The organism is Colwellia sp. 75C3 (assembly GCF_002836255.1).
In the GTDB taxonomy this organism is placed as follows: Bacteria; Pseudomonadota; Gammaproteobacteria; order Enterobacterales; family Alteromonadaceae; genus Colwellia.
On record NZ_PJAU01000050.1, the window covers coordinates 1 to 57671 of the forward strand.

The following is a 57671-nucleotide window of genomic DNA, read 5'->3' on the forward strand; positions in this document are numbered from 1 at the left end:
TCACTATGTGCTAAAAACTCATTAGGTTGATGGGCTTGCTCAATAGAGCCAGGACCAAGCACTATAGTTTGACAACCTAGTTGTTGAATATATGGCGCTTCAGTAGCGTAATTAACCGCACAACAACTATGGCCACTAATCTCTTCGGCAATATCGATAAGGGTACTTGGTTTCTTTTGCTCAAAACTAGGTGAACTTGGATGCAACTCTGCGAAGGTGATTCGACTGGGGTAAAGTTCGGCTAAAGGTTTTAAGGCTTCGCTCAGCCAATTAATCAATTCGTCATCACTCATGCCAGGCAGTGAACGTAAATCAATATCTAAATTACAATGACCACAAATTCTATTGGCATTATCTCCACCAGAAATGGCGCCAAAATTTAGCGTTGGAGCAGGCACATCAAATGCATTATTTTCGTAACTGAGCTGAAATTTTTCTTTTAACTCAATCAACTGACCAATGACTTTATGCATAATCTCTATAGCATTAATGCCAAGATTTGGTTTGCTTGAATGGCCAGATTTACCTTCAACACTAATACGGTGTGACATATGCCCTTTATGCATAATCACAGGCACTAAATTGGTTGGCTCTCCAATAATGGCAACATCAGGTTTTATCGCTTGGCTTTTAGCAAAAAAACGTGCGCCAGCCATAGTCGTTTCTTCATCAGCGGTCGCAAGAATATATAATGGCTTTTTAAGCTGAGTAATGGGTAAGTTTTTACATACTTGCAAAATAAAAGCGAAAAATCCTTTCATATCACAAGTACCTAAACCAAAAAATTTATCTTCCTGGTTAAGGACTTTATGTGGGTCCGATTGCCAACTGTTTTCATCAAAGGGAACCGTGTCACTATGGCCTGCTAATAACAAACCGCCTTCACCATTGCCTAACTTGGCAAGTAAGTTAAATTTATTGCTTGTATCAGGTACTGCTTGAATTTCAATGGTAAAACCAAGTTGCTCAAACCAAGTGGCTAATAGTTGTATCACTTCTTTATTTCCTTGGTCCCAACTTGGTTGTGTTGAGCTGATGGAAGAGCAAGCGATTAACTGGCTTAAGCTTTGACTGAAATTAGGCAGTTGTGTCATATAGAACCTATAAATTATTGAATAAATACTTAAATAGTTATGCTGATTAGTTGCATAACTACCCATGCGATGTTACCTTAGCTTTATAGTGTAAATAACCTGCTTTAATAAGGCTACTTCAAAAATGACAAAGGCTATACCCGATTCGAATAACAGTATGCAAAAAGTGGCAGTTATTGGCGCTAGTGGCTATGCAGGAGCAGAGCTTGTAGGCTTATTATGCCAACATAGTCATGTACAAATTTGTCATTTAGTTGTTTCTGAAAATAGTAGTTCAGAAGGTAAGTTGTTTAGTGATTTACATGGTCGATTTCAAAGTCTATGTGATTTACCGCTAGAAGCGTTTTCATCTGCATGGTTTGATCAATGCGCAGCAGAATTAGATGTGGTCTTCTTTGCTACACCTCATGAATTCAGCGCTGATTGGGCACAAGCATTTGTCGATGCTGGCGTTAAAGTTTTTGACCTTTCCGGTGGCTTTAGATTAAAAGATGCTAATGATTACCCGAAATACTATGGTTTCGAACATGCAAATGTCGATGCGTTAGCCGTAGCCAAATATGGCTTAGCTGAATGGCAGCAAGATGATATTGCTAGTACAAATTTGGTTGCTGTTCCGGGTTGTTATCCAACGGCAAGTTTGCTTTGTTTGAAACCACTTACTAGTAACAATTTAGCTGTAGAAAATTCATTGGTTGTGGTTAATGGCATAAGTGGTGTGAGTGGTGCTGGTAGAAATGCCTCATTAGCAACTAATTTTAATGAAGTGAGTTTAAAAGCTTATAACGTATTGCAACATAGACATCAGCCTGAAATATCTCAAGAAGCGGCTATAGGCGTTATATTTAATCCGCATTTAGCACCTTATAAACGAGGTCTTTTAGTAACCGTAACCTTGCAATTAAATGCAGGGGTTACAAATACTCAGGTTAAGCAAGCTTTTGAACAGGCATATAGTGATAAACCTTTAGTAAGATTAGTAGCTAGTTGGCCTGAAATAGGTAATGTGGCTTATACGCCGTTCGCTGATGTGCATTGGCAGTTTGACGAAGACAAGCAGGTTGTGGTGGTAAGTTGTGCCATTGATAACTTACTTAAAGGCGCGGCTTCACAAGCTGTGCAATGTTTTAATATTTCACTTGGTTTGGCCAGTGAATTTTCGTTAATCAGCAATAAAACGAGTTAAGGAGTAATAATGAACAGCCCATTGCTTAAGCCAAAAGCTAAATCAAGCGTTACATCAGTGCTAAAACCATTAGTCATTAAAATTGGCGGGGCCATTCTTGAAAAAGAATCAGCACTGAATGCTTTATTTAGCGTGATTTCACAGCTGAAAAATAAGCAAGTGGTTTTGGTTCATGGTGGTGGCTGCGTAGTAGATGAAATGTTAGCGCAAGCTGGTTTTACCACTGAAAAAAAGCACGGTTTACGTGTAACGCCTAAAGCGCAAGTCGCGCTAATAAGTGGTGCTCTTGCTGGTACGGTAAATAAAGCTATTGTTGCTACGGCTAACAGTATGGATTTAGCCGCGGTAGGTTTATCGTTAAATGATGGCGATATGATCAGCTGTACTTTATCCACTCAAGATTTAGGTCAGGTAGGCGTACCACAAACGAATAACAGTAAGTTATTAGACTGTTTGCTAAAGGCAAAGTTTTTACCTGTTATTTCTTCAATTGGTGCTCTGGATAATGGTGATTTAGTGAATGTAAATGCCGATGATGCCGCCGTTGCTATTTGCCAGTTACTCAATGCGGAACTTTTGTTACTCACCGATGTTAATGGTGTTAAAGGCGCAGATGGTGAGTATTTACCGACACTTAATGCGGAGCAAGCTCAAAACCTAATTAAGCAGGGCGTTATTGCCGGCGGTATGACAGCGAAAGTCAATGCTGCTTTGCATGCCGCCCAACAGTTACGACGAAGTATCGCGGTTGCCAGTTGGCAATCGCCAGAGCAAATTAGCCAATTACTTGATGGTTACGGTGTTGGTACACAAATTCAGCCAAACTAGTTTTAAGCAACGTTATCATCAAAAGCTTTAAAGAAATATTAAGAGAAAATACTATGTCGACAAATACTGCATTCCAACAATTAAACAATTTTTTGGCTGATGATCAGTTAAATAAAACCGAATTATTAGCATTAATCGAATTAGCGATTAACATTAAGAAAAATCCTACGGACTATAGCCAAGTATTAGCTGGCAAGTCAGTGGCAATGATCTTTGAAAAACCGTCCCTAAGAACACACGTCAGTTTTGATATGGGCATTAATAAGTTAGGTGGCCATGCATTATATTTGGGTCAACAAAATGGTAAGTTAGGCGAGCGTGAACGAGTGAGTGATTACGCAAAAAACTTGTCTTGTTTTGCTGATGTTATTGTTGCAAGAGTATTTAGCCATGAATCTATTCAAGGTTTAGCTGAGCACGCAAGTATTCCTGTTATTAATGCGTTATGTGATGTTTATCACCCTTGTCAGGCATTGGCTGATTTTGTCACGCTATCAGAGAGCTACCCAGATTTAAGCCAAGTAAAATTAGCCTATGTGGGAGATGGCAATAATGTATCTAACTCATTAATGATCATGGCAGCAACGTTAGGGGTAGATTTTACTTTAGTATCCCCACCAGGACATGAAGCACAAGCAGACATAGTTGAAAAAACTAAAAAACTTGCCCAAGCGTCAGGCAGTAAGCTAATACTTACCAATGATATCGACGCCATTGGTAAACAAGATGTCATTTATACCGATACTTGGATTTCTATGGGTGATGAAGATTCAACTAAGAAAGCTGAAATTTTAGCTAAGTTTGCACCTTATCAAGTAAATCATGCTCTGATGGTAAAAGCGCAAGCGAGCATGGTATTACACTGCCAACCTGCGCATTTGGAAGAAGAAATAACGACTGAGTTATTTGATAGTGAATTATCAAAAGTATTCCAACAGGCAGAAAATAGAATGTGGGCACAGAACGCCGTGTTAGTCGCACTATTCACTAATTAATCACTGTTCTAACTATTTGAGGCGATAGCGGCGTCAAAAGTACTCATTGACTAACGTCAACTCCGTGCTTTTTTCTTGCTCTAGCATCAAATAGCATAGCGAACAGTGATAAATTAGAGGTAGTGTGAACAAATAACCTAAGACATTTATTAGCAGTAATAATGAAATAATTTAGACTAAGTTGGTAATAATACTAACTAGTCATACCCAAAAATTTAAGAGAGAAGAAAATGGCTTTAACTAAGAAAAAAATCAAAAAAGTAGTATTGGCATACTCAGGTGGATTAGATACTTCAGCGATCATTCCATGGTTAAAAGAAAACTATGACGGCTGTGAAGTCATCGCATTTTGTGCTGATGTTGGTCAAGGTGATGAAGAGCTTGAAGGGGTTAAAGAAAAAGCCATTGCTTCAGGTGCATCGGAATGTTACGTAGTTGATCTAAAAGAAGAATATGTAAAAGAATATATCTACCCAATTTTAAAAACTGGCTCTGTTTACGAAGGTCAATATTTATTAGGTACGTCAATGGCACGACCTATTATTGCTAAAGCACACATAGAAATAGCCCTTAAAGTTGGCGCTGATGCCGTTTGTCATGGTTGTACCGGTAAAGGTAACGACCAAGTACGTTTTGAAGCTTGTTTTGCTGCACTAGCGCCAGAGCTGACAGTAATTGCGCCATGGCGTGAGTGGGATATGGTTTCTCGTGAAGACTTACTTGATTACTTAGCAGAACGTGATATTCCTTGTGCTGCTTCATTAACCAAAATTTACAGCCGTGATGCGAATGCTTGGCATATCTCGCATGAAGGCGGAGAGTTAGAAGACCCATGGTGTGAGCCATCAAAAGAAGTATGGACGATGACGGTTGATCCAATGGATGCGCCAGATGTGCCAGAAAAAGTACAATTAAGTTTTCTTGAAGGCGAATTAGTTGCTATTGACGGAAAAGACTTTTCTCAAAGTGGTGCCGGTGCTTATGAAGCGCTAATGTACTTAAACGAGAAAGGTGCTGCACACGGTGTCGGCAGAATCGATATTGTTGAAAACCGTTTGGTTGGTATGAAGTCTCGAGGTTGTTATGAAACACCCGGTGGAACAATTTTAATGGCTGCTTACAAAGGTTTAGAAACACTTATTCTAGATAAAGAGTCACTTAAATACCGTGAATCTGTCGGTCTTGAATTCTCTCATGTTATTTATGATGGTCGTTGGTTTACACCACTTGCTAAAGCACAGCTAGCTTCAGCTGCATCGTTTGCTGAAAAGCTAACAGGTGACGTGGTTGTTAAGTTATACAAAGGCATGGCGCAAGTGATTCAACGTCGTTCACCAAATAGCTTGTATTCTGAAGCATTTGCAACGTTTGGTGCTGATGATGTTTATGACCAAAAACACGCTGAAGGATTTATTCGTTTGTTCAGCTTATCAAGCCGTATTACAGCGCTTTCTCAAAATGGCTCACTAAAAGATAAGGCAGAATAACCATGGCTTTATGGGGCGGAAGGTTTAAAGAGAAGGCGAGTTTACAATTTAAGAAATTTAATGACTCGCTACCGGTAGATTACCGCATGGCCGTACAAGATATTGTTGGCTCAATCGCTTGGGCGCAGTCAATTCACGAAGTTGGTGTAATAAACGATGATGAATTGCTTCGTTTAACGGCAGCCCTACAAGAGTTAAAAGCGTCGGTAGAAGAAAATCCAAAGCAAATTTTGTTATCTGATGCGGAAGATATTCATAGCTGGGTCGAAATTCAGTTAATTGAAAAAACCGGTGATTTAGGCAAGAAACTCCATACGGGTCGTAGTCGTAACGACCAAGTAGCAACTGATTTAAAGCTTTGGTGTAAAGAAACTGGCGGTGAACTATTGTTTGCTTTAGTGAACTTACAGCAAGCTATGATGAATTTAGCTGAACGTGAAAAAGATACTGTGTTACCGGGTTATACCCATTTACAGCGCGCACAACCGATAACGTTCGGTCATTGGTGTTTAGCATATGTGGAAATGTTTAACCGTGATATTGGTCGTCTCAAAGATGCGCTATATCGTTTAGATGTTTCGCCGCTTGGCTCTGGCGCATTAGCAGGTACCGCATATCCAATTGACAGAAATGCCTTAGCTAACCGTTTAGGTTTTAGAACCGCGACCATGAACAGTCTTGATGCTGTATCTGATAGAGATCACGTTATTGAGTTGTTGGCTTCAGCCAGTATTTCTATGATGCATTTATCACGTTTTGCAGAAGATTTAATTTTCTACAACTCAGGTGAAGCTGGCTTTGTTGAAATGAGTGACTTAGTGAGCTCTGGTTCATCATTGATGCCACAGAAGAAAAACCCTGATGCATGTGAATTAATTCGTGGTAAATCAGGACGTGTTTTTGGTGCATTAACGGGTATGTTAACCACAATGAAAGCGTTGGCGCTTGCTTACAATAAAGATATGCAAGAAGACAAAGAAGGTTTGTTCGACGCGCTTGATACTTGGCAAGAATGTATGGAAATGGCGGTGTTGGTCGCGGATGGTTTAAAAGTAAACCGTTCACGTACACTAGCTGCAGCACAACAAGGTTATGCTAACGCAACGGAACTTGCCGACTATTTAGTGGGTAAAGATATTCCGTTCCGTGAAGCACATCATATTGTTGGCGAAGTGGTATTAGCGGCTATTGATAAAGGTGTACCGTTAGAAGATTTAACCATAAGCCAACTGCAAGAATTCAGTGATAAAATTGAGCAGGATGTGTATCAACATCTTTCAATTGAATCGACGCTTAATAAACGTGAAGCCCTTGGCGGTACTTCACGTTCACAAGTTAAAAAAGCGCTGGCGACTACACAGTCAGGTAATGAAGCTATTTTAAATGAGCAAGTTGTTGGTGCGCCAGGTAAACAACGAATTCAAGTAGCACTTAAACAGGTTAAACAACGTTTAAATGCTCAACGTGCCGCGGCTATGTCGGTTCGTCGAGCAAGAATGTCTGATGTTGACAGTATTTTTCAACTGACTACATTTTGGGCTGATAAAGGTGAGATTCTCCCACGTACTCGTGACAATATAATTCACGATATTCAGAACTTTGTCGTAGCTGAGCTTGATGGTCAGGTTGTTGGTACCGCTTCGCTTTATATCTATCAAACAGGTTTAGCAGAAATACGTTCTGTTGTTGTTGAAGATAATGCGCAAAAGCAGGGACAAGGTGAGGCCTTAGTTCAGTATTTGTTAGAATTTGCTCATCAAATGGAATTAGAACAAATAATTGTTCTTACTTATATCCCTCAGTACTTTGAACAACTTGGTTTTAACTTAATTGATAAAGGATCGCTAGCCGAGAATATTATCGAAGACAGCGAACCAAGTCCTCATAAAGATCCTGCTGATGAAGTCGCGATGGAATATATACTCAGTCAGCCTCAACAGGCATAATTTCAGTGGGAATTAAAAATGATTTAGGCAAGGCATTCGCTTTAACTAATGGTTATTCCATTATTAAAGTTAATAACGATGAATAAATCATTTTTAAACCCATCAAAGAAGCTTGTGAGCCAGTTCATTTTGTTGTTGCAGCAATTAAAATAGGGAATAACCATTATTTTATTACTGCGCCTAAAACTGAAATGGCCCACAAGCTCTGAAAATGCATTTTGAGATTGATTGAGTATATTGTGGGTCAAAGTAAATAGCAGTCAATAAAGAGTAATAACTCAAAGAATGGAAAGCATGAATAATAGCGAGCAGAATTACGTAAAATGGTTTAGAAATGCAGCACCCTATATTAATGCGCACCGTGGAAAAACGGTGGTACTTATGTTTGGTGGTGAAGCCGTTACTCACCCAAATTTTGCTAATATTATTCATGATATTTCATTATTACGTAGTTTAGGTGTGAAACTAGTGGTAGTGCATGGAGCACGGCCGCAAATTGAAGATCGTATGCAGCAACGAGGTCTTGAAGCAAGTATTGTAAATAATATTCGTGTCACAGATGCACAAACCTTAGTTGCGGTGAAAGATGCTACCGGTTCCTTACGTCTTCATATTGAAGCATTGCTCTCAACTGGCTTAGTTAATTCGCCTATGCACGGATCACAAATCCGTGTAAGTACCGGTAATTTTGTTATTGCGAAACCCATGGGAGTTCGCAGTGGTGTTGATTATAAGTACACGGGTAGCGTTAGAAGAATAGATTCAGATGGTATTAACATGCAGTTGGATTATGGATCTATTGTTTTACTCTCTCCAATCGGTTACTCACCAACAGGCGAAGTATTTAACCTTGCCTTAGAAGATGTTGCCACACAAACAGCTATTTCGTTGAAGGCAGATAAGCTTATTGCCTTTACCGAAGACGAAGGGCTTATTGATAAGTCTGGCGAGTTAATTCGTAGTTGTAGTGTTCGTACAGTAAAAACCTTACTTGATGAAAATGACTGCCATGTGCGTCAATTATTACTTCGCTCTATCATTCAAAGTGGTGAAAATGGCGTTGAACGTTGTCATTGTGTCAGTTATCAAAGTGATACCGCATTATTACAAGAGCTTTTTACCCGCGATGGTGCTGGTACTTTGATTGCCAAAGATCATAAAGAATTAATTGCTACAGCCACAATAGATGATGTTGCTGGAATATTAGAATTGATACAGCCACTTGAGGAGGAAGGGGTTTTAGTTAAGCGCTCTCGTGAATTACTTGAGATGGAAATAGAATGTTTCACTGTTCTCAAAAAAGAAGACGTGATCATCGCTTGCGCTGCTTTATATCCCTACCCTGAAGCGAACTCAGGTGAAGTTGCTTGTGTAGTTATTGACCCAGACTATCGTAAAGGTAATCGAGGTGAAAGAATTATAAGTGCTTTAGAACTTAGTGCTAAAAAGAAGGGACTAACGTCTTTATTCTTATTAACAACGGTGAGTGGACATTGGTTCAGAGAACAAGGTTTTATAGAGACATCACTGGAAAGATTGCCTGAAGGGAAAAAGAAGATGTATAACTTTCAGCGTAATTCGAAAGTGTTTATCAAAGATATATAAAAATTAGTTCTAGATTAACTAAAATACAAAAGCCGTCAGCGTAAAGTTAACGGCTTTTTTATTATTAATTCCCATTAAAACAGTTCTTCTTCCTCTTGTTTTTCTTTGTCACCTGATAATATCTCACTGCTGTTATCTTCAACAACATACTCAGTTGGTACATTACCAAGACGGAAGTATTCAAACTGACTGGTTTTATCGGTTTTTGTTGTTAACTTTCCGGTTGCTTTATCAATACGCACGGAAACAATATCAACGGGAGGCTGAAAACCTTCGTCTTCTAGTTCTTCGAGGGCAACACGCATAAAATCAATCCATGCAGGTTGCGCTGATTTACCACCAAATTCGTTACCTGTAGTTTGGTCTTTACCCAAGTTACTGTTAGAAACGGTTTGACCTAAAATATGACTAGGGTCATCAAAACCTATCCATGAGGTGGTGATTAAACGTTTACTAAAGCCTGAAAACCAAGCATCTTTGGCTTCGTTGGTTGTACCTGTTTTACCCGCAATATCTCGACGTTTCAGTGCTCTTGCTCGTGAACCTGTCCCTTGCCAGGCAAACTTGGTATTCCAATCGGCTCCCCAAATAGCTGTATTAAGCGCTTGAGTGATTAAAAAAGCATTTTGTGGACTAATGATGCGAGTTGCTTGTTTTACTTCTATAACTGAATCCGAGTCAGAAATGAATAATTCTGGATTATTATTTTGAATGTCACCATTTAAAGTGTCAGCAGTTAAAAATTCATCAGTATTAAGTGATGCTAGTGCTTGCTCTGCTTCATCAAATTCACTTATTTCAACACAAGGGTCGCAAGCGAGGGCAGGGTTGGCTTGATAAATAATTTCACCATCACTGTTTTCTATCCGCTCAATCAAATAGGGTTCAATTAAAAACCCACCGTTAGCAAAAGCGGCAAAGCCAGTTGCTACTTCTAAAGGGGTTAAAGAGGCAGATCCAAGTGCTAATGTTTGACTACGTGGTAAATCACTAGGATTAAAACCAAAAGCAGTTAAATGGTTGATGGTATTGGTAATTCCGATACTTTGTAATAACCGTACAGCGACAACATTTTTAGATTGTGCTAGCGCTAATCTTACCCTCAACAGACCAGAATAAACTTCTGGAGAGTTCCTAGGACGCCAAACAACACCTGAACTTTTATCCGATTGGTTTATCGGAGCATCGTTGACTAAGGAAGCAAGGGTGAAACCATGCTCTAGGGCTGCAGAATAAATAAAAGGTTTAATATTCGAACCGACTTGACGTTTAGCTTGCGTAACACGGTTAAACTGACTTTGTTTGAAACTAAAACCACCAACTGCCGCTTTAATAGCGCCATCATCTGGAGATAAGGATACTATAGCAGCACTTGCTGTTGGAAGTTGCCCTAGTCGGTAATTATCATCAGGCATTTTACTGACTAAAATAATATCTCCGTATTTAAGGATATCGGTTGCAAGTTTTGGTGGCGTACCTTGTTTTTGATCATTGATGTAAGGACGTGCCCAAGCGAGTCCCTGCCACTTTATCGTAGCTGTTTCTGTATTCTGTAGCTGGATACTGACCGATTTTTCTTCAATCGCAATAACGACAGCGGGTACAAGCATTTGATAATAGTTTGCTTGTGAAAGTGCTTTAGTGATTTCCGCTTGTGTTAATGGGTGGACTTGGTTGTCTACCGCTATATTTTTTGATGATACTGGAACAGGTCTAAGTGAAGTAAGAGGGCCTCGGTAGCCGTGACGTTGATCGTAATTCAATAAATTATTTACCAGTGCTTGCTCTGCTGCGGTCTGCAGTTTTCCCGTTACTGTGGTAAATACTTTGTAGCCTTCGGTATAGGCTTTTTCTTTTCCATAACGTTTAAGTATTTCATTATGTGCCATTTCAGCGACATAGGGGGCATTCAATTCAATTTCTGCACCATGCTTTTTACCTGTTATAGGTGCATTTTTGGCTGTCTGATATTGTAGATCAGAAATATAACCGCTAACTAACATACGTTGTAATACTACAGAACGGCGAGCTTTAGCGCGTTCAGGAGAACGAATAGGGTTTAACGTTGAAGGCGCTTTTGGTAACCCGGCTAAAACAGCAATCTGAGCAAGGTTAAGTTCATGAATCTCTTTACCATAATAAACTTGTGCTGCGGCGCCAAAACCAAATGATCGATGACCGAGCTCAATTTTATTAATGTATAACATTAATATTTCATCTTTACTCAGTAAGCTTTCAATATGAAAAGACAGGAATATCTCACGAATCTTTCGGGTATAGGTTACTTCACGAGTAAGGAAGAAGTTACGTGCAACTTGCATGGTAATCGTACTTGCGCCACCTTTGTCCTGTCCCATTAACTTACCAAGGACAGCACGTCCCATACCTATTGGATCAACCCCGAAATGCATATAAAAACGGTCGTCTTCTGTCGCTAATAGTGCATCGATGAGCTGTTGAGGTACCTGATCAAATGTCAGAGGTGTTCGCTTTTTTTCACCAAATTGGGAAATTAGCAAGCCGTCTCGGCTATAAATTTGCAATGGCGTTTGCCAGTGCAAGTCTTTTAATGATTCAACGTTAGGTAATTCCGAACGCATTGATAGATATAAACTATAAATGCCAAGTGATGTCAAAATAAACAGTATCAGACTGACTTTTATTAAATATTTGATTGAAAACACAGCAAAAGACCAATAAGTGGATTAAAATGTAAGATATTACTAGTATATCGTGTAAAAGCATGTAATAAATGTATTTATGCGTATTTTGCGTCTAAAATAATTACAAAAATAAAATTGTAGGTCTTTATGCTAGACAAACTATGGAAAAAGAAAAGTTCAATGATGGTGGGAATCGATATTGGTTCTCATTCTGCGAAAGCTGTATTGTTGAGTCAGGGAAGTGAAGGTTTTGTAATAGAAGACTTTGCTATTGAACCTATGCCACGAGGATCCGTTGTAGATCGAGAAATTCAAGATATTGAAGCGGTCGGGGCAGTTGTTGCCAAAATACGCAAGAAAATCTCATCTAAGGCTACCGAAGCTGCAGCAGCTGTATCAGGGCAAACTGTTATCACTAAAGTAATCTATATGGATGTTGCTTTGACAGAGGATGAGCTTGCTAGCCAAATAGAAATTGAAGCAGATAGCCTCATTCCATTCCCTCTTGATGAAGTCAGTTTAGATTTTGAAACCCTGGATGTTAACGAGTCTGATCCGAGTAAAGTGAATGTATTACTTAGCGCAGCGCGTACTGAGTCTATTGAAGCGCGTGTCGCAGCATTAGAGGCTGGAGACTTTCAAGCAAAAGTAATTGATGTTGAATCTTATGCTGTTGGTCGAGCTTACGACCTATGCTTAACACAACTGCCTGAAGATGCGAAAGATAAGGTAGTGGCAATTGTTGATATTGGTTCAACGGTTACACTTTTCTCCGCTACTGATGCGGGTAAGCATATTTATAGTCGAGATCAAATGTTTGGAGGTGAGCAATACACTCGTTCTATTGTCTCTTATTACAATAAATCCTTTGAACAAGCAGAAGAGGCAAAAACCACTAACGATTTACCACCTAATTATACCTTTGAAGTATTGGCACCTTTTCATACAGTGTTAATGCAGCAAATACGTCGCGCAATTCAAATGTTTTTGACTACAAGTGGCCAGGGAAAAGTTGATTATTTATTGATTTCCGGCGGAACAGCGGCATTAGAAGGTATCGAAACATTACTTACCGACGAATTAGGTATCCATACAGTTATTGCTAATCCTTTCAATGATATGTCTTATGGTGACTCAATTGAACAAGACGAGCTTGCTAATGTTGCGCCTCAATTAATGGTGGCAACAGGTTTGGCCTTAAGGAGCTTTACGCCATGGCACATATAAACCTACTCCCTTGGCGCGAAGCGGCACTAAAGGCGCAGCAAAAAGAATACTTTACCATTTTAGCTGCGGTTGGTTTATTTACCTTAGCATTGGTTCTATGTACTAACTTTTATTTTCAAGCGCGTATTGATGGTCAGAATAGTAAAAATCAATACCTAAAAAATGAAATTGCACAACTTGATATTCAAATTGCTGAGATAAAAACCTTAAACGATAAAAAATTGGCACTACAAAAACGCATTAATGTTGTTGAGCAGTTAGGACGTAGCCGAAATGTAGGTACGCAAGTACTTGACGAAATAGCTAAGATTATTCCGAATGGTATTTATATTATTGAACTTGAAAAACAAGGTAATATCTTACAGGTTACAGGGAAAAGTGAATCGAACAATCATTTAGCTAACATGATTCGCGCGGTTGAATTATCAGACCTATTTGTTGATGCGACCCCTGAGTCTATAACGGCTGATGATGGATCTCCTAAACTGCTTAGTAGTTTCAAAATGAAAGTTAAAATTAAAGGTTTAGAAAATTATACTAAGAAAGGGAGCAAATAATGAAGTTTGACGCATCCCAGTTTGATAACCTTGAACTTGATAATATCGGGCAGTGGCCAGCAGCTGCAAAGTTGCTTTTAGCGATTTTTTTAGCGGTAACCATCGCGTTTTTAGGTTATATGGGCTTAATTAGCGACCAAATTAAACAACTTGATCGTGTTGTTGCTGAGGAAAGTACTTTAAAGGAGTCTTATCGTGCTAAATATCATGTTGCGGCTAATTTAGAGTTATTTCGAGCTCAAATGGTGGAAGCAGAAGATACTTTTGCCAACCAACTCCGACAATTACCTAATAGTCATCAAATCCCAGGACTATTAGATGATATTACTTTTGTTGGTACAACGAGTGGTCTAGACTTTGTAAAGTTAGAATGGCAACCAGAAGTTGTTAAACAAATTTATATCGAATTACCGATTGATATTGAAGTAATAGGTCCTTATCACTCATTTGGACAGTTTGTGAGTAAAATTGCGGACTTGCCAAGAATTGTGACTCTGCATGACTTTAAAATAAGTATTTCACAAGGTGATAGTGAAACTTTAAATCTAAAGTTGCAGGCTAAAACCTACCGTTATCAAGGGGATGCAGTTAAATGACAACCCATAGTTTAACATATAATACGTCAAAAATTTTCAGTGTCATTGCGCTTACTTTGCTCTCAGGTTGTTTTGACGATACTACTGAAATAAAAACGCATATGGCACAGGTGAAAGCGACCACTACTAATTATATTGATCCCATGCCTGAGGTACACCCATTTAATCATATCGCTTATTCAGCAGATGATTTACGTAGTCCATTTGTATTACCTAGACCTGAAGCTATTCAGCAAAAGATGCAACAAATGGCGGGATGTTTAAGTCCTGATAATAATCGTCGTAAACAACCATTAGAAAAATATGCTTTAAGTGACTTAACTATGCGCGGCACCCTTGGTGATGCAAGTATGCTCTGGGCTCTACTGGAAGCTTCTGATTTAAGTCTACATAGAGTTGCGTTAGGAAATTATCTTGGCTTGTATAATGGCCGAATTACACAGGTGAGTGCAAAAACAGTGAAAATAATTGAATTAGCTCCAGATGGTGCAGGATGTTGGGTAGAGCGTGAAGCTACATTGAATATTGTGCAATCTGAAGAGTCAAATAAGTAAAGGAATTAATAATGCTATTTAATCAAACGAACAATTATAAAAGCTTTACTGCTGTTAAAGAACTCTGGCTTACCACTGTATTTTTATTGTCTGCAGTATTGCTGTCATTTTCAGTCACTGCTGCTGAAGGTGATTCGGTAAATAACAATGAATTGGTTGGTATTTCATATAATACAATTCAAAGTGATCAAATTGTGCTTGTTTTCAGTTTTGCACAAAATATCACTAGTCTACCTGAAGTCAAAACTTCGATGACGCCTGCTTTTGTTGAAGTGACTTTTGACGCAAATGCCTTTGATAAAGACCAAAAAGAAACGCTAGTGAATCATGCCGGTGTAAAGTCAATTAATCTAAATGCTACAACAGGAAAAGTTGTTGCATTGATTAGTTTAGAGAAACTTGCTGTTTTTGATGTCTCATTAAATAATGATAAAGAATTTTCTATTACCTTTAATTATGGGGAATCAGCTGAAGTTGTTGAAACACTGAGTCCTGCAGGTGACGAGTTTATTAACCATATAGAGTCGATTGATTTTAGGTTAAATGCTGAAAATGAAGGACAAATTTTAATTTATTTGAAAGATAACATGCTCGCTGCTGATGTTAATGACAAGCTAGGTAAATTAAATGTTGAATTTCATAACACCGAAATTGTTGACGATTTACTTTACAAATTAGATGTAACTGATTTTGGGACACTAGTTACCAGTATTGAGACTTTCAAAGAAGGGCGTAACGCACGCTTAGTTATCGAAGTGGATAGTAACTTTATATTTACCCAGAAACAGGAAGACAATTTATTTATTCTAACGGTAAAAGAAAAAGCGGTAAAAGAGCCTAGCTATATAGGTGAGTCTGATGATTTTAATGGCCGTAGTATTTCATTAAGTTTTCAAGATATCCCCGTACGTACTGTTTTACAGATTATTGCTGATTATAATGAATTTAACTTAATTATCAGCGATACCGTGACAGGTAATATCACCTTACGTCTTGATGGCGTTCCTTGGGATCAAGCGTTAAGTATTATCTTAAAAGTGAAAGGTTTAGATAAACGTATGCAAGGTAATATCTTAATGGTAGCTCCTGCTGATGAATTAGCTGCTCGTGAAGCGCAAACTTTGCAGGCTAAGCAACAAGTTGAAGAGTTAGCTCCTTTGTATTCTGAGTATGTTCAAATTAATTATGCTAAAGCAGCTGAGTTTGCAGAGTTAATTAAAAATGAAGATACTAGCATCTTATCTCCTCGTGGTAGCGTGTCAGTTGATGAGCGTACCAATACTTTACTAATACGCGATACAGCCAGAAGCATTGAAGACATTAAACGTATGGTCACTATTCTTGATGTTGCTGTTCGACAGGTTGTTATTGAAGCTAGAATGGTTACAGTCAAAGATAATATGAATGAAGAGCTTGGTATTCGTTGGGGTGTAACTAATACCGATGGCGAGTATTCAACTTCGGGTAGTATTGAAGGAAATGGTACTGCTAGCGGAGCAAGATCAAATACTCCAGGAGTACCTACAGTTCCTTCGCTTGGTGATGGGTTAAATGTAAACCTTCCAGTCGCCAATGCCGCAGGAACAATTGCTTTTCAAATTGCTAGGTTAGCTAATGGAACAATTTTAGATCTTGAACTTTCAGCGCTAGAAAAAGAAAATAAAGGTGAAGTGATTGCTAGCCCGCGAATTACTACTGCAAATCAAAAGGAAGCTTACATCGAGCAGGGTGTTGAAATTCCATACCAAGAAGCCGCTTCGAGTGGTGCAACAGCAACACAGTTTAAAAAGGCAGTCTTGAGTTTGAAAGTAACACCACATATAACCCCAGATGATAAAATTATTCTGGATTTAGTTATAACCCAAGATACAGTATCTGATATCACCAGTGGTTCAGCACCCGCTATAGATACTCAGCGTATTGGCACTCAGGTTTTAGTTAATAACGGTGAGACTATCGTTTTAGGTGGTATATATCAGCAAGCTATTATTAGCACAGTATCTAAAATTCCATTGTTAGGTGATATCCCATACCTAGGTTGGTTATTTAGAAATACAAGCCAGTTAAATGAGAAAAAAGAACTGTTAATATTCGTTACACCGAGAATTGTAACGGAACACTTTTAGAATCTTGCGCTAAGGAAATCCATTAAATGCCGTGTTATTTCGACATTTAATGGATTTTTTGTTTTAATAAGTGAGTTTTTAACAAAGATAACGTTATTGTTGCTTGCTATTTATGCATAACAATTGCGATAATTACGCCCTTGAAATTTCCGAGGGAGACCTCTTTTGCGTCAAAAGCTCTATTTCATTGTATTTCGACTTTTGACTGTTCTGTAAACACAACGAGTATTAAGTAAATCTAATGGCAGAAAAACGTAATATATTCCTTATAGGCCCTATGGGTGCTGGTAAAAGCACTATCGGTAGAGAAATAGCAGACCGATTACATCTTGAGTTTTTTGACTCTGACCAAGAAATAGAGCGCCGTACAGGAGCAGACATTGCTTGGGTTTTTGATCTTGAAGGTGAAGAAGGTTTCCGCAAAAGAGAAGAAACGGTAATTGAAGACTTGAGTGAGAAACAAGGTATTGTTTTAGCTACAGGTGGTGGTTCGGTAATCAGCACTAACGTTCGAAATCACTTGTCTGCTCGCGGTATCGTTGTTTATCTTGAAACAACGATTGATAAACAAGTTGCTCGTACGCAACGTGATCGTCGTCGTCCACTTTTACAAACATCTGAAGAACCACGTACAGTTTTGGAAAACTTGGCTGTTGAGCGTAATCCGTTTTATGAAGATATCGCAGATATTATCGTACAAACTGATGATCAAAGTGCCAAAGTTGTTGCTCATAAAATTATAGAGCGTCTCGACTTCTAATTTAAACTCGCGTTGGAACCTAGTAGTAACCTGATATGGCAATTCTTAATCTTGACTTAGGCACGCGTAGTTATCCTATCTATATTGATTCAGGTCTGATAAATAAAACAGACCTGCTTTCATCACATATTCGCGCTAAACGTGTATGTATAGTAACAAATGATATTGTAGCGCCTTTATACCTAGATTCATTAAAAGCGAAGTTAACAGACTTTGCCGTAGATGAAATCATACTTCCCGATGGTGAAGCTGAGAAAAGTTTAGCTAACTTTGAAGTTATTATGTCCCACCTGCTTACAAATGAGCACGGTAGAGATACAACTTTAATTGCTTTAGGTGGCGGTGTTATAGGTGATATAACTGGCTTTGCAGCAGCATGCTATCAGCGTGGTATTGATTTTATACAAATTCCAACAACATTACTTTCACAAGTGGATTCATCAGTTGGTGGAAAAACGGCAGTAAATCATCCATTAGGTAAAAACATGGTGGGTGCTTTTTACCAACCTAAAGCTGTTTTTATTGATATTGATAGTCTTACAACTTTACCCATTCGCGAATTTAATGCAGGAATGGCCGAAGTCATTAAATATGGAATTTTAGGTGATAAGTCATTCTTTGTATGGCTTGAAGATAATATGTCAGCGATTAAGGCTGGTGACAAAGTTGTATTAGCGCAGATGATTGAACGATGTTGCCAGTGTAAAGCTGACATTGTTGCCAGTGATGAAACTGAAGCGGGTATCAGAGCACTATTAAACCTAGGTCATACCTTTGGCCACGCAATCGAAGCAGAGCAAGGTTACGGTAAGTGGTTACATGGTGAAGCTGTTGCTACTGGCATGGTACTTGCTGCTAAGTTAGCAGTAGCAATGAATTTGCTTGAAGTGTCAGAACTTCGACGTATGGAAAAACTGATAGCAGCGTTTGATTTACCTGTAACTGCTCCTCAAGGCATGGGTTTCGCTGAATTTATCCGCCATATGCGTCGAGACAAAAAAAATATAGCCGGTAAGCTTAGGTTTATAATACCAACAGCTATTGGCCAATCTGAAATTCGTGACGATGTCACTCAGGATACGCTTCAAGAAATTCTATAATTAACTTTTCTCGTCGGCGAGCAGCCTGCGAGACGAATTTAAAGCATAGAAAGGATTAAGCATGTCTGCAGCCGCAAACACCTCATCGGCATACCATACACCACAAGGACTAACAGAGAGTGACTCAACGTTAGTCGATGGTAATATAGGTATTAGCGTAACTTCACGTATCGATTACAACTTACGTTTTACTCAACAAGCGGTGCTAGTTGTAGGTAATAATGCGGAACAGTATTCACAATTAGCTAGTCAATTTCTTGTCAATCTTTCTACTGTAAAACCTTCTGCCGGCGAACTTGCTCATCAAGATAATCACATTAATGTAGCGTTTGTTTCAGCCTCTTCAAAGTTAAATGATATTCAAATACGATGTCGATTAATCGAACAGTTATTTGTGAATACCTTATTTGATCCAGAGCAATCGCTCGCGGTAAGTGTTTTACGATTTGCTAAACAGCACGGTGAAGCAATTTCTATCGTAATAGACCATGCACATGCTCTTTCATTGCAGGTTAAATATGAATTATGTCAATTAGTGAACTTAGCCAAAAAAAGTAAGCTCACGATTAACGTGGTACTTTTCGGTTTAACGGAAGCAGCCCAACAACTCGCGATTAATAAAAGTTTGTTCAAGAATAAAATGGCTATTATTGATGCCGCAACAGGTCAAGTTATTAGCTTAGATGATAATAAAATTATGCTTAAAAAGGATGTGAGTCCTTTATCGTTAGGGCAAAAGGTAAGTTTGGTTAGTGCTATGCTGCTTGTTGCTGTTGCACTATTCTGGATCTATTTATTAATAGCTGAGGATGTGAATCAGCAGACTTTCAGCAGTACGGATCAGACTGTTCTGGAAAAGCATAGCGAGCAAACTTTATTACCGACTAAATTAACCGACAGCTCAGGTAATAAGCCGGCAAGACAAATGCAAAAGAAACATAAAACTGAAGTAATGGAATCGTCACTTGCATTAACTGCATCAGAAGTTATAAACCTAGCAACGAGTGAAGAGATTAATCAGGCCTTAATGGCTAATATCTTAGTTGCACCTATTGAGATATTACCCGCTGAAGCTGGTGATGTTCTGCAAGCATTAGTTATCGCGGACAATAAGAGCGATGCTAATGTTGCTCGTGCAACAACTAAAGAAGCAGCTAATCAAACTCAAACAGTTGAAATCACTAATAGCTATTATCAAACGAAAGCAGAAGAATATGAAAATGGCTATGTCGTGCAAATTGCTGGCTTTTCTGATGAAAATTTATTGAAACGATTTTTAGCACTTTACCCAGAAAAGAATTTTCATAGCTACCAGAGGCAGCTTAATGGTAAAAGTTTTACAGTTATAACCTCAAAGGTTTTTAAAAATAAAACGGAAGCTAAAGCAACAATCCAGTCGTTACCAATACAACTGATCGAACGCAAACCTTGGGTCAAGTCTATTTCGTCCGTTATCAATGAAATTAATACCTTTACGCGATAATTCAAGCTACAATCCGCTCTTAATTTATTAAATGAAGCTACGGCTTAAGTCTGCAGCCAGAATAATAAAGATCAAGCATAGTTGATGAAGGAGACTACTCATACTTAGTTGTAATGAGAGGATACTTCGACAATATATTTCTGCCCAGATCTATGCAAAATATATAACTGCTATTATTCTCCTGAAAATAACGCCAGCATAAATGCAGTATTGGCAATAAGGTTTAGAGTGAGTAAAGATACATTGCAAACCAATATGCGATCGGCCTTAAAATGGGCAGGTGGAAAGAAACGAGTTATTGGTGATATCCTAAAAGTTTTGCCAGTTAAAGGCAAAAAAAGATTAGTTGAACCTTTCGTTGGTGGTGGCTCTGTTTTCTTGAATATAGACTTTGATGAATATCTGTTAATTGATATGAATAAAGATCTTATCGCTCTATTTAATATTATCAAAAATCAATCGGCTGAATTTATAAATGATGCTGAAAAGTACTTTAATGGTGATTATAACCATGCTGAAAAGTATTATGAATTACGTAAGCAGTTTAATGAAACCAGTGATTCATACCAACGCTCAATACTCTTTTTATATCTAAATAGGCATGGTTATAACGGTTTATGTCGTTACAATAAAAGTGGCGGTTATAATGTCCCTTTTGGAAGATATAAGCACCCTTACTTTCCAAAAGCTGAAATAGAGTTTTTCTCAAAAAAAGCGCAAAGAGCAACGTTTATTCAAGGGGATTTCGAAACTGCATTTTCTCAACTTAGAAGTGATGATGTTGTTTATTGCGATCCACCGTACTCGCCAATTAATAGAACGGCTAATTTCACCGCTTATGCAGGAAACTCGTTTACGGATGCAGATCAAATTAGATTAGTCGCTTGTGCCGAAAAAGCAAAACTGCAAGGTGTACCGACTATTATTTCTAATCATCACGTAGATTTTACCCGTGAACTATACAAAAATGCGGATAAGAGAGAGTTTTTTCAAGTACAACGTTCAATCAGTCCAAAGGGAAAAGGACGAGTCAAAGTCAAAGAAGTATTAGCACTCTATAAGTAAGCGTTATATTGGTATTAATAAAGCATCAAGCGAATCTAACAATTCAACAGGGCTTTACTTACGTTCCTTAGTAACTTGATTCGGACCTAGTTCTTTGAGTGATAAAACCCCTATCTTACCTTCAGCCCCTGCAGCAAGAAATACATTGTCATCACTCGCTAAACTATAGAATCCTCGGGAATCTTTAGCGTTTTCATTTGGCTGTGCGCTAACAAGTGCTTGCCAGGTATTTCCTGCATCATACGATATATCAGTCGCCGTTTTACCTGAGGCCAGACAAATCGAATCTTGGCACGACATCGTTGTCCTTAATCCTGTACTACCAGTCTTGATCGATTGCCACTGCCCATTAGCTAGCTTAGCCATATTCGGGTACTTCTGTCGACGTTGTAGGTAATCTCCGCCTATGACAAATGGCTGTTCTAGATGGTTCAAGGCGACACCATAACCACCAGAGGTCTGTGTATTTTTATATAGTGGTACAGAGTTACGCTGCCAAGTTTCACCGTAGTCATCACTTACATAGACAGAGGCAGAGAAACCGCCGGTGGCAATCCATGCTTTACCATTATTACCAACAATGATGCTATTACCACTGGCAGCAAAGGCAGACTCTTTTGTTAAAATCTTGGGTATTTTATTTTTAGCAATTCTACGAAAGGTTTTACCACCATCGTTCGTTTTTTTAATAACATAATAACCATCAACTGGGTCGCCCATTAGCAAACCCCGCTTATCATTCCAAAAGGCAATAGAATTAAAGAAACCCAATTTATCTGTGTTTTGATAAAGTAATTGCCAGCTGTTACCCGCATCAGTTGTTTTGTAAAGTGTCGAAAGCTCACCAGTACCAGCAGCCATCACTATCGCGGTTTTATTATCGAAAAGTTCAATATCTCGAAAATCCATTTTTAGTTCTGCTGAAATAGATTTATCTTGCCAAGTGGTTCCTCCATCTTGGCTGACAAAAACACTATTAGCACTGCCTGTTACCCAGTAAGAGTTTTGCTTTATTGCGGTACCGCGTAATGAGGCTTTATTGGGGATATGAGAGTATGCCCATTTGGGTGACTCATTATTCATACTTAATTTATAAATGCTTGCTGAGAATAAAGTAGAAGAGAAAGTAGCAGTAATTAACAGCGCAGATAGAGTGGTTCTATTAAGCATATTAGTCATTTATTATATTATGGGTCCTAAGAGAATAAATTATTAACTTTTAATAGCAAGCTTTTTGTATACGATATATCGTTTGCTTGAGTAGAGGAGAGTCTTTAGTATGAAAGCTTTACTTTGGCAGGAAGGTATTGAATTTATGGGCTATCTATCGGGCTATAATTATTTACCATTTAGGTAATTACACGGTTTTTAGCTTGGCATAACTAAGCTAACAACTGCTATCAAGCAAGCTATAAAAATTAGTACCGCGAGCAGACCGGCAATAATAAAGTGCGAGAGCTTACCTTGAGACAAATCTCGCTTACGGTTATTGTTATTTTGCACGCCAAAGAAAGCAGCAGCAACACTTTTAAAAGTATCCACTATGCTGGTTTGGGCGATGAAAGATAACGTCGCTTTAATGGAGGCTATAATGAATCAACTCCACAAAATCTAAATAATGTAAATGCGTTGATTTACTTTCACCAGATAACCAAGATAACCAGCTCTTATTTGACATATTACTTGTGCGGCATGGATGATTTATATGGTTCATTGGTAAGTTTGACTCTACAACCAAGCATGAAGCAAGTAATTGGGCTTGTATACGTTGGCTGGCAGTTTGTTTGTTCAGAGTAAACAGAATAACTAGAGTAAGAGTTAAAGCAAAAAATAATTGCTTAAACTTTGAAAAAGAAGAATTTGTCATAATCCGTTTTGACATTTGTATATACTTTAAACTAAAAGAGGTGAACAATTATAAGCTATGTTCACCTCAATGTCTTTGCTTGTTTTTTATTCTAATATCTAAACATTACTTTGAGTAATTATGCTTATAAATCGATATCGATACTATAAGCAACATAGAACTTCATATCGTCACTGCTAACACCATCATCGTAATCAGTTTTTGAAACGCCAAAAGTGAAGTTGTCTTTGCTTAACGAAACACCAAAATCAATTGAATCAGTTGAGAAGTCACCACTGTATGAGCCAAGGTGGAAAGCAAGTTCGGCTTCATTGCTAAGTGTTAAAGCATAATCAGCACTAGCGTAAATGCTATCGCCTGCATCAGCTCCTTCAGCAGAAGTTAAAACAGCAACACCTACCGTTAAACCAGTAAAAGTGAAGTTACCGTAAATTTCAGAAAAGTCAGCGTCACCGCTAGTTGAATCAGGGTAGCCATAATAAATGAAACCAACGTCATAAGACATACTGTCATTGATATCAGCAGAAAAACCGCCATATATATCTAATTCAGTACTCATGTCGCCCCAAGAAGCGTTTGAAGCCCAAGTACCAACATAAAATCCCGATGTAGAAGCGTAATCGATACCACCAGAAATAGCAGCATCACCACCTGTTTGTTCAAGGCCACGCCATAAATAGTTGCTGGTAGCTGCCACATTAGCAGATAGCCCTTCGGTAGCTGATGCTTGGAAAGAAAATGCGGAAGTAGCTAATAATGATGTCATAGCGATAGTTGTTAATGCTTTTTTCATAAAAGGTCTCGTTATTGTTTGTTATAAAAAGTGTCTGGCTATTAATTTGCAAACATGATGCCTAGATCATTAATTATAGACGTTATTCTGATTTTATCTTTATGCCTTTAATAATCAGCTACTTAGTGTGGTCGTTTATTATTGCACTCATTATTTATTTTCTGCTTAGTTAATGTGATGGACTATGTTGGTGCGGTTTTTTAGTAAATGATCATAAAAAGTGCAATAGGTTGGCCTGTTGCAATAGCTTGGAACTCGCATTTTCAACTAGCATGGGTATAATACCTGCATATTTTTTTAGGAAATTTGCCCATGTCACCATTTTTAATTGCTCCTTCTATATTATCAGCCGACTTTGCACGTTTAGGTGATGATGTTGCTAATGTCTTAGCAGCAGGTGCCGACGTTGTTCACTTTGACGTGATGGATAATCATTTTGTTCCAAATTTAACGTTCGGCCCAATGATATGTAAATCATTACGTGAATACGGTATAACGGCGCCAATTGACGTGCACTTGATGGTTAAGAACGTTGATACGCTTATTCCAGGATTTGCTGAAGCGGGTGCGGACATTATTACCTTTCATCCTGAAGCCAGTGATCACATAGACAGAAGTTTACAACTAATTAAAGATAATGGTTGTAAGGCCGGTTTAGTACTTAATCCAGCGACACCATTGCATTGTTTAGATTTTGTGATGGACAAACTTGACGTTATTTTATTAATGTCAGTTAATCCAGGCTTTGGTGGCCAATCTTTTATTCCAACTACATTAGACAAATTACGTTTGGTAAAAGAAAAAATTAAACAAAGTGGCTATGACATCCGCTTACAAGTAGATGGTGGCGTTAAAGCAAATAATATTGCAGAAATTGCTGAAGCAGGTGCAGATATGTTCGTTGCTGGCTCAGCAATATTTTCTCAAGCTGACTATAAAGTAGCAATCGATGAAATGCGTAGTGAGTTAGCCAAGGTCTCTCAGTAGTTTTGCAATAATCTCTCAATAAACATTAAGTAAAGTATTCAGAATTTAAAGGGTAAAAAAATGACAAGTAAACCTATTGTATTAAGTGGCTGTCAGCCGTCAGGCGAGTTAACTATTGGTAATTATTTAGGCGCATTAAAACAATGGGTTAATATGCAGTCAACACACGAGTGTTACTACATGCTTGTTGATCAACATGCGATCACTGTTCGTCCAAAAGCCGCCGATTTACGTAACGCAACGTTAGACGGTTTAGCTTTGTATCTAGCTTGTGGTGTTGACCCTGAGCAAAGTACTATCTTTATTCAATCACATGTTCCTGAGCATGCGCAATTGAGCTGGGTACTGAACTGCTATACCCAAATGGGTGAATTAAATCGCATGACTCAGTATAAAGATAAGTCACAAAAATCTGAAGCGAACATGAATGCTGGTTTATTTACTTATCCAGTATTGATGGCTGCTGATATTCTTCTTTATGGTGCTGACCGGGTTCCGGTAGGCGATGATCAAAAGCAGCATTTAGAGTTAGCTCGAGACATAGCTACGCGTTTTAATAACCTTTATGGTGATATCTTTACTGTGCCGGATCCTTTTATTCCTGAGCATGGCGCCCGTGTAATGAGCTTACTTGAGCCAACTAAGAAAATGTCTAAGTCTGATACTAATCCAGGTAACTTCATTGGCTTATTAGAAGACCCTAAAAAAATTGCTAAGAAAATAAAACGTGCAGTAACTGACTCAGATGAGCAAGCCAATATATATTACAGCCTAGAAGAAAAGCCAGGCGTATCAAATTTATTGTCATTATTATCTTGTGCAACCGGTAAAACTGTTGCCGACTTAGTACCTGATTATGAAGATAAAATGTATGGTCATTTAAAAGGTGATGTGGCTGATGCGGTAGTCGCTTTGTTAGAGCCAATTCAAGCTAAGTTCCATAAGTATCGTGCAGATGAAGCCTTCTTAGAGCAAGTCATGCGTAACGGTGCTGAGAAAGCTTCTGCCCGTGCGAGTAAAGTGCTTACTAAGGTATATGATGCGGTAGGTTTTATTCCTCGCCCATAAATAAAGTAATGTAGTGCAGGGGGGATAATTTGGCTAGGCATCTAACTCGTCACTTACCCTAGTACTTCATCATGAAAAAAGGCTTGTTTTCGAAAGAAAACAAGCCTTTTTTATAATCGCAATAAAAGCGCTATTTGTAGGATATTTTTTTAATCTTGCTGAGCTGCTTTGTTAGCTTGTTCGAATAAAGCATTACTTTGTTCTATAAAGCTATCAACACTATTGCTTGGAGCAATTAAATAACTGGGTGCCATGATGGTGGCATTGTATTGTGGGTGTGGATTAAACTCTGGTTTTTTACTGTATTGTAATAAATAACTACCACCGAACAGTAGTGTAGTAATACTTAGCGCCACAACAATTCTACGTTTCGCGCTTACATGAAAACCAATATAACTATTTAGCCAAAACAGGCAAAAAGCTAGACCAATCGGAACTAGCGCAATAATCAAACCTAGCACTGAATTACTCGCCGAGTTAAACGCAATAATTTCTTCCAATAGATCACTAAGCCACATCAGAATAAAAAAGGTAAAACTAATGCCAAGCTGGGCTAATATCCGAGGGTCATGTTTGGTGAGGTGAGATACTAACGCCACACCTGCTGGCCATACAGCAAAGAGTAAGCTCATACTAAAAGCGCTAACAAACAGTTGGCTTATATTTGTTTCTGTTGGTTGGTTCAAATAGGCAATATTAGCTGCGATAAGTATAAACAAAGCAATACTAGTAAATACTGCAACAGGGTGACGAATTAAATCAATTAGAGACTCGAACGGGCTAAAGGCAATAGTATCGGCAACTCTATGGTTCTTGAAAAGGATCCTTAACTGACTTTTCCCTAAAACAATCACATCACCATCATTAAGTACTTGTTGATGGGCATCTTGCTTTTTACATTCACTGTTTTCTAAGCTTGTGCCATTAACTGAATTATTATCATTAATACGCCAATCGTCTTGAGAATAGCTTAACGATAAATGCTGAGGGCAAATATGTGGGTCAGTTAAAATGATATCATTTTGATAATTTCTACCAATGGTAATATTATTTTGGTTTAGTCTATGACGATGCAACAACTTATGATTACGGGTGATTTCTTCAATAATAATCTCACCTTGCTCTATCGGTAAGTCATCATTTTCAACTGGCATTGTTGTCTCTGTTTCAATGATCCCAATTTGAGCATCTTTCATCACGTCCATATCTACTTCCTTGCCTATTTCCATGATACCGCCTCCATAAACTTACCGGTAAATTCCATAGCATTCTCTTGGCTAACACCGGCTAAAGTAAAGTGACTTACTAAAGCTTGCTGGTTTTTATCGACACTAGCACCTAAGTACAAAACATCAAACAAACCAGGGAAGTCTTTGTAAGCGCGAGTACAGAAAACGCTTTTGTTGGTAATGCTCTTACTTGTATTAGCAGTACTGGAAGGCGTAATTAAATCATTGTTACACTGGTATTCACTGACATCATTTTTGCTCGCTCTATTACCGCTACCAGCTCGAGCTATTTGTTTTTGATATAAATGATAAAATTTATTATCACTTAAGTTTTTTGCCTGCATATAGCGAAATTCAATTTCGACACTGCCGGTAAAAAAGTGTGATGAAATATAGGTGTTTTCATCTAAAGAACAATTAGCAATGGCAGCTAAAATAAGCGCATCTTTTTTATCCGCATTGGAATCCCCCCAACAGCGAATAAAGGGTACTTCAATAACAGGGAACATTGCCTTACCGGCAAGTTCTTTACTTTGCCAAGTATTATTAAGCAGTGCTTTCATCAGTTTATTTTGATTTGAAAATAACTGTGCTGCCATTTGTTGCTTTATATCTTCAGGTGCTTCTTTGTTGTAATCGTGAAATAGTTTAACCAACTTCTCGTGTGGAACTAAGAAGCCAATTTGATTGCCAGAGGTAGCGACATTGATGCCCACGACCTGTTCAGATTTATTAACGACAGGTCCGCCACTCATACCTGAATTAATAGAGCCGGTAAAATGAATACGCTCATTGAAGGATTCTTTTTTTAAACCATTATAAGTACCAGGTACCACAATCATGCCTAAATCATGAGGATTACCTAAAGCAAATAACTTCTCACCTTTAATGGGTTTTGTATCCGAAAGCCTGAAGTAGGGCATGTCACCGTCAACCTGACGTTTTACTAACGCTAAATCATTAATAACATCGACACTTACCAAGTCCATTTCAGCAGTGTTGCCTTGGTGATCTAAGTACTCAATACGATATTTTTCTGGGTGGCGCGCATAGCTAGATATTACATGGTAGTTAGTCGCAATAATCCCATCTTTACTGATTTGAAAACCTGATCCGATAGACGATTTCTCCCCGCTGGCTTTATCAATTAGTTTAATTTGATAAAGGGATGGGGTGAGTTGAGCAAATATTTCTTCTGCTTGCTCAGAAGCAAAAGTAGTGTGACTTAATAGTATAAAAACTAAGGTAAAAAAAGCTTTCATTCATCTTCCTGTTGATAACCTATTCAGCCATTGTGACAGTAAATTTACATTTGTCACCCATAAATCACCTTGCTTGATTTAAGTCATAGTTTCCCTTGTTGAAGACGCGTATGATTTTTATTCTATATCTATCGTTCCACACCATAATGCAGCATTGAGTGGAATGGTTATAATTGCCTAGTCAATTTTCTATTAAAGAGGTTTGTGTGAAAAAATTTATCAGTATTGTCAGTGCATTGGTATTGAGCGGCTTTGCTCATCTAGCAAGTGCTAGCGATGAGCTTTGCCTTGCCAGCAATAACGACTGTACTTTCGTTTTGTTAAGTCAAAAAGTCAGTGAAACAGTGGGTGAGACAATTAGTAAGGTGGAGACTTCTCACCATAAAGGAAAAATATCTCAAGGCTCATCATTTACCGAAGAAAATGAAATGCTGTTACTGGTGAATGAAGAAAGAGCAAAACAACGCTTATCACCTTTTTCTACCTTTAAAATCACGAATAGTTTAATTGCTCTTGATACTAAGTTGATTGTTAATACAGAACAAAGCTTAACTTTTGATAAAGATAAATATCCAGTGCAAGGGTGGTGGCCATCGGTTTGGAAACTACCAACATACAATCTTGCCAGCGCATTTAAATTCTCTATGGTGGCTATTTACCGTCAAATGGCAACGGATATAGGGCAAGAGACCATGCAGTCTTATGTCTCAAGCTTTGAGTACGGCAACCAAGACATCTCTTCAGGATTAGATAGTTTTTGGCTAAATGGTAGTATGCAAATATCAGCTATTGAACAAGTACTATTTTTACAAAAAATGCATCGAGGCCAACTATCGATAAGCAAAGACAGTATTGATACGCTAAAAGAAATCATGCTGGTTGAAAAAAACGCTAACTACTCGCTCTACGCAAAAACAGGAGCAGGTAGAGCTAATGATAAAGATAAAAGCAGTAAAGCGATGTTAGGTTGGTATGTTGGTTTTGTTGAAAATGATAAAGGTGTGCATTATTTCGCCTTTAACTTTACCCGAGAAAACTATAAAAAAATGAAAGCTGTCCGTATTAAAATAGCCAGAAATCATTTGAAAAAAGCAGGTGTTATTTAGTCTTTTACGCTTGTCTCTTCACCCTTATTTGACCTAGCGCAAGTAAGCAACTTTTAGGGTGCGACACTTTGTCGCACATTGCCCATTTCCCTTTGTTTTCAAATGTAATCACTTACAAAATAGCGGTATACCTAAATTTATTTAATATTACCCGTAAGTGAATCACTATGAATTTTACTCTAAAACCTCTTGCTATCGCGATTAACCTGATTGTATTAAGTAGTTGTGCTTTAGCACTGCCAGTCTTAGCATTCAATTCTTCAGCAAATATGGCCCAAGGCACTATTAAAGATATTGAAGTTATCACTATCTCAAATCAGCGTCATAATACCCTAGATGATAATCAAAGTTATGCGCAAGGAAAAACCACTGAAGCTGATTTAGCTAATTGGTTAGCTTCAGTACCAGGCGCAAATATTAATAGCAATGGCCCTATTACTGGTATCGCACAATATCGTGGTTTATTTGGTGATAGAGTAGCAACCTCCCTTGATGGCCACCCTATTGTTGGTGCAGGCCCTAATGCGATGGATACGCCGTTAAGTTATTCAACACCACTTATTGTTGATTCAATGACGGTTTACCGTGGTATTGCACCCGTCTCTGCGGGCATGAATACGCTAGGTGGCGCTATTGATATTAAAATGCGTAAAGCAGAAGTGATTGGCTCAGACACCACTCAAGTTAGTGGTGATTTACAGGCCGGCTATCGTAGTAACAATAGTGCTAGTACACTTTCTGGTGTTACTAATATTGCTAAAGGCGATGTTGCTGTACTGCTTTATGGTAATACCCAAGCGGGTGATGATATGGAAAGTGGTGACGGTACTGTAATAGCCCCCACTGAATTTGATAAAACCCAAGCAGGTTTTGATATCAGACACTCAGTTGAAAGTAACACCATTGGTTTAAGTTATCACTACACCAAAACGACCGGCTCAGGTACGCCGGCGCTACCGATGGATATTGAGTATATTGAAAGTCAGCGCATCAACGTAGATGGTGACTTTCTTATGGGAGAGTGGCAAGGAGAATGGTCGCTTGGTTATCTCGATGCCGATCACGGTATGACTAATTTTCTTATGCGCGCTCATGATCCAATGAAAAAACGTCGTAATACCGCAATTGCAGATACCACTGATTTTAAATTCGTATTAAATCGTGAATTGAGCTTTGGTGACTTTTCTTTAGGTGAAATAGCGTTTGGCATTGATGGCTACATGGCGACCCATGACTCTGTTATCACGAACCCAAGTAACGATATGTTTGAGGTTGTTAACTTTAACAACGTCACAGATGATCGTGTTGCCTTTTTTACCGAGTGGCAAAATACATATCGCCAAACAACTATCCAGTTAGGTGTACGAGTAAAACATGCGAAATCGAATGCTGATGAAGTTCACGGCAATATGCCAATGAACATGACGATGGGTGACATGAACTCAGGTATGGGCGATATGCCTGCTATGGATTCTGGCATGGCAATGCCTAGCATGGGTACTTTAATGAGTGATCTTGAGGATGACTTTAATAATGCCGACCGTGAAGTGTCAGATACTAACGTTGATGTTGCCCTTAGTACAGAGACTCAACTCAGTGAGTCATTATCACTTTATATTGGTGCAGGTGTTAAAAACCGCGCGCCATCGTATCAAGAGCGTTACTTGTGGACACCAATGGAAGCCACTGGTGGTTTAGCTGATGGTCATACTTATATTGGTGACATTAATCTTGAATCAGAAACCGCTTATCAAGGTGACCTTGGCTTAACGTGGCAAAGTAGCGACTTCATGATTGCGCCGCATGTCTTTTATCAAAATATTGATAATTACATTCAAGGTACGCCAATGGGAATGGACGATATGGCGGCTTCTTCCATGGCATCAATGATGTCAGGCGATGATAACGCACTTAAATTTAGTAATGTTGATGCTAAGTTATACGGTGCGGATGTTAACTGGTATTACAATATTAATGATAGCTTCCAATTATCTGGTATTGCCAGCTACGTCAAAGGTGAACGTCGTGATATTGATGACAACCTTTATCGTATTGCACCACTTAATGGCCAAGTAAGCTTTACTTATCATAGTGATAATATCATTGGTAACGTAACGTTAATCGCCGTAGCAGCACAAAATGATGTCTCTGAAACAAATACCGAGCAGGCTACCGCCGGTTACGGTTTAGTTAACATTGATGTCGAATATTTCGTAAGCAATGATTTTACCCTACGTGGCGGTGTTGATAACTTACTTGATAGAGAATATCAAAATCACTTAGGTGGCTATAACCGCGTTAAAGAAATGGGTACGCCAGTGATGACAAGATTACCTAGCGAAGGTATGAGTGCTTGGATTGAGGCAACCTATTCTTTTTAAACTTATTTTGAACAAATGTACTATTGAACTTTGTTGATAGGGCTTCTTTCCTCTGTTTTTAGACTATTATTATTAATAACCGTCTAATTATTAATATTGCTTTTTGATTGTGTCGCTATGTTAAAGATAATGATAAAAGCACGGTTAGTACTAGAACAATTAGGTGAGAATATATATTTCCAATGAAGAAGGAAGTCCCTATGAGTTTATTAAAATTCACTGCTTCAGCACTAACAGTTGCTGTTTTATCGAGTGTTTCAGCTAATTCAATGGCAGAGCGCTTTATCATTCAAGTTGATAATAATAACAAAGGTGTCGTTAAAGCTCTGGCTAAAAAATTAGGTGGCGATGTGCACCTTGATGCCCATGGTTTTATCGCTGCAAGTTTTGCAGGCAAGGATCTTACTCAAGTAAAAGGACTTCTTAGTAACCCACATATCAAATTAATTGAAGTCGATCAAAAACGTCATTTAATGTCACTTCCTTATAATGATGTACTTTCAACGGAGGTTGGCTCGTCGCAAATCACCCCTTACGCTGTCTATCAATCCCAAGCTGATCAGTTAAGCTTTGATCCTGGTATTGGCATCAAAGTTTGCATCATTGATTCTGGTATTGGGAGAAATACTGACGACGAAGGCGAATATCACCCCGATTTTAATTGGGCCAATATTTCAGGCACTAATGATTCAGGCACTGGCGATTGGTTTGAGCATGGCGGCCCTCATGGTACTCATGTTGCAGGTACTGTTGCCGCAAAAAATAATGGTGTCGGTGTCGTTGGTATGGCACCCGGTGTTTACCTTCATATAGTTAAAGTATTTAATGAGAGCGGTTGGGGATACTCTTCAGATTTAGCTAAAGCAGCCAATGATTGCTCTGGCGCTGATATCATTAGTATGAGCCTTGGTGGTGGTGGTACTAATAGCACTGAGGAAAACGCATTTAAGAACTTTACTGATGCTGGCGGTTTAGTGTTAGCGGCGGCAGGTAACGACAGCAACAATGTTCGTTCATACCCGGCAGGCTATTCATCAGTCATGATGATTGGGGCAAATGATGCGGACAATAATATTGCTAATTTTTCACAATACCCAAGTTGTGATATCACCACCGGCAGAGGAAAAAATCGTAAAACGGTATCTGATGAAACTAGATGTGTTGAAGTCACCGCTGGTGGCGTTAATACCTTATCAACTTATCCGGAAGGTTTAGCAAGAACGGCGAGTTTAACGGCAACCTCAGGAAGTGATACTCAGAGTATTTATTATGCCTCATCGGTGATGGAAAACTCAGGTACAGCTAATGCAGAAACCTACCCAATGGGGACTGCAGGAACAACGGATGAGGGGGCTAGTGGTAAAATTTGTCTCATTGATAGAGGAGACAATATATCTTTTCAAACCAAAGTACTTAATTGTGAAAGCTCTGGTGGTTTAGGTGCCATTATTATTAATAATGTTGAGGGCATGTTATATGGAACTTTAGGAAGCCCTAACGGAACAAGCATTCCTGCGGTTGGTGCGGCATTGGCCGATAGAACAGCACTGAATGCTTCAAGCAGTGCTGCTGTTAGCATCACCAGCTCAGATTATGGCTATATGAGTGGTACTTCCATGGCTACACCTGCTGTTGCAGGCGTTGCTGCTTTAGTTTGGTCACATAACACTGGCTGTACTGGTATTGATATTCGCAATGCGTTAAAAGCAACGGCACAAGATGGTGGTGTTTCAGGAAAAGATGTTCATTTTGGTTATGGTATTGTGCAAGCAAAAGCCGCCAGTGAATATTTAACCGCTGAGGGCTGTGGTATTATTACGGATCCTGAGCCTATAGATGATATTACTTTAACGGCTAGTTTTAAAGGAAAGAAAGTGAACTTATCTTGGTCTGGTCTAGCAGGTACTGTTGTTGACATATTTCGAAATGGTATAAACATTTCGACCACAGCCAATGATGGCAGTTATAATGATCGTATAAATGAAAATGTTAATTCATATACCTATCAGGTGTGTGAAGAAGGCACCGAAGTTTGTAGTGAATTTGTTACTGTTGATTTTTAAACACTGCAAAAGTAATTAGTCATCCTTAATTAGATGCAAAAAAAGTGAAAAAGCCAAGACTTTAGGTCTTGGCTTTTTTATGGATACTCTATTTATCTGATGATAGCGATAGCGTTTATTCTCTCAGTTTACCCCTCTTTATTAAAATCGATGATCCCTTCAACAAGCACCGTAATATTTGCTAGCTTATTACTCGGTGAAATGGATCTGTATTCATTAATGTCTTAGCGTAATAAGACGAAAATGAGATACACCTAAACCTTATTTAGGTGTTTGCAATACGGACCATTTGTTCGGAGATTTATTCACCTAAATGACAAGTAATCGCCCAAATATTGCAAAGGTGTACATAACCAAACTCCAGTAGTTCATCGCATTCAAATTCATTCTGGAAATAATGGATGCAACTTACTGCCCAGTGCTGATCATATTCCACTCGTTACTTCAGCAGTAATCACTAACATTACGTTCTATCTTAGGCGTAGTATGCCTAAAATACTGTTTTGAGTATTTTACTAAATAGAATGATTTTTAGGATAGCATTTCATCTCCAGTAGCATTACGATAAATTAAAGCATGTTTCATAGAGCTAGAATGCTAAGTGATGTATTTCACTCATTTGGTGTAAGTACAAAACTAATAAAATATTAGCTTTATAAAACCGTCCATTTAATTATTTACCGAAATAAAAGTAAGGTCGCACCATGGAACGAAGAGAATTTATTAAAAACATTGGTTTAGGTGTTTCAGCTAGTACGTTAATGGCATGTGCTGCGCCAATAAAAATGATAGCGGCACAGCCAGAAAAACGGCTATTTATCGATGGCTTATCGTTTGTTCCTTCCGACCATAATGATATTGAAGCGTCAGGTTTAAATGCTTTTATTGCAGATATTTCTGATATTGAAGCAATTGCGAGACCTGATGGAAGTATGAACTATAAACGTACCTATCAAGCATGTATGAAAAGTATTAAGGAGAAAAAGACACAATTAGAGTCTTCTCCTGAAATATTTATGATTGCAAAGTCAGGGAAAGATATAGAGACAGCGAGAAAAAATAATCAGTGTGCGGTGTTTTTACAAATTCAAGGTGCAGACTGTGTGGAAGATGGGTTGCAGCAAGTTGATGAGTTTTATGAGCAAGGACTTAGAGTTCTACAACTTACCCATCACTATAATAATGTATATGCAGGAGGGGCGTTAAGTGTCGGTAATGCGGGCTTATCAAATGAGGGTTTAGCGCTTATTGATAAGTTAGAAGCAAAACATATGTTAATAGACTTATCTCATTCTAGTGATGCTAGTGCAGAACAATCTTTAGCCCGAGCTAAAGGGCCTATTGTACAAACACATGGTGCAGCACGTGCCATTATTAATAATTCTCGTTGTTCCCCCGATCATATCATTAAAGGCATAGCTGAAAGTGGCGGCGTTTTTGGTGTATTTATGATGTCTTGGTGGTTAACTAATGAAAAAGTACCTCGATCTGAGCACTATATAAATCATTTAAAGCATATTAAAAATATTGCAGGAGCGGATGCAGTTGCAATCGCAAATGACTACCCCTTAAGAGGTCATGAAAAAGCATTAGCTTCAGGAAATAATAACAAAATTGCTATCGATGGCTACAAACAATGGTGGGAATCTATTGGGAAAACAGGCGTGTTAGGTTTTGAGCGAGAAGCAAACCACATTATCATCCCTGAACTTAATCATATTAAACGTATGCACTCGATAGAATATTTATTAACAAAATCTGGGTTTACTAGTAATGAAATTGATAAAGTGATGGGGCAGAATTGGCAAAGAGTACTTAATGATGTGCTTGTTTAAAACGAATATAGCATTATTTTCAGTGATTAAAATACTGGTTTTATACTGTTCACCATTTGAAGGTATTAGATATTCAAATGGTTTTTATTAATAAGGATATTTGAATGCTTAATTTTAAGCAGCAACAAGCTGAGCACTATTTACTAAATAAAGTTGAAACCACGTTAGACTTTCCTTTTGGTGACGATGTTAAAGTCTTTAAAGTGAAAAACAAAATGTTTGCTACTTTGGCCATTGGAAAAATGGGCAAGGGTGATGGAGATAAACAAGACTGGTGGATGAACTTAAAGTGCGATCCAGATGAAGCTGTTATGTTACGTGATATATTTTCGTCAGTGGTTCCTGGCTATCACATGAACAAGCGTTTGTGGATCACAGTCATTTTAGATGGTTCAATTCCTCAAGGTGAGATTGAGCGAATGATGGATAACTCGTTTAAGTTAGTAGTCAGTAAAATGACCAAGAAAGATCAACAGTCTATCTTGGTGCACTTTTAAAAGGTTTATGCCATTACATTACTGATCCAAACCGTTTGATAAGGCGTTAATAGTAGCTCCTGTGTTAAGTTATTGATTTCTTTTTTGCTAATAAGCTCAAACCAAGATTCCGTGATAATTAAATTCAGTTCACTTAAGGGTAGTGCTATCACTTGGTCAGAAATATTACTTACACAAAATATACTTTGTTTTCTGTCTTGGCTTTGACGCCAAAACCCAAAGAGTTGTAAACCTAAATGGAGGGTAAATTGTGTCGCATTGGGATGAAATGCTGATTGTGTAATGCGAGTATTTAATAGTACTTTTAACGTTGATAGTACTTTTGCATGATGTAAATCTTTATCAGCGAGCGCTTCTTCCAAAGCCTCTTCTTGCCAACGATGTCGATTAATAGAGCGGTTATGATGGGTATTTGCTAATTTTTTATAGTCGTTTTGAGTGCCAAGCAGGCTATGTATATAGATTCCAGGTATACCTTCAAGGGCAAACATAATGGCATGAGCACAAATAAAACGTTCAAAATTCCATTCATCTTTACCGTTAACAGTGCCTTGCATCGCATCATAGAGTGAAATATTCATCTCATAGGCTTTTTGCTCGCCATTATCAGACGTGCGCCATGAAATTTTACCGCCAAAATTCTCTACTGTGTGCACCAAATTATCAAGTTCACTTTCACTTAATAAACCTTCTGCAGGACGTAAACCAATACCGTCATGTGAAGCAATAAAATTAAAGTACATGGTGCCGTCTTGTGAGGGAGGCATACTCATTAACCAGCGTTTTAAATATAAACAATTACCAGTGAGCAAAGTATTTAATAGTAAGGGCGGCAATGAAAAGTTATAAATACCGTGAGCTTCGTTTGCATTACCAAAGTAGGTCAGGTTTTGGGTATTAGGGATGTTGGTTTCGGTAATGATAATGGCTTGAGGCTCAGCCGATTCAATGAGTGTTCTCAATAATCGAACAACCTCATGAGTTTGGGGTAAGTTGACACTGGCTGATCCTACAACTTTCCATAAAAAGGCGATGGCGTCTAAGCGAAATATTTTCACGCCCATATCGAGGTACTGCCTGATGATTGACGTAAAGGCTTTTAATACTTCAGGATTACGAAAGTCAAAGTCGACTTGGTCATGACTAAAGGTACACCAGACAAATTTTTTGCCCTTACCCGTTTCTACTTCTTTCAATAAAGGGGATGTTCGCGGGCGAATGACATCCGATAAATTATCATCGGGTAGTGCAGTGAAAAAATAATCGCTACCTTGGCCTTCACCTTTAACAAAGTTATCAAACCATGCACTACGACTAGAGCAATGGTTAATAACAAGATCAGACATCAAGTGATAGTCCTTACTTATACACTCTATATCTTGCCATGTTCCCAATGACTCATTAACCGACGAATAATCAATAACGGCAAAACCATCATCGGAGCTGTAAGGAAAAAACGGTAAAATGTGCACACTATTAATGGTATTTTCAATAGTACGATCTAAAAAATGCTTTAACGTTTTTAATGGCGATTCATCTGCTTTGATAATGCTATCGCCGTAGGTGATTAAAATAATATCTTTTTCAGACCATTGGTTACTATAAGGTTTTACAACCGCTACCTCACTCGACAATCGCATAGTGTTAAGCAGGCCTTGGGCAATATCATCAAACGATTGCTCAAGGGCAACATCTTTATAAATAGTAGCAAGCTGCTGAGTTAGCTTGTTTTTTAGTTGATTAACCTGCATTTGCATAGTTTTATACCCCTTAAATACTCAGGACTCTATTTTTGACTAAATTCTTGGTTGTCTAATTCAACCGCTTCTTTTAATTGTGAAAGAATATCTGGAATAGCACTTACCACACGGTTCCACGAAGGAATAAAAGGCGTTTCCATGGGTTGTTCTAAGAACGTGCTTCCAGCGGTTAATATATTTTCAGCGAACATTTCTACTGCTTTTTCTTCACTATGAATATCAAGTTTAAGACCATTCATCATGGCGTCATTTCGATAGGTTTCCACGTAATCTAAGGCAATACGATAGTAGGTTGCTTTTAAAGTTCTAAACTTTTCAGTGGTGAATGTTTCACCTTGTGTGGCGAGTTTACGAATAAATGCTTTACTGATATCTATCGACATTTTAGATAAACCGGCAGTAGAATCATCTAAAGACATATCCTGATGTTTATGATCATAGGTTGATGCTATATCGACTTGGCAAATACGGTTTGGTGAATAGTTACGGTACATCTCAGATAACACACCAATTTCTAAGCCCCAATCACTTGGGATACGGATGTCGTTTAATACATCTCGTCGAAAAGAAAACTCACCGGCTAATGGGTACAAGAAACTGTCCATGTATTCAAGGTAATCGCAATGACCTACTGTTTTTTTCAGTGCTTTAATTAATGGGGTAACCAATAAGCGCGAAACACGACCATTAATTTTTCCGTCCGCGACACGCGCATAAAAACCTTTAGAAAATTCATAATTAAATAATGGATTGGCAACGGGATAGAGTAGCCGGTCAAGCAAGTCTCTTTCATAAGTCAAAATATCACAGTCATGCAACGCGATAGATTCTGCTTTGCCTGAGGCCAAAATATAGCCCATGCAATACCAAACATTTCGGCCTTTTCCTAATTCTTTAGGGGCTAAACCAAGAGCTTGTAATTTTGCATCAATCGCTTGTAATCGTGGACCATCATTCCACAATACACGGTGATGCTGAGGTAATTGACCAAAAAAGGATAGCGCATGTTTATACTGTTCGAGATCCGCTCTGTCCAAGCCGATAACAATTTCAGATAAGTACTTCACGTCTTTAATTTTATTAATTATATCAGGTAAGGCTTTGCCTTCTAATTCAGAGAATAAAGACGGTAACATAAGCCCTAAAGAACGAGTCTTTGAGAAGGTTAATAATTCATCTGCCATGTCCAATGGGTCACGTTGAGCCAAATTATGCAATGTAGTCACTGTGCCATTTTGATAAAAATCAGCCATGATTTTCTCCTGAGTTAAGTGAAGGTAAAGATGAAACTAGTTGATTAGCTAAAAGTGTTTGGATTGCATCAGCCCAACCCTCTGGACCGTATAATTGAGTTTTAGTGGTTTTATACTGACGGTATAATATTGGAAAATCATGAACAGGAGAGCGTACTTGTACCGCTATATCTGCTGCTTCTAACATAGCACTATCATTTTCTCCGTCTCCTAAGGCAATAGTGAAGATAGAAATGTTATCGAAATGCTCGCGGTATCGTTCAGTTAACCAAAGAAGTGCTTGCCCTTTATCGCAAAAATCCCCGACATGAATAAATCTTCCTCCTTGAACCACATTTGCACCTAAGCTAATCAATCGATCGACAAAGGATTTTTTAGTCGCTTCATCGCCTAGCCAATGAAGCGGCTCAGCAAATTGTCGTTGTTTAGCTCGTTCAGTTTCAGCTAAATTTAACCCGGTGATTTTGCACAACTCTGTTGCTGATAAGGTTGAAAAGCTCTGGTAGTCAGCGCTAAATTCATCAGCGTGATCTGCTAATAAAGTTATCCAATGTTGCCTAGGTAAACTAAATGATTTTACCCAATAACTATCAATAAGGATCGTATCCGCAGGCTGTGTTTTGAAGGTGTTTATTGGTATGTATATCGCAGCACCATTTTCTATAATGAATGGTGTATTTAAATGAAGTTCACGCTGAATTATTGTTAATTCAGCGAGTGTTTTACTGGTATTTAAAATGACTGGTACCCCTGCACTTTCCAATTGCTGGAGTGTTTTTTCTGCGGCGGTTGATTGATAAGTGAAGTGGTCAAGCAGCGTGCCATCTAGATCACTGAAAATAAGCGTTTTCAACTTCCTCATATACTTTCCGTTATAGATATTTTTGTGATTTGACGGTCGTAATTTAAGTAAAAAATAGCGTCAGCTGATTGTGGAAATGTCTTACAACCTTGAACGCTAAGTCTCTGGAAAAATTGAGTGAAATTGAGTATTTCTGCGGGAGACATAATTTTTGAATTTATTAAATCGATATTTCTGTCTTTTAATTTTTGTTCTTGCTCTAAACGCCATTTATATACGCAATCGAATGAAGGCGCTTGCAGTGCTAACCAGAAATCCATTTTTTTATATAAAGGTTTATAAGCGATTTTAAGTTGTTGATTAACATAATCTCGCCATTCCCCGGTTTTATCATATTGGGATTCAAGTTCATTGATTGGCGCTTTTAGTTGCTCTACTGTTTGTGGCTCTACGCCCCAGCACCAACCTTCGACTATGATTATATCTGCGGGTTTTTCAATGTTCGGCCATTGTTCTTCAGGATAAGGGTTATCAGTAGCTTTGTTGAATTTTTGAATAGAAAACCCTGTTTTCTTTTCCTTCAACTGGGTTAACACATGATTAAGTTCAACAACATCATGTGTTCCTGGTACGCCTCGTGTTGCTAATAAAGGGTGAATGTCGTGTGCTAACGTGCTGCGCTTTTCGCTCGAAAAATAAAAGTCATCTAAGGACATCACCACAACATTGAGTTGGTACTGTGTCGTTAAATAGGTGGCAATGAAATCAGTTAATGTTGACTTACCACTTCCCTGACAACCATTTATACCGACAAAATAAGGCTCTTTATTTTGCGTAAATCGGTTAAATATCTGATCCGCCAATGGTTGGTAATATTCGTTGACCGTAAGTTTAAATTCTTCAGGTAAGTTGTGTTGTTTAATAAAAGTTGAAAGCATTATTTCCATCCTAAATAAAAAATACAAGTTATGGTTGTTATATCAAATCTTATGCCATTCTAGTTATAACTTAATTATTTATTATAATCCCTTGTAAAATAATGATTATTTATATTTATGTGATTTGTTGTTATGTGTTTTTAATCTATTGAAAGTGCACGGTTTTAAAACAATTGCCAAATGTTGGTGCAATTAAAAAACAGTAATTAAGCAATTAAATAGTGTGTGGACTGTATTTTAGATAACAACATGCCACAAATAAATTTTGATAAATATGACTAACTCATTACAACATGTCATTGTGATTAACAAAGCCGCTTAGCATGCCAAATTTTCAACGTAGTTAATCGAAGGGAGAGGTTTTATTAGCAGTATTTAGTTGTCGAGCTAATTTTTAGTGCAACGATAGATGAATAGAAGATTTTGTAATACCGTGATTCTTGACAACCCAATCCGAACAACTGAGCTTGAGGTGATGATTGATAACTCATTTAAGTTAGTCGTCAGTAAAGTGACCAAGAAAGATCAGCAGTCTATTCTTTTGCATATAGGCAGTTAGCTTCTGTTATATGCGTATTGGTTATCTAGATGACAACCAATCGCCAATGTCTTGTAAAGACTTCGGTTTACATAACCAAAACCCCTGTAGTTCATCGCAGTTAAGTTCTTTCATAAGTTGATACGTCTCTGTATCTTCAACACCTTCAGTGACAACTTTATATCCTAGGCCATGCGCCATATCAATTGATGCTTTAACGATAATACGTGAACTTTCGCTGTTAGTTATATCTAGAATCAAAGAACGATCCAGCTTAATTTCTGAAGCAGGAAGTTGCTTCAGATAAGATAATGAAGAGTAACCTGCACCAAAATCATCAATAGAAATTTTTAAGCCAAGTGACGTCAGTTGATTCAAAGCTATTAGCCCTGCTTCAGGTTCATCCATCGCGGCAGTTTCTGTCAATTCAAGAAAGATCTTCGATGGATCTACTTGGTACTTTTCTAATATTTCTTCAATTCGGTCTTTCAGTCGCTCACTTAACAAGTCTTTCGCTGAGATGTTGATAGACATATTGCCTGAATAGCCAATACTACGAAGCCATTGAAGATCTTTCGCTGCACGCTCAATGACCCATAAGGTCAGCTTTTTAATAACACCGGTTTGTTCTGCCAAAGGCACAAAGTCAGCAGGTGAAACAAATCCTTGTTTGGGATGTTGCCAACGAATCAATGCTTCTAAACCGACAACTGTATTGTCCTTTAAATTTAGCTTCGGTTGATAATGCAATGTAGGTTCATCATTCTTGAGTGCCTCTCTTAAATCAGACATGAGAGTTAAACGACTTTCATTATAAATATCCAACGCATGATCATAATAACGAATGTGATCGGTCGAATTATGTGAACTTTCCATTGCCACTAATGCATTACGAATTAATTGCGCTGCATCAAGACCATGTTCAGGGTAAAGCGCACCACCAATTAAGGGCTCAAGCTCTATGGAAAGCAAATCCATTTCAATGGGTAATGAAAGCTTTTTGGTAAAACTCTGGTACTGTTCTCGGTTTTTTACAAAGATATTTTGCCTTATCAATACCCCAAAAGTATCGCCAGTTAACTGAAATATAGCATCCGTAGCCCCTGGTGAATGTGTTGAAGTAACCACGCCGGGCATGCGGCTGAGAGATTGATTTAGACGTTCTGAAATCGTTCGGAAGATTCGCTCTACACTTGAAATACCTAATGTTCTCGTGATTTCATTTATACGTGTGACTCTTGCAACAAAGATAACAAAACGCTCATGTTTGTGTTTGCTAAACATAGTGTTTGCCAGCACTTCAAAACGGTTTCGGTTGGCTAAGTTCGTAATGGGATCGCGCATCATTGTTTCGGATAGCTGGCGCTGAATTGCGAGTCGCTGCTGCTCTTTTTGTATGTTTGCAGCTTGGGCAATAATTTTGTCTTCTCTTTCTCTATACAATCGGTCAGCCAAAGCTAATGTTAGGATTAAGGCTTCTAAACCGGATCCTAATTGCATCGCATATTCGGTAAAAAAGTTGTTCTGTAGAATACCTGATGATCGCCCTGCAGTTGCGGCGAAACCGATAGTTAAAGGTATCCAAGCAATGGTAAAAAATACACCTGCTCGTCTTTTAGCCCACCATGAGATAGGACCGGCAAAAAACAAAACAACAAATAAAACCACTGCAGAAACGGCTGATATCCGAACCGCCGTGTTGTAATCAAAAAATACGGCAGCAACCATATTAAAATATTCGAAATAGATCATGCCACGAAGGGCCATATCCAATACACGACTATGTTGTTTGGTTTGCAAGAATTCACGCGCAAACAGTAAGGAGAATAATGCAAGGAAAGGCATTGAAGATAGAAATAGTTGGCTATTAACTGCTGGCAAGTCAGGAAAAAATAATTGCTGGCCATAACCTCTAAAGGTAATGAAAAATAGAATATAACCTGTCGTTGCTAATGAATAGTACAGATACAACTTTTCACGCAAGGTAAAAAATATAGCCAAATTAATTAGAATGATGATGAAAAGGGAGCCGTAGTAGAAAAAATGGAATTTTTGTTCTTTAGCCGCAAATTCGAAAAAATTATTCTCTTGCCATATTCTGACTGGCAATATCATAGAGCCTTGGGTCTTTATTCGAGCATATAGATCTACGTTTTCACCTGCTTGCAATTGAAAACGAAATAACATGTTAGGGTGTTCAATATCGCGAGGATAAAAGGGCTTACTGTCACCAATATCTAAGGATCGAACTGAGCCATCCGGCTGTATGGCATAAAAAATCACATCATCTAGCAGTGGATATGCTATTTCAAAGACAAGGTTTTTAGTCTTGATTTCAGCATTATTAATATTTAGACGTAACCAGAGCTGTGAGTGACTAAATCCAAGAGATATGTTGCCTTTTTCTGTCTTTGTCCATTGTGCGTCAGGCAATTTGATTATGCTTTCAAAGCTATGCCCTTTATCTGCATCTTCAAAATATTCAAACGTGACATTAGCATCGGAGGGGGTGGCTTCATTAATAGAATTAATTGGCAGACTAGTACTTGAAGCACTAGCGCACGACAGAGTAAAAATAACTAGGAGCCAAGTCAGGATAGTTAACTTAATACGCTTTAATTGAGGTTTATACACGAAGTTATATATATCCTTTTAGTACAAACATAGCACAATAGTAAAAACATAACAGAAATGTCTTAAGTAGCTGAGTATCGGAAGACGCGCTATTTATGAGCTATTCAACAGTGTGGTATTGAGAAAGACTAACTTTAAGTTAATAGGCTAATTACTAGATAGGATCAAAATATTACGGAATAACGTGAACAATTATGGCTCAATTTCACAAACTATTTTTACCTTAAGTTATTGAGCCTATGAAAGATAACTCATCAGCGTTGGATATTGGAAAATGACCAAGAAAGAAAAAGCATCTCTCTTGGTGCATGTGTTATCTCTTAACAATACTTATTATCTTTGGGGTGCGAATTTTGGTAATTTGATAGTAATTGATTGTGTTGCGATTTCTTTATCACTTAAGAACAATTTAATCACTTCAGTGACTTCGGGCGAAACCATGAAAAGGTTATGCCCGGCATTAATTACTTTTACTTGCGTTAAATTCGATAAGCCCTGCGTAGCCAACTTTTGCGAGTTAATGTAAGTTCTTCCATCTAATGTGCCAGTCAATAAAAGGGTAGGAATATCACTAATGGGATCTTCTCGAAAACTATCTCCCAAATCTAAGCCTGTTACTGCTTTATTTAAATGTGGCATTGGAAAGTTAAGTGCTAAGCCGAGTAGTGATGTTTTTGCTTGTTCATTAACTAATGCCAACCTTTCATCGGTAATACCTGATGCAATATCCATAGCAAATGACATAGCATCAAATGAAATGGGGGTATTTGAAAAATAACCACGTTTTAATACTTCAACCAACATAGTATCACTGCCTTGTTCTAAGCTTTTATACAACATCAATAAGTGTTTTACACCGCGCTGAGGATCTGAAATCATCGAAGAGGCGATAATTTGTAAGTGTACTTTTTGAAATAACATGTCAATGTTAGAGGCACCTCTTTGAGGAATACTCATTGGCATCGGGCTTTCATCTAATTTTTTGTGTACGCTGTGTATCAGTTTAACAATGTCTGGATACGCACTTTTAGCCTCTGGCTGAGTATTTATCGCTTGTTGTAATCGTGCAAAATAGGCATTAGTTTCTGCAGGTAATTTCACTGTTTGGTTTAATCCTTCCGCACTGGCAATAACGACTTTATCAATTTTTCCTTTTAGTTCTTTCATTGCTGAAAAAGCAAGGTGGCTGCCGTAAGATATTCCCCATAAGGTTACTTTTTTTGCTTGTAGGTGCTTTCTTAAATCATCTATATCTAAAGCGCTTTGCGTTGTTGTATAACCTAAAATATCAACACCTTCGCTTTGCCAAAACTTGACACATTCATTGGCTGATTTTTGGTATAACTGAGTTACACTATTGTTGGTTAATTTAGTTGTTAGCGGTAACGTTTGTGATGAAACACATTTAGGCGCTGTTTTAGATGCACCGGTACCTCGTTGGTCTAATGCTATTACATCACCAAACTCTCTTAACGCCATAAACAAAGGAAAGCGAAAGTTTGGATATTTAGCTGTATCTATTCCTGAGCCTCCAGGGCCGCCCGATAAATAAATTATTGGTGAGCCATTTTTATTACCTGTTGCTGGAAAGCGAACATATTTAACGGGAATTGTTCGACTCGCTTTATTACTGCGATTTTCAGGAACCGTGATAAAACCTTCATAGGCATCCGTCTTTATGCCATCCATAGTTTCGAAAATAATGGCATTTTCATTACTATAAATAACGTGTTGCGTGGTGGTTTTTTGGTTATCATTTGCTTGAATGTTAGCGGAAGCGATAGTTAATAATGCCGCAAGTGATAATAGATGATGTTTATTTAATCCAAAATTTATCATGAACTTTCCTTTAAATAGAGTGTGTTTTCTGGAATCATTAAATCCGCTTATTTAGACTAATGCATGTTATATTCCGTTAAGTGCATCATTTTTATGGGTAAAACGTATGAGCGGTATGAAAAAACCGATAAGCGGTATGGTGATTTAATAATGAAAAAGGTAATTTTTAGCGGTATTCTTTGTTTATTGCTGTTTTTTATCAGCGTAAACAAGGTTTATGCTCAATCAATTATTTCAATTGATAATGAATCGATTGTTGTTTGCTTGGCAATATCGGCCTTTACGACACCACCTACTTTTGATGAAGATAATTGTCATAGCCAACATTTATCTACCGTTGATCCTCAAAACAAAGCTATTTGGTTGAAAGCCAACTTACCTGTAACGCAACGTTACTTACAACGGCAGCAACCCTCGGGTTTATTTGTTTTTGCTAAGATGTCGAGCGAAGTGTTTTTTAATGGCCAGCGACTGGGTAATAACGGCACACCAGATGTACTTTCAAATAAAGAGTTTGTCGGTCAAATGGATGTCAGGTTTTATGTGCCGCCCAAGTTAATCAAGCAAGGTGATAATGAGGTTATTATTTATGCTTCTTCACATCACGGCTTTATATCGTTAGCAAGCCCAATTCATTTTATTGGCTTAGCTGAATACGACGACCCACAGTCATTTTTCCAACGTGATTTATGGCTTTTATTAAGTTTATTAGGTGCGTTATTATTGGGGAGTATTGCGTTAGCAACCATCGCATTTCAATCGGAAGATAAAAAAAGCACACTGCTACTGTTACTTATGGCGGTGTTATCCAGTGGGCAATTATTTATTGAAGTTAGTCGAGCGCTGTTTAGCTATAGTTACCCTTTTCAGGATTTAAGATTAATCACTATAACGTTGTTCGCTTTAGGTTTTGGTTTTAGTTTTTTGGCTTTTTCACTTCAAAAATATAATAGCTCACACACTAAAACTTGGTTGTTAAGTACATTGTTATTAAGCATGTTAGCGGTAACGTTAATTCCGGGTTTTGACGGAAAGACCGCAATGGCTATTTTGGTTCCCACCTTAAATAGTTTGATATTTATCAGCGCTAAATACTTTAAAGAACGCGATAAAAAATTATTAACCGTGGTATGTATTTACGCTTTTTTCTCACTGAGCATAGTACTGACGTTTTCTTCTTTTCATGCTAATTATTTTTACTACATTGTTACGGCAATGATAACTTTCTTCGTCATTAATAAAGCCAATGAGCTAGTTAAAGAAAAATATCTTAGAAAAAAAGAAAGTGAACAAGTATTAAAGTTACAGCTGAAGTTAGAGCAAATTCAGCAAAAAAGTACGCCGACAAAATTAAAGTTAACCAGTGCAGGAAAAACTGAATTCCTACTTACCCAAGATGTTGAATATTGCAAAGCTGCCGGCGATTATGTTGAAATCTTCCTTGTTAATAAACAGCTCTCTTTATTTAGTGGTACGTTAAAAGCCATAGAGGAACAATTACCTGCAACGTTTATCAAGGTGCATCGTTCTTATATTGTTAATTTAGAACAAGTCGTTTCAATCTTGTCTAATAAGCAAGGAGCGACAAGTGGTGGATTGTTAATGTTACAAACAGGTGCTGAAGTTCCCGTTAGTCGAAGAATACTACCAAGGGTACGAGAGGTAGTGAAAGGCAATGTGGAATGAGAAAACAATGAAGTGAATGGTTATGCGATCCAAGTAATAACAATAATTATCAGATATATAGGTAGTCTAGTGATTGTTGGTGACTCAATTATAAAAGGGTAGAACGTTCGTATGATGGGTAACTCGTTTAAGTTGGTGATGAGGAAAATGACCAAGAAAGATCAGCCATCAATTTTGACACATTTGTAATGTACTATCCCTTAGGCCTTCATACCAAAAAGCACCAAACTTGTGAATGGTGCTTTTTGTAAATTGGCATAATTAAGCCGTTACTTAAATATGCCTAGTGGTAGGTAATAGTAAATACCGAGACTGGTGGAACAGGCTCTTCATTTTCATGGTCACCTAAAATATAGACTTGCCCATCTCTTATCGCTAAATCACTCGGGTCAGTAACATCTTCATTATCTAGATCAAATACCGCGATAATTTCACCGACTAAGTTTAGTTGAATTACCTTAGTAAATGTTTCAGATAAAACATAAACATGACCATCACTATATTGAACACCTTGTGCATCGTAAGCAAAAATACTGCCATTGGTTTCTTCAGGGAAAGTAATATCGTGTTTTTCTTTTAAGGAGAAGTCACGGTTCAAAATGATTAATACATCTTTATCGTCTTCATTACCTTGGTCAGGCACTAAGAAGTATTCCCCTGAACTTTCATCCTTTCCTAAGCCGGAATAACGATAGCCATGACCATCATCATTCTTTACATCAATGTGATGTTCTTTTGTTAACTCATAGACATCGTTGACTTTATTAAACTGTCCAACTAAACCCGTATCCGTTAAGGCGAAAAATTCATCTACGCCGCCCACAATGGCTTCAGTACAGCCTTGATTACAGTTAATACTGTCAAAATTAATTTCAACACGTGATGTTTTATTGAAGTCACTATCAAGGGTAAACATTTCTGCTTGGTCAGTAATTATCATCCAAGTATCATCAAACATTGACCAAATACCTGATGGCTGCACGATGTCTTCAGATAATGGATATTGTGCAACTAAGGTTAACTCACCGCTATCTTCAATCGGTCCTGCGCCAATGAGATCGTCTTTATCCATAACTAAGTAAATATTATTTTCTATATCACTGGTTGAAACGGCAATACGGCCATCGGGCATTAAGCTAATATCATTAAAGGCTGTTGTCTCAAAGCCTTCTAAGTACCAAGAGTCGTTGTGCGTTAATGTAGAACCCTCGGCCTCGTAAAGCATTACCATGTCGTTGTTGTCAGCTTCGGCTAATAAGAAAAATTTCTCTTCAGTAATCGAGATGCCGTTAACGGCAATATCTGCGGTTAATTCATAGTTAATTGATTGCTCAGTTTCTGCATTGAAATGTACTAATTGATGGGCTACTTGGTCATATAACCAAATGTTTTTATTGCCTTCTTCATCAAGCGTAAGCTCGGTAAACTCTGCACCTTCGTTTACAGTCCATTGGGTGGTTTTGTCTGTACTACGATTATATTGAGAAAGTACATTGTCACCCGAGACAAACCAAATGAGATCTTCCTGACGTTCAAGGTCTACCGCGTTCATTGCTTCGTTCGACTGTTGTGCTACGGAGTGATAAAACAACTCATTTGAATCACCATCTATAAAACCGTACTCTTTATTTGCTTGGTGTATATCAAACATTGGCCAATTGATATCTATGCTAGTAATCGCATCAACTACCTGCTCTTCTTCAGGGTAGGTTACGTACATGGCTAATGGAAAGTCATCTACCATAGAAGAGCCTTCAATGGGCAAAACTAATTCAAGTGCTGGGTTAGTTGGCACTGGCGTTATAGGGGTAGTACTTGAATCATCATCACTATCACATGCAGATAAAAGTGAGATAAGAGATAGGGCTATTAGTGATTTTTTAAACATTGTTTTTGCTCCGTAATATTTTGTACTGCAACAGTAGCAAGGCGGTTGTCAACGATGTGTCAATGGCTTTTGTAAATACTGTATTTTTATTATTAAAAGGTAGATACAAAAAAAGCCCGTACTGCTAAAGCAACACGGGCAAGGGGGAAAACGGTAGTGAGTTAAATGACAATACTCGCTATTTTCAGCTTAAAAAAGGGCGAGTAACATGGTGATTACACTGATTATTAAGCTTAATAAGAGTAAAAGTAACATAGTATTAAACAACCACTTTATCGGGTAATAAACACGGGGTTTTTTCTTTTTAAGTTGTTTAGCTGAGGCTAAAAATGGCGTAACTTTAGCAAACAATTTGTTCACAATACCCGCTTGGTCTCCTTCTATATTCGGTACCAACATTTGTGTAATGAGCTTTTTGTAAAAAAAGTTGATGAGCTTGCCAAAGATGTTCATTGGTCTTTCTACATCACACATAAGAATGAGTCGGGTTTCATCGGTGTTATTTTCTACATAGTGTAAATAAGTTTCATCAAACATGAAGGCTTCACCATTGCGCCATGATTGACTCTTACCATCAACATTAATAAAACACTGGTCACTATTTGGTGTATCTAAAGCCAGATGATATCTTAATGAACAAGCTGCGGGATCTAAGTGTCGAGTTAATTTAGAGCGTGGCGGTAATACGGTAAACATGGCACCATTAATCGCCGGGATTTTATTGATTAACGCGACAGTATTAGGGCAGTGTGCTAATGCTGAATTAAGTGTTGTGCCATACCAAGTACAATAAAATTTACTCCAACCATACTTATAAAAAGTGCGAAAGCCGACATCATAAAAGCTATCATTTTGCTTATTGGTGGTTTGCTCAAAATAGCCATTGTCTAATAACGCCTTAGCTTCTTTAGCGATCACTTGCCAGTTATCTTCAAGCATCGTTAAATGATCAAAATGACTGGTTTTAATGAAAGGAGTAGATGCCCACTTTTTAGTTGCCATATATAACATTACGTTAAGCGGCGCAAAAATAGGCCAGCCTTTTCGTAAATATTCTACAGCACTCGCAAATTTTACAGCGCCTCTGAAATGGTAAACATAGATGGCGGAGCAAATAGAAAACAAGACTAATAGCATTGTGATGGTATTAACATTCATGGCTTTAATTACGTGTAGCTTAATAGAGGTACACAGTGTAAAAGTTAGCTTGTCAATAAAGTGTCAATGCTACGGGCTTAACGAAGGGCGTTAAGCATTGACACTTTATCGACAAAGCGTTCTGTATTATATTTTAACTAGCCTAGCAAACTTATGCTTTAGCTAAATATAATGCTGTTGATGAATACACTCAAAGGAAAAACATGGCTTCTCCAATCGCTACAATGCGCGTATTAATCGCGGAAGATAATTTAGATATTGCTGAAAATATTGGCGATTTTTTAGAGATGAATGGTCATCATGTCGATTATGCTTATGATGGTTTAATGGCTGTTGAGCTCTTTAATCAGCATGATTTTGATGTCGTGGTGATGGATATAATGATGCCTAAAGTCGACGGCCTTAAAGCCACTGAACAAATTAGGCAAAGCCCCCGAGGTGATGTACCTATTATTATGCTAACTGCTAAAGATACTTTAGCGGAGAAATTAGACGGTTTTACGGCTGGCGCGGATGATTATCTTGTGAAGCCTTTTGCTATGCCAGAGCTTTATGCGCGCCTTCAAGCACAAGTGAGAAAGTCACAAACGAGTTACCACCACCAATTTTCGGTTGAAAATATTATGTTAGATCATAATGATAAGTCAGCCGCTATCAGTGGAAAGCCATTAGTGCTCAATCCAACAACGTTTAAAATCATGTGGCAACTTGCCAAGGCCTATCCAAACCTTGTCGCTAAAGCTGAGCTAGAATTTTTATTGTGGGGAGATTTACCTCCAGAGAACGATATTTTACGGAGCCATATTTATAACTTAAGGCAGTCACTGGCTAAATGTAATGATGATATTTCAATACTTGCGAAACATGGGCAAGGTTATCAACTTGTTCTAAAAAATAAGCTCGCGAGTACGCATAAGTTGAGTAAATAACATGGTTCATTTAAGTTTAAGTCAGCGTGTTAAGGTGACCTTTATTACCAGCTTTATACTGTTATCATTGATTAGCTTAGTGCTACTTTTTGCGACGACTAAAGGCATAGAAGACTATATTTTTGAGCGAGAGCTAATACTCAATATAGAGCAATATCAACAAGCTGAACGTCGTGGTGAAAAAACGCTATTACCCACCGTCATTACCGTTTATTCCGATGTGTCTGAACTACCTGATAATTTAGGGATATATATAGATGAAACGGCTATCGGTGTTTATGAGCTAGACCACCCCGAAGACTTAGATTACCACTATGCTATTACAGAAAACGCAGCAAAAAATCAGCAAATATTTTTATTTGACGTTAATCGCATTGAGCTATCCGAAGACTTAGAGAGAGAAATGTTTAGGTACTTGCTCATTGGTTTTATTGTGCTCTTTATTGTCTTCTTTTTAATTTTTCAATTAGTGGTTAAGCGCGCATTAGCCCCTATGTTTCAGTTGATTGAGCAAGTAAAGCAGCAAACATACCAACCTAAAACAAAACAAAATCATGATTTTAAATATCAGCATCCAGAAGATAATGAGCTAGGACTTTTATATAAAACATTTGGTGATTACAGTAAACGTATTGAAAAGTTTATTCAACGAGAGCAAGAGTTTTCAGGTTTTGCCAGTCATGAATTACGTACACCAGTTATGATCATTAAAGGCGCCACTGAGCTATTACAGTTACAGCAAGATGAATGTAAACACTTAGCCAAACCATTAGCGCGCATCGAAAGGGCAACCCACAGCATGGAAGGTATGATTGAAATGCTATTAAGTTTGTCACGAGAACAATATCGTACTCAATCTCAGTTACAGCCAATTGATGCAACATTTTCCCAAGTACTTCACTCTTTTAAAGAACAGGCGTTATTAAAAAGTAAAGTGGTACAGGTCGTCGGTGAATTATCATCCACTATTCAGATTGAGAAAATACCCGCTGAAATTATATTTTCTAATATTATTAAAAATGCCATTCAACATGCAACGGCTTCGGGTATCGAGATTAAGCTAACAGATAAAACATGCGTAATAAGTAATAGCGTTATGAAAGCGCAGCCAGGGCCTACTTCTTTGCCAGAACAAGGTTATGGTTTAGGAACATTGATTATTGAAAGGATTTGTTTACAGCATCATTGGCAATATAAGACATGGATTGACAATGATCATTATTTCGTTGAAATTTCCTTTGATGAGCCTCAAGTTTTTAACTGTGTATAGTGAAGTATGAATAAACGTTTATGGAATACAATCATTCTTGATTGCTCAATTCCCCAAGGTGAAATTGAGCGCATGATGGATAATTCGTTTAAGCTAGTGGTAAGTAAAATGACCAAGAAAGGTCAGCAGTCGATTTCTATTCATTATTAACCAGTGCTACACTGTTAAAATCAATTCAACCAAATGATTAAATACGTGCGTTTATTTAATAAATCACTTTGTTTTTTAGCATTTCTATTGCTAATTGTAACGCTAGGGGGCATGACCACTTCCAGTGAAATTAATCATTCAGTTGAGTATAAATTGCCTATTGCTGAAATTGATAACCTCGTTAATAGCGTTGCTATTTTTGTTAATATTAATCAGGCTGCAAATTTCAATCATTTAAATCAAATTACTTTTGATTATATTCTGGTTGTTCTATTAGTTTTATTTTTGGTCTGTGTTGTAAATTATCAATGGTATAAGCCAACCACATCACCACCTCCTTGGTATATAGCTTTAAGGCATGGGTCGCGTTTAAAAATCTCAGGCTGGAAAACCAGTAACTTGCAGTATAAAGCTCAGCTAACCTACTCACATTAGTTTCATGTTCTATTTTATTCATAGCTGCTAAACGATGTTTAGCGGTTAATTTAGTTATACATGAGAATAAATAAAATGAAAAAAATTAAAATAATATTGATGTATGTTTTACTCTGGTTGAGTATAGGTTTTTCACAAGCATCAGACTTAAATAGGGAAAGTCTAAACGATACCTTGTCTAAAGAAAATATCGAGAAAGCGATTAGTAATATCATACTACTTTTGGAAAAAGAGTATATTTATCCAGAAAAAGCACTGTTAGTAGAAGAAGAGTTGAGACGTAAATTAGTCAATAATGAGTTTGATAAAATTAGTGATTGGTATTCTTTTATAAGAAGTCTTAATGCAATTATACGAGGTATTAGTGGTGATATGTACCTTGATATCGTTGAAACCAACCCTTCACTTACTCTTGAAAAAGCGCAAAAGAAAAGTGTGTTTAATATCCAGGATAGCTATGGAGTTGGTGGTGTAGATCTCCTTTCAGGTAATATAGGCTATATGAGGATGAATTACTTTTATCAAAATCATAATGCAAAAAATGAAATTTTTCACGCATTAAAAGAGTTATCTAAAGTGGACGCATTGATCATAGATTTACGGGATACGGAAGGTGATTCGATACCATTAGCGCAATATTTTATGAGTTTTTTTATAAAAGAAGGCACAATACTAAGTGAAATTCTTTATGACAAACAAAATAAGAGAAAGCGATTAAGAGCGTTTGAAAATAGTGGTAATGATAAGTTTAAGCATGACTTTCCTATTTATATACTTACATCGTCATTTCTTTCAAGTTCAGGAGAGTTTTTTTGCTATACCCTTAAGCATTTCAAAAAAGCCGTTATCGTTGGTGAAAAAACCATGGGCATTGCTCATGTGCTACAAAATCAGAAAATAAACAATTACATCAGTTTAAATATTCCAATAGCTATTCCTATAAATCCAACTACTCATTCGAATTGGGAAAAAACAGGTGTGACACCAGACTTAGATGTTGCAGCCAATTTAAGCTTAGATGCGGCTCATAAAATGGCAAAACAATATTTAGGTATATTTTAACTAGCATTATATTCGATAAATTAATACCAAATTGATTAAGTTCTTTCCCACTCAGCGAGAATTAAAAGGCTTAGAGGCAAGGCATTGATTGAAGAGAATGGTTATTCCCTTATCAAAATCAATAACGCCGCATAAAAGCCTTTTAAAATCGCCCTTGGGAGCTCATTGCTAAACTGATAACATCACAAAATTAATGAAATATAGAATAACTATGTTTAACAAATTTTGTTTGTTCTAAGCTCATCAATGAAGCTCTGAGTAGGGAAGAAATTTAATCAAATTGGTATAAGTAATGAGATTCATTATGAGCGAACGATATAAGCCGTAAATAGTGTTTTTTAAATATTAATATTCTGGCTAATGAAAGGCCAATAATGGCCTTTCATTAGTTATGTAAATCAATAAATAAGTGTGAAGTTTATTTTTTCAATGTCTCCGCTATATAACCATCAATAAAACGTTCCAAAATATTAAGAGGGACTGCGCCATTTTTAAGCACAACATCATGAAAATCACGTAGATCAAATTTATCACCTAATGCGATTTTTGCTTTCTCGCGTAATTCTAATATTTTCATCATGCCTACTTTATACGATGTTGCTTGGCCAGGCATTACTATGTATCGTTCAATTTCAGAAACTACATCTGATTGCGCCATACCTGTATTTGCTTTCATATAAGCAATAGCTTCTTCTCTGTTCCATTTTTTATAATGTATTCCAGTATCAACCACTAAGCGAACAGCTCTAAATAATTCAGCTTGTAGGCGACCAATGTTGTCAAATGGGTCGTCTTGAAAGCCCATTTCCCATGCTAAGTATTCACTGTATAACGCCCAGCCTTCTACATAAGCGGTAAATGGTGAAAACATTCTAAATAATGGTAAGCCTTCTAACTCCATCGCTACAGCAATTTGAAAATGATGACCAGGAATACCTTCATGGTAAGCTAGGGTTCTCATTGAATATTTTGGTGTTGCTTTAATATCATATAAGTTTGCAAAAAAGCGACCTGGGCGACTGCCATCTATTGCTGGTTGTTGATAATAAGCACCAGGAGCAGTTTTTTCTTTAAATTCTGGAATTCTAACAACTTCCATACCAGCATTAGGGCGAATTCTAAATGCTGAGTCTAAACCGGCATCTATTTCATCAAGAATTTTTTGATAATCAATTAAAATCTGTGCTCGACCAGCATCACTGTCTTCATAATAAAAGCTTTCCTGTGCTGCTAAACTTTCGATAGCAGTGGTAAACCCTTGAGACACATCATAATCTTGGCTGGCAAGAATAGTCATTATTTCTGACTGAATACGTTCCACTTCTTTTAAGCCAATATCATGTATATATTGGGGGGTGTAATCTGTAGTAGTGAAAAATTTTAACGAGCTTGCATAGGCTGCTTCTCCGTTTGGTAAACGCCAGAAACCATCATCGGTTGTTGCTTTTGATTGTAAGTTAGTAAAGTAATCAATCAGTAACTTGTAGGCAGGGTGCACATTTTCAGCAATATTAACTTTCGCTTTGGCTAATAATTTTACTTGAGCAGTGTTATCAATGTTGCCACTGTCTATCATTTTCTTTGCGAGTGATGTATACAGAATATTTTCTTCTATTGGTTTATCTACTAAAGCATTCATCTCTTCAAGAACACGTTTAATAACAAACAACGGTGGTATAATTCCCTTCTCTTCTCTGAGTTTTATTCCTTCAAGTTCTTGAGTAAATTTCAATTTTACTCGTGCTAAACGAGATAAGTAGTTTTCTACATCATCAGTGCTATTGATTTGATGTTGAGCTTCCATAAAGCTTGGGTATCCATTTTGAATACCAAACAATTGGTTTACAGGGTAACTGTGATAACGAAATTGTTCAGCTTCTTTTGCAGAATCTAATAAATACATCGCAATTTCTTTAGAAAGAAGATCTGCTTCGCTTAAACTATCGTCTTCATAATAGCTAAGTGTTTTATGCACTTCTTTTAATTTGATAAATAGCTCATCTGTTTTAGCAAGGCTAGCATCATCAAGTTCACCGTTATGCCCAGTGATACCTAATGACTCTAAAAAGCCTAAAGACGTTAATGTTTCAGGGCTTTCAAATGCCATCTTCAATACTTCTCGATCGACAAAAGATCTAAATCTCATCGGCTTATCAGAATTCCATTCGTAAGCAGCGAAACTACCACCAATAACGATAGCTGTGAGTAATAAAAGCCCAAGCCATTTAAATATTTTTTTAATCATAGTGTCCTCTAATTGCGCTACTTATTAAGCTATTTAAATCATGAGCTTAATAGTTAAAATGTATTTTGGTCGAATTGAATCTAACAAAATATTAACATTAAGTAAAAGAAAATGAATATTTCACAAAAGCAACAATACTACTTGGCAATGAACAGAAACTCTAAGCGGTAGTTCTTGAATTAATTGATGTACTCTAATTAGTGATAATACTCAGATTAATGTGTAGTGATGTGCAGCATTTTGAAAATTGAGAACGTTAATGTTTACACGATTAAACGTTTATGGAATAGAATCATTCTTGATGGTTTACTTCTACAGAGCGAACTTGAGCGTATGATGGATAATTCATTTACGTTAGTGGTGAGTAAAATGGCCAAGCGTGTCTAAATATTCATCTTTAATTATAATCGTTTTTAGAGGATGGTACTTTCGACCTTAATGGTAGTTCATTCGTCAAAGCAATCGTTCATTTCTTTCACTTAGGCCGTACATAATGAAAATTTCACTGCTCTTTTTACTGTTACTAACTTGTATTAGCTGTAGCGATGAGGCTGAGTTTTACTCGGTTGAGAGTTTCAATGACTCATTCACTAATGGCTTATTTATTTCAAAATTAATGAATAATAATATTCCATATCAATACGACTACCAGATGGGGGAGGACTATGTTTTAGTGCACTTTAGTTTTAAAGAGAGCTTAATCCAACTGCGTAAAGACAGTTTA

General features: G+C 37.6%; 47 protein-coding genes (1 of these 47 running past the window's edge). 31 read left to right on the forward strand and 16 right to left on the reverse strand.

Annotation, left to right across the window (positions count from 1 at the left end; genetic code table 11):
- The coding region (gene argE, locus CXF85_RS11405; protein WP_101228727.1) for an acetylornithine deacetylase at positions 1–1094 on the reverse strand (1094 nt) is incomplete at its 3' end.
- 124 nt (positions 1095–1218) lie between these two features.
- Here argE and argC point away from each other — a divergent pair.
- The 6 genes from argC (at position 1219) to argA (ending at position 9141) form a co-directional block, all read left to right on the forward strand.
- Complete coding sequence (gene argC, locus CXF85_RS11410) at positions 1219–2280, forward strand: N-acetyl-gamma-glutamyl-phosphate reductase (RefSeq protein WP_101228662.1); 1062 nt, start codon at positions 1219–1221, stop codon at positions 2278–2280.
- A 9-nt stretch (positions 2281–2289) separates the two neighbouring features.
- Positions 2290–3108 (forward strand): acetylglutamate kinase, encoded by an 819-nt coding sequence (gene argB / locus CXF85_RS11415; protein ID WP_101228663.1) that lies wholly within the window; start codon positions 2290–2292, stop codon positions 3106–3108.
- 53 nt (positions 3109–3161) lie between these two features.
- Positions 3162–4103 (forward strand): ornithine carbamoyltransferase, encoded by a 942-nt coding sequence (locus tag CXF85_RS11420; protein ID WP_101228664.1) that lies wholly within the window; start codon positions 3162–3164, stop codon positions 4101–4103.
- A gap of 230 nt (positions 4104–4333) precedes the next feature.
- Positions 4334–5590 carry an argininosuccinate synthase gene (locus CXF85_RS11425; protein ID WP_101228665.1) on the forward strand — a complete coding sequence of 419 codons (1257 nt, stop codon included), beginning with the start codon at positions 4334–4336 and terminating at the stop codon, positions 5588–5590.
- A gap of 2 nt (positions 5591–5592) precedes the next feature.
- Positions 5593–7536 carry an argininosuccinate lyase gene (argH, locus tag CXF85_RS11430; RefSeq protein WP_101228666.1) on the forward strand — a complete coding sequence of 648 codons (1944 nt, stop codon included), beginning with the start codon at positions 5593–5595 and terminating at the stop codon, positions 7534–7536.
- A gap of 294 nt (positions 7537–7830) precedes the next feature.
- The gene (gene argA / locus CXF85_RS11435; protein WP_101228667.1) at positions 7831–9141 is read left to right on the forward strand and encodes an amino-acid N-acetyltransferase; all 1311 of its coding nucleotides are present in this window, start codon (positions 7831–7833) and stop codon (positions 9139–9141) included.
- A gap of 74 nt (positions 9142–9215) precedes the next feature.
- Here argA and CXF85_RS11440 read toward each other — a convergent pair whose 3' ends face one another.
- Entirely contained in the window at positions 9216–11825 is a 2610-nt protein-coding gene (locus CXF85_RS11440; RefSeq protein WP_101228668.1) for a penicillin-binding protein 1A, read from the reverse strand.
- A gap of 126 nt (positions 11826–11951) precedes the next feature.
- Here CXF85_RS11440 and CXF85_RS11445 point away from each other — a divergent pair, with 126 nt between their 5' ends.
- The 9 genes from CXF85_RS11445 to CXF85_RS11485 all read left to right on the forward strand — a co-directional run bounded on the left by CXF85_RS11445 (position 11952) and on the right by CXF85_RS11485 (position 21272).
- Positions 11952–13031 (forward strand): pilus assembly protein PilM, encoded by a 1080-nt coding sequence (locus CXF85_RS11445; protein ID WP_101228669.1) that lies wholly within the window; start codon positions 11952–11954, stop codon positions 13029–13031.
- Positions 13019–13588 (forward strand): PilN domain-containing protein, encoded by a 570-nt coding sequence (locus CXF85_RS11450; protein WP_101228670.1) that lies wholly within the window; start codon positions 13019–13021, stop codon positions 13586–13588. The genes CXF85_RS11445 and CXF85_RS11450 overlap by 13 nt, the downstream gene beginning before the upstream one ends.
- Positions 13588–14184 carry a type 4a pilus biogenesis protein PilO gene (locus CXF85_RS11455; protein WP_101228671.1) on the forward strand — a complete coding sequence of 199 codons (597 nt, stop codon included), beginning with the start codon at positions 13588–13590 and terminating at the stop codon, positions 14182–14184. The genes CXF85_RS11450 and CXF85_RS11455 overlap by 1 nt, the downstream gene beginning before the upstream one ends.
- Positions 14181–14738, forward strand: coding sequence for a pilus assembly protein PilP (locus CXF85_RS11460; protein WP_101228672.1), 558 nt, complete (start codon positions 14181–14183; stop codon positions 14736–14738). Before CXF85_RS11455 ends, CXF85_RS11460 begins: the two co-directional genes overlap by 4 nt.
- Positions 14739–14749: 11 nt before the next feature.
- A complete protein-coding gene (locus CXF85_RS11465; RefSeq protein WP_101228673.1) occupies positions 14750–16864 on the forward strand; it encodes a type IV pilus secretin PilQ in 2115 nt (704 codons plus the stop codon).
- 241 nt (positions 16865–17105) lie between these two features.
- Entirely contained in the window at positions 17106–17624 is a 519-nt protein-coding gene (gene aroK / locus CXF85_RS11470) for a shikimate kinase AroK (protein ID WP_101228674.1), read from the forward strand.
- Between the two features lie 35 nt (positions 17625–17659).
- On the forward strand, positions 17660–18724 hold the full coding sequence (gene aroB / locus CXF85_RS11475) for a 3-dehydroquinate synthase (RefSeq protein WP_101228675.1): 1065 nt from the start codon (positions 17660–17662) through the stop codon (positions 18722–18724).
- Between the two features lie 61 nt (positions 18725–18785).
- Positions 18786–20207 (forward strand): SPOR domain-containing protein, encoded by a 1422-nt coding sequence (locus CXF85_RS11480; protein ID WP_101228676.1) that lies wholly within the window; start codon positions 18786–18788, stop codon positions 20205–20207.
- 255 nt (positions 20208–20462) lie between these two features.
- Positions 20463–21272, forward strand: coding sequence for a Dam family site-specific DNA-(adenine-N6)-methyltransferase (locus CXF85_RS11485; RefSeq protein WP_101228728.1), 810 nt, complete (start codon positions 20463–20465; stop codon positions 21270–21272).
- 54 nt (positions 21273–21326) lie between these two features.
- Here the strand turns inward: CXF85_RS11485 and CXF85_RS11490 are convergent, their stop codons facing one another.
- The 3 genes from CXF85_RS11490 to CXF85_RS11505 all read right to left on the reverse strand — a co-directional run bounded on the left by CXF85_RS11490 (position 21327) and on the right by CXF85_RS11505 (position 23932).
- Positions 21327–22442 carry a WD40/YVTN/BNR-like repeat-containing protein gene (locus CXF85_RS11490; protein WP_157829085.1) on the reverse strand — a complete coding sequence of 372 codons (1116 nt, stop codon included), beginning with the start codon at positions 22440–22442 and terminating at the stop codon, positions 21327–21329.
- Between the two features lie 198 nt (positions 22443–22640).
- On the reverse strand, positions 22641–22814 hold the full coding sequence (locus tag CXF85_RS11495) for a DUF2970 domain-containing protein (RefSeq protein WP_232771168.1): 174 nt from the start codon (positions 22812–22814) through the stop codon (positions 22641–22643).
- Between the two features lie 449 nt (positions 22815–23263).
- The gene (locus CXF85_RS11505) at positions 23264–23932 is read right to left on the reverse strand and encodes a TorF family putative porin (RefSeq protein ID WP_101228680.1); all 669 of its coding nucleotides are present in this window, start codon (positions 23930–23932) and stop codon (positions 23264–23266) included.
- A gap of 312 nt (positions 23933–24244) precedes the next feature.
- Between CXF85_RS11505 and rpe the strand changes: the two genes are divergently transcribed.
- Complete coding sequence (rpe, locus tag CXF85_RS11510; RefSeq protein WP_101228681.1) at positions 24245–24919, forward strand: ribulose-phosphate 3-epimerase; 675 nt, start codon at positions 24245–24247, stop codon at positions 24917–24919.
- Positions 24920–24979: 60 nt separating this feature from the next.
- Complete coding sequence (trpS, locus tag CXF85_RS11515; protein WP_101228682.1) at positions 24980–25987, forward strand: tryptophan--tRNA ligase; 1008 nt, start codon at positions 24980–24982, stop codon at positions 25985–25987.
- Positions 25988–26136: 149 nt separating this feature from the next.
- Here trpS and CXF85_RS11520 read toward each other — a convergent pair whose 3' ends face one another.
- Together CXF85_RS11520 and CXF85_RS11525 are read right to left on the reverse strand one after the other, a co-directional pair.
- Positions 26137–27216: an FHA domain-containing protein gene (locus CXF85_RS11520; RefSeq protein WP_232771169.1), complete on the reverse strand. Its 1080-nt coding sequence runs from the start codon at positions 27214–27216 to the stop codon at positions 26137–26139.
- Entirely contained in the window at positions 27207–28478 is a 1272-nt protein-coding gene (locus CXF85_RS11525; protein ID WP_101228683.1) for a S1C family serine protease, read from the reverse strand. The genes CXF85_RS11520 and CXF85_RS11525 overlap by 10 nt, the downstream gene beginning before the upstream one ends.
- A 206-nt stretch (positions 28479–28684) precedes the next feature.
- On the opposite strand from CXF85_RS11525, the gene CXF85_RS11530 reads away from it, so the two are divergent.
- The 5 genes from CXF85_RS11530 to CXF85_RS11550 all read left to right on the forward strand — a co-directional run bounded on the left by CXF85_RS11530 (position 28685) and on the right by CXF85_RS11550 (position 36360).
- A complete protein-coding gene (locus CXF85_RS11530) occupies positions 28685–29584 on the forward strand; it encodes a penicillin-binding transpeptidase domain-containing protein (protein ID WP_101228684.1) in 900 nt (299 codons plus the stop codon).
- Positions 29585–29751: 167 nt separating this feature from the next.
- A complete protein-coding gene (locus CXF85_RS11535) occupies positions 29752–31965 on the forward strand; it encodes a TonB-dependent receptor (protein WP_101228685.1) in 2214 nt (737 codons plus the stop codon).
- A 200-nt stretch (positions 31966–32165) separates the two neighbouring features.
- Positions 32166–34028, forward strand: coding sequence for a S8 family serine peptidase (locus tag CXF85_RS11540; RefSeq protein WP_101228686.1), 1863 nt, complete (start codon positions 32166–32168; stop codon positions 34026–34028).
- Positions 34029–34732: 704 nt separating this feature from the next.
- A complete protein-coding gene (locus CXF85_RS11545) occupies positions 34733–35863 on the forward strand; it encodes a membrane dipeptidase (protein ID WP_101228687.1) in 1131 nt (376 codons plus the stop codon).
- 104 nt (positions 35864–35967) lie between these two features.
- Positions 35968–36360 (forward strand): MmcQ/YjbR family DNA-binding protein, encoded by a 393-nt coding sequence (locus CXF85_RS11550; RefSeq protein ID WP_101228688.1) that lies wholly within the window; start codon positions 35968–35970, stop codon positions 36358–36360.
- Between the two features lie 5 nt (positions 36361–36365).
- Here the strand turns inward: CXF85_RS11550 and CXF85_RS11555 are convergent, their stop codons facing one another.
- From CXF85_RS11555 to CXF85_RS11570, 4 genes are read right to left on the reverse strand one after another with little or no spacing between them, the layout of a single operon-like run.
- The gene (locus tag CXF85_RS11555) at positions 36366–38111 is read right to left on the reverse strand and encodes an alpha-amylase family glycosyl hydrolase (protein ID WP_101228730.1); all 1746 of its coding nucleotides are present in this window, start codon (positions 38109–38111) and stop codon (positions 36366–36368) included.
- A 35-nt stretch (positions 38112–38146) separates the two neighbouring features.
- Positions 38147–39373, reverse strand: a complete 1227-nt coding sequence (locus CXF85_RS11560) for a glycosyl transferase (protein ID WP_101228689.1) — start codon at positions 39371–39373, stop codon at positions 38147–38149.
- Positions 39366–40235: an HAD-IIB family hydrolase gene (locus tag CXF85_RS11565; protein ID WP_101228690.1), complete on the reverse strand. Its 870-nt coding sequence runs from the start codon at positions 40233–40235 to the stop codon at positions 39366–39368. Before CXF85_RS11565 ends, CXF85_RS11560 begins: the two co-directional genes overlap by 8 nt.
- A complete protein-coding gene (locus CXF85_RS11570) occupies positions 40232–41113 on the reverse strand; it encodes a kinase (RefSeq protein WP_101228691.1) in 882 nt (293 codons plus the stop codon). The genes CXF85_RS11565 and CXF85_RS11570 overlap by 4 nt, the downstream gene beginning before the upstream one ends.
- Positions 41114–41522: 409 nt before the next feature.
- Here CXF85_RS11570 and CXF85_RS22955 point away from each other — a divergent pair, with 409 nt between their 5' ends.
- Positions 41523–41672, forward strand: coding sequence for a hypothetical protein (locus CXF85_RS22955; RefSeq protein ID WP_198555601.1), 150 nt, complete (start codon positions 41523–41525; stop codon positions 41670–41672).
- 21 nt (positions 41673–41693) lie between these two features.
- Here CXF85_RS22955 and CXF85_RS11575 read toward each other — a convergent pair whose 3' ends face one another.
- Both CXF85_RS11575 and CXF85_RS11580 read right to left on the reverse strand, forming a co-directional pair.
- Positions 41694–44285, reverse strand: coding sequence for an EAL domain-containing protein (locus CXF85_RS11575; protein WP_232771170.1), 2592 nt, complete (start codon positions 44283–44285; stop codon positions 41694–41696).
- A 333-nt stretch (positions 44286–44618) separates the two neighbouring features.
- Positions 44619–46124, reverse strand: coding sequence for an alpha/beta fold hydrolase (locus CXF85_RS11580; protein WP_101228692.1), 1506 nt, complete (start codon positions 46122–46124; stop codon positions 44619–44621).
- A 150-nt stretch (positions 46125–46274) separates the two neighbouring features.
- Here CXF85_RS11580 and CXF85_RS11585 point away from each other — a divergent pair, with 150 nt between their 5' ends.
- Positions 46275–47810 (forward strand): LytR/AlgR family response regulator transcription factor, encoded by a 1536-nt coding sequence (locus tag CXF85_RS11585; RefSeq protein ID WP_157829086.1) that lies wholly within the window; start codon positions 46275–46277, stop codon positions 47808–47810.
- A 283-nt stretch (positions 47811–48093) separates the two neighbouring features.
- Here CXF85_RS11585 and CXF85_RS11590 read toward each other — a convergent pair whose 3' ends face one another.
- The gene (locus tag CXF85_RS11590; RefSeq protein WP_101228694.1) at positions 48094–49698 is read right to left on the reverse strand and encodes a hypothetical protein; all 1605 of its coding nucleotides are present in this window, start codon (positions 49696–49698) and stop codon (positions 48094–48096) included.
- A gap of 189 nt (positions 49699–49887) precedes the next feature.
- Positions 49888–50856 carry an aspartyl/asparaginyl beta-hydroxylase domain-containing protein gene (locus CXF85_RS11595; protein WP_101228695.1) on the reverse strand — a complete coding sequence of 323 codons (969 nt, stop codon included), beginning with the start codon at positions 50854–50856 and terminating at the stop codon, positions 49888–49890.
- Between the two features lie 203 nt (positions 50857–51059).
- Between CXF85_RS11595 and CXF85_RS11600 the strand changes: the two genes are divergently transcribed.
- The 5 genes from CXF85_RS11600 to CXF85_RS11615 all read left to right on the forward strand — a co-directional run bounded on the left by CXF85_RS11600 (position 51060) and on the right by CXF85_RS11615 (position 54702).
- Complete coding sequence (locus tag CXF85_RS11600) at positions 51060–51785, forward strand: response regulator transcription factor (RefSeq protein WP_101228696.1); 726 nt, start codon at positions 51060–51062, stop codon at positions 51783–51785.
- 1 nt (position 51786) lies between these two features.
- Positions 51787–53055: a sensor histidine kinase gene (locus CXF85_RS11605; RefSeq protein WP_101228697.1), complete on the forward strand. Its 1269-nt coding sequence runs from the start codon at positions 51787–51789 to the stop codon at positions 53053–53055.
- A gap of 6 nt (positions 53056–53061) precedes the next feature.
- A complete protein-coding gene (locus CXF85_RS22960; protein ID WP_198555602.1) occupies positions 53062–53205 on the forward strand; it encodes an MmcQ/YjbR family DNA-binding protein in 144 nt (47 codons plus the stop codon).
- Between the two features lie 111 nt (positions 53206–53316).
- Complete coding sequence (locus tag CXF85_RS11610) at positions 53317–53640, forward strand: hypothetical protein (RefSeq protein ID WP_101228698.1); 324 nt, start codon at positions 53317–53319, stop codon at positions 53638–53640.
- 75 nt (positions 53641–53715) lie between these two features.
- Positions 53716–54702 carry a S41 family peptidase gene (locus CXF85_RS11615; protein ID WP_157829087.1) on the forward strand — a complete coding sequence of 329 codons (987 nt, stop codon included), beginning with the start codon at positions 53716–53718 and terminating at the stop codon, positions 54700–54702.
- A gap of 418 nt (positions 54703–55120) precedes the next feature.
- Here CXF85_RS11615 and CXF85_RS11620 read toward each other — a convergent pair whose 3' ends face one another.
- Positions 55121–56947 carry a DUF885 domain-containing protein gene (locus CXF85_RS11620; protein WP_101228700.1) on the reverse strand — a complete coding sequence of 609 codons (1827 nt, stop codon included), beginning with the start codon at positions 56945–56947 and terminating at the stop codon, positions 55121–55123.
- A 240-nt stretch (positions 56948–57187) separates the two neighbouring features.
- Between CXF85_RS11620 and CXF85_RS22965 the strand changes: the two genes are divergently transcribed.
- Positions 57188–57334 (forward strand): hypothetical protein, encoded by a 147-nt coding sequence (locus CXF85_RS22965; RefSeq protein WP_198555608.1) that lies wholly within the window; start codon positions 57188–57190, stop codon positions 57332–57334.
- Between the two features lie 106 nt (positions 57335–57440).
- A protein-coding gene (locus CXF85_RS11625; RefSeq protein ID WP_101228701.1) for a hypothetical protein crosses the window boundary here: on the forward strand, positions 57441–57671 show its 5' portion. 201 nt of this gene lie beyond the right edge of the window; 231 of the gene's 432 nt are visible here — the first part of the coding sequence; its start codon is at positions 57441–57443; the stop codon falls past the right edge of the window.

Excerpts from the sequence above, each read along its gene's own strand:
- argH (WP_101228666.1), top strand. The coding sequence starts at position 5,593 with ATGGCTTTATGGGGCGGAAGGTTTAAAGAGAAGGCGAGTTTACAATTT.
- CXF85_RS11615 (WP_157829087.1), top strand. The coding sequence starts at position 53,716 with ATGAAAAAAATTAAAATAATATTGATGTATGTTTTACTCTGGTTGAGT.
- CXF85_RS11465 (WP_101228673.1), top strand. The coding sequence starts at position 14,750 with ATGCTATTTAATCAAACGAACAATTATAAAAGCTTTACTGCTGTTAAA.
- CXF85_RS11580 (WP_101228692.1), bottom strand. The coding sequence starts at position 46,124 with ATGATAAATTTTGGATTAAATAAACATCATCTATTATCACTTGCGGCA.
- CXF85_RS11560 (WP_101228689.1), bottom strand. The coding sequence starts at position 39,373 with ATGGCTGATTTTTATCAAAATGGCACAGTGACTACATTGCATAATTTG.
- CXF85_RS11545 (WP_101228687.1), top strand. The coding sequence starts at position 34,733 with ATGGAACGAAGAGAATTTATTAAAAACATTGGTTTAGGTGTTTCAGCT.
- CXF85_RS22955 (WP_198555601.1), top strand. The coding sequence starts at position 41,523 with ATGAATAGAAGATTTTGTAATACCGTGATTCTTGACAACCCAATCCGA.
- rpe (WP_101228681.1), top strand. The coding sequence starts at position 24,245 with ATGTCACCATTTTTAATTGCTCCTTCTATATTATCAGCCGACTTTGCA.
- CXF85_RS11605 (WP_101228697.1), top strand. The coding sequence starts at position 51,787 with ATGGTTCATTTAAGTTTAAGTCAGCGTGTTAAGGTGACCTTTATTACC.
- CXF85_RS11620 (WP_101228700.1), bottom strand. The coding sequence starts at position 56,947 with ATGATTAAAAAAATATTTAAATGGCTTGGGCTTTTATTACTCACAGCT.
- CXF85_RS11540 (WP_101228686.1), top strand. The coding sequence starts at position 32,166 with ATGAGTTTATTAAAATTCACTGCTTCAGCACTAACAGTTGCTGTTTTA.
- CXF85_RS11535 (WP_101228685.1), top strand. The coding sequence starts at position 29,752 with ATGAATTTTACTCTAAAACCTCTTGCTATCGCGATTAACCTGATTGTA.
- CXF85_RS11445 (WP_101228669.1), top strand. The coding sequence starts at position 11,952 with ATGCTAGACAAACTATGGAAAAAGAAAAGTTCAATGATGGTGGGAATC.
- CXF85_RS11550 (WP_101228688.1), top strand. The coding sequence starts at position 35,968 with ATGCTTAATTTTAAGCAGCAACAAGCTGAGCACTATTTACTAAATAAA.
- CXF85_RS11610 (WP_101228698.1), top strand. The coding sequence starts at position 53,317 with ATGACCACTTCCAGTGAAATTAATCATTCAGTTGAGTATAAATTGCCT.
- CXF85_RS11455 (WP_101228671.1), top strand. The coding sequence starts at position 13,588 with ATGAAGTTTGACGCATCCCAGTTTGATAACCTTGAACTTGATAATATC.
- CXF85_RS11485 (WP_101228728.1), top strand. The coding sequence starts at position 20,463 with ATGCGATCGGCCTTAAAATGGGCAGGTGGAAAGAAACGAGTTATTGGT.
- CXF85_RS11595 (WP_101228695.1), bottom strand. The coding sequence starts at position 50,856 with ATGAATGTTAATACCATCACAATGCTATTAGTCTTGTTTTCTATTTGC.
- aroB (WP_101228675.1), top strand. The coding sequence starts at position 17,660 with ATGGCAATTCTTAATCTTGACTTAGGCACGCGTAGTTATCCTATCTAT.
- CXF85_RS11570 (WP_101228691.1), bottom strand. The coding sequence starts at position 41,113 with ATGCTTTCAACTTTTATTAAACAACACAACTTACCTGAAGAATTTAAA.
- argC (WP_101228662.1), top strand. The coding sequence starts at position 1,219 with ATGACAAAGGCTATACCCGATTCGAATAACAGTATGCAAAAAGTGGCA.
- aroK (WP_101228674.1), top strand. The coding sequence starts at position 17,106 with ATGGCAGAAAAACGTAATATATTCCTTATAGGCCCTATGGGTGCTGGT.
- CXF85_RS11565 (WP_101228690.1), bottom strand. The coding sequence starts at position 40,235 with ATGAGGAAGTTGAAAACGCTTATTTTCAGTGATCTAGATGGCACGCTG.
- CXF85_RS11590 (WP_101228694.1), bottom strand. The coding sequence starts at position 49,698 with ATGTTTAAAAAATCACTAATAGCCCTATCTCTTATCTCACTTTTATCT.
- CXF85_RS11525 (WP_101228683.1), bottom strand. The coding sequence starts at position 28,478 with ATGAAAGCTTTTTTTACCTTAGTTTTTATACTATTAAGTCACACTACT.
- CXF85_RS11450 (WP_101228670.1), top strand. The coding sequence starts at position 13,019 with ATGGCACATATAAACCTACTCCCTTGGCGCGAAGCGGCACTAAAGGCG.
- CXF85_RS11520 (WP_232771169.1), bottom strand. The coding sequence starts at position 27,216 with ATGGAAATAGGCAAGGAAGTAGATATGGACGTGATGAAAGATGCTCAA.
- CXF85_RS11600 (WP_101228696.1), top strand. The coding sequence starts at position 51,060 with ATGGCTTCTCCAATCGCTACAATGCGCGTATTAATCGCGGAAGATAAT.
- trpS (WP_101228682.1), top strand. The coding sequence starts at position 24,980 with ATGACAAGTAAACCTATTGTATTAAGTGGCTGTCAGCCGTCAGGCGAG.
- CXF85_RS11585 (WP_157829086.1), top strand. The coding sequence starts at position 46,275 with ATGAAAAAGGTAATTTTTAGCGGTATTCTTTGTTTATTGCTGTTTTTT.
- CXF85_RS11420 (WP_101228664.1), top strand. The coding sequence starts at position 3,162 with ATGTCGACAAATACTGCATTCCAACAATTAAACAATTTTTTGGCTGAT.
- CXF85_RS11490 (WP_157829085.1), bottom strand. The coding sequence starts at position 22,442 with ATGCTTAATAGAACCACTCTATCTGCGCTGTTAATTACTGCTACTTTC.
- CXF85_RS11425 (WP_101228665.1), top strand. The coding sequence starts at position 4,334 with ATGGCTTTAACTAAGAAAAAAATCAAAAAAGTAGTATTGGCATACTCA.
- CXF85_RS22960 (WP_198555602.1), top strand. The coding sequence starts at position 53,062 with ATGAATAAACGTTTATGGAATACAATCATTCTTGATTGCTCAATTCCC.
- CXF85_RS11480 (WP_101228676.1), top strand. The coding sequence starts at position 18,786 with ATGTCTGCAGCCGCAAACACCTCATCGGCATACCATACACCACAAGGA.
- CXF85_RS11460 (WP_101228672.1), top strand. The coding sequence starts at position 14,181 with ATGACAACCCATAGTTTAACATATAATACGTCAAAAATTTTCAGTGTC.
- CXF85_RS11505 (WP_101228680.1), bottom strand. The coding sequence starts at position 23,932 with ATGAAAAAAGCATTAACAACTATCGCTATGACATCATTATTAGCTACT.
- CXF85_RS11555 (WP_101228730.1), bottom strand. The coding sequence starts at position 38,111 with ATGCAGGTTAATCAACTAAAAAACAAGCTAACTCAGCAGCTTGCTACT.
- argB (WP_101228663.1), top strand. The coding sequence starts at position 2,290 with ATGAACAGCCCATTGCTTAAGCCAAAAGCTAAATCAAGCGTTACATCA.
- argA (WP_101228667.1), top strand. The coding sequence starts at position 7,831 with ATGAATAATAGCGAGCAGAATTACGTAAAATGGTTTAGAAATGCAGCA.